The 57,671-nt window shown below is 48.8% G+C and carries 54 protein-coding genes (2 of these 54 cut by a window edge); 22 read left to right on the top strand and 32 right to left on the bottom strand.

What is annotated here, in order from left to right; genetic code table 11:
• From LQ777_RS27550 to LQ777_RS27540, 3 genes are all read left to right on the top strand, one after another.
• Nucleotides 1-2,182 carry the 3' portion of a glycoside hydrolase family 95 protein gene (locus tag LQ777_RS27550; RefSeq protein ID WP_232563512.1) on the top strand. Its footprint begins 293 nt before the window's first position, so the window shows 2,182 of its 2,475 coding nt (coding positions 294-2,475); the start codon falls outside the window, past its left edge; it ends in the stop codon at nucleotides 2,180-2,182.
• 135 nt (nucleotides 2,183-2,317) lie between these two features.
• Nucleotides 2,318-3,844 carry a tagaturonate reductase gene (locus LQ777_RS27545; protein ID WP_232563511.1) on the top strand — a complete coding sequence of 509 codons (1,527 nt, stop codon included), beginning with the start codon at nucleotides 2,318-2,320 and terminating at the stop codon, nucleotides 3,842-3,844.
• Between the two features lie 171 nt (nucleotides 3,845-4,015).
• Entirely contained in the window at nucleotides 4,016-5,638 is a 1,623-nt protein-coding gene (locus LQ777_RS27540) for a glycoside hydrolase family 43 protein (RefSeq protein ID WP_232563510.1), read from the top strand.
• Nucleotides 5,639-6,175: 537 nt separating this feature from the next.
• Here the strand turns inward: LQ777_RS27540 and LQ777_RS30705 are convergent.
• Nucleotides 6,176-6,325 (bottom strand): DUF4377 domain-containing protein, encoded by a 150-nt coding sequence (locus tag LQ777_RS30705; protein ID WP_425276968.1) that lies wholly within the window; start codon nucleotides 6,323-6,325, stop codon nucleotides 6,176-6,178.
• 22 nt (nucleotides 6,326-6,347) lie between these two features.
• Here LQ777_RS30705 and LQ777_RS27535 point away from each other — a divergent pair, with 22 nt between their 5' ends.
• Both LQ777_RS27535 and LQ777_RS27530 read left to right on the top strand, forming a co-directional pair.
• A complete protein-coding gene (locus LQ777_RS27535) occupies nucleotides 6,348-6,695 on the top strand; it encodes a serine hydrolase (RefSeq protein ID WP_341871389.1) in 348 nt (115 codons plus the stop codon).
• 9 nt (nucleotides 6,696-6,704) lie between these two features.
• Nucleotides 6,705-6,866: a hypothetical protein gene (locus LQ777_RS27530; RefSeq protein WP_232563508.1), complete on the top strand. Its 162-nt coding sequence runs from the start codon at nucleotides 6,705-6,707 to the stop codon at nucleotides 6,864-6,866.
• A gap of 507 nt (nucleotides 6,867-7,373) precedes the next feature.
• Here the strand turns inward: LQ777_RS27530 and LQ777_RS27525 are convergent.
• The 6 genes from LQ777_RS27525 to fucP form a co-directional block, all read right to left on the bottom strand.
• The gene (locus tag LQ777_RS27525) at nucleotides 7,374-9,722 is read right to left on the bottom strand and encodes a TonB-dependent receptor (protein ID WP_232563507.1); all 2,349 of its coding nucleotides are present in this window, start codon (nucleotides 9,720-9,722) and stop codon (nucleotides 7,374-7,376) included.
• Nucleotides 9,723-10,133: 411 nt separating this feature from the next.
• Complete coding sequence (locus LQ777_RS27520; protein WP_232563506.1) at nucleotides 10,134-11,723, bottom strand: glycoside hydrolase family 43 protein; 1,590 nt, start codon at nucleotides 11,721-11,723, stop codon at nucleotides 10,134-10,136.
• A 136-nt stretch (nucleotides 11,724-11,859) separates the two neighbouring features.
• Nucleotides 11,860-13,518, bottom strand: a complete 1,659-nt coding sequence (locus LQ777_RS27515) for an alpha-L-fucosidase (protein WP_232563505.1) — start codon at nucleotides 13,516-13,518, stop codon at nucleotides 11,860-11,862.
• A gap of 218 nt (nucleotides 13,519-13,736) precedes the next feature.
• On the bottom strand, nucleotides 13,737-14,753 hold the full coding sequence (locus LQ777_RS27510; RefSeq protein ID WP_232563504.1) for a zinc-binding alcohol dehydrogenase family protein: 1,017 nt from the start codon (nucleotides 14,751-14,753) through the stop codon (nucleotides 13,737-13,739).
• A gap of 4 nt (nucleotides 14,754-14,757) precedes the next feature.
• Nucleotides 14,758-15,549: an L-fucose dehydrogenase gene (locus LQ777_RS27505; RefSeq protein ID WP_232563503.1), complete on the bottom strand. Its 792-nt coding sequence runs from the start codon at nucleotides 15,547-15,549 to the stop codon at nucleotides 14,758-14,760.
• 69 nt (nucleotides 15,550-15,618) lie between these two features.
• The gene (gene fucP, locus LQ777_RS27500; protein ID WP_232563502.1) at nucleotides 15,619-16,872 is read right to left on the bottom strand and encodes an L-fucose:H+ symporter permease; all 1,254 of its coding nucleotides are present in this window, start codon (nucleotides 16,870-16,872) and stop codon (nucleotides 15,619-15,621) included.
• Nucleotides 16,873-17,009: 137 nt separating this feature from the next.
• Here fucP and LQ777_RS27495 point away from each other — a divergent pair, with 137 nt between their 5' ends.
• A complete protein-coding gene (locus LQ777_RS27495) occupies nucleotides 17,010-17,891 on the top strand; it encodes an AraC family transcriptional regulator (protein WP_232563501.1) in 882 nt (293 codons plus the stop codon).
• Between the two features lie 360 nt (nucleotides 17,892-18,251).
• Here the strand turns inward: LQ777_RS27495 and LQ777_RS30550 are convergent, their stop codons facing one another.
• Complete coding sequence (locus tag LQ777_RS30550; protein ID WP_255720926.1) at nucleotides 18,252-18,380, bottom strand: hypothetical protein; 129 nt, start codon at nucleotides 18,378-18,380, stop codon at nucleotides 18,252-18,254.
• 1,037 nt (nucleotides 18,381-19,417) lie between these two features.
• Here LQ777_RS30550 and LQ777_RS27490 point away from each other — a divergent pair.
• Nucleotides 19,418-19,561 (top strand): hypothetical protein, encoded by a 144-nt coding sequence (locus LQ777_RS27490; RefSeq protein ID WP_232563500.1) that lies wholly within the window; start codon nucleotides 19,418-19,420, stop codon nucleotides 19,559-19,561.
• A 417-nt stretch (nucleotides 19,562-19,978) separates the two neighbouring features.
• On the opposite strand, the gene LQ777_RS27485 is transcribed toward LQ777_RS27490, so the two are convergent.
• From LQ777_RS27485 to LQ777_RS27475, 3 genes are all read right to left on the bottom strand, one after another.
• The gene (locus tag LQ777_RS27485) at nucleotides 19,979-20,182 is read right to left on the bottom strand and encodes a helix-turn-helix domain-containing protein (protein ID WP_232563638.1); all 204 of its coding nucleotides are present in this window, start codon (nucleotides 20,180-20,182) and stop codon (nucleotides 19,979-19,981) included.
• A 163-nt stretch (nucleotides 20,183-20,345) separates the two neighbouring features.
• Entirely contained in the window at nucleotides 20,346-20,501 is a 156-nt protein-coding gene (locus LQ777_RS27480) for a hypothetical protein (protein WP_232563634.1), read from the bottom strand.
• Nucleotides 20,502-20,717: 216 nt separating this feature from the next.
• A complete protein-coding gene (locus tag LQ777_RS27475) occupies nucleotides 20,718-21,230 on the bottom strand; it encodes a DinB family protein (RefSeq protein ID WP_232563633.1) in 513 nt (170 codons plus the stop codon).
• 731 nt (nucleotides 21,231-21,961) lie between these two features.
• Between LQ777_RS27475 and ccsA the strand changes: the two genes are divergently transcribed.
• From ccsA to LQ777_RS27455, 4 genes are all read left to right on the top strand, one after another.
• Nucleotides 21,962-22,678, top strand: coding sequence for a cytochrome c biogenesis protein CcsA (ccsA, locus tag LQ777_RS27470; RefSeq protein WP_232563632.1), 717 nt, complete (start codon nucleotides 21,962-21,964; stop codon nucleotides 22,676-22,678).
• 20 nt (nucleotides 22,679-22,698) lie between these two features.
• A complete protein-coding gene (locus tag LQ777_RS30610) occupies nucleotides 22,699-22,845 on the top strand; it encodes a CcmD family protein (protein ID WP_262924034.1) in 147 nt (48 codons plus the stop codon).
• 221 nt (nucleotides 22,846-23,066) lie between these two features.
• Nucleotides 23,067-25,460: an ABC transporter permease gene (locus LQ777_RS27460; RefSeq protein WP_232563631.1), complete on the top strand. Its 2,394-nt coding sequence runs from the start codon at nucleotides 23,067-23,069 to the stop codon at nucleotides 25,458-25,460.
• A 149-nt stretch (nucleotides 25,461-25,609) separates the two neighbouring features.
• Complete coding sequence (locus LQ777_RS27455; RefSeq protein WP_232563630.1) at nucleotides 25,610-26,647, top strand: S66 family peptidase; 1,038 nt, start codon at nucleotides 25,610-25,612, stop codon at nucleotides 26,645-26,647.
• Between the two features lie 127 nt (nucleotides 26,648-26,774).
• Here the strand turns inward: LQ777_RS27455 and LQ777_RS27450 are convergent, their stop codons facing one another.
• Genes LQ777_RS27450 through LQ777_RS27440 form a run of 3 tightly spaced genes read right to left on the bottom strand, consistent with a single transcriptional unit; the run spans nucleotide 26,775 to nucleotide 28,250 of the window.
• Nucleotides 26,775-27,092, bottom strand: coding sequence for a DUF3817 domain-containing protein (locus LQ777_RS27450; RefSeq protein WP_232563629.1), 318 nt, complete (start codon nucleotides 27,090-27,092; stop codon nucleotides 26,775-26,777).
• A gap of 59 nt (nucleotides 27,093-27,151) precedes the next feature.
• Nucleotides 27,152-27,616, bottom strand: a complete 465-nt coding sequence (locus tag LQ777_RS27445; protein ID WP_341871390.1) for a hypothetical protein — start codon at nucleotides 27,614-27,616, stop codon at nucleotides 27,152-27,154.
• A 46-nt stretch (nucleotides 27,617-27,662) separates the two neighbouring features.
• On the bottom strand, nucleotides 27,663-28,250 hold the full coding sequence (locus LQ777_RS27440) for a TetR/AcrR family transcriptional regulator (protein ID WP_232563628.1): 588 nt from the start codon (nucleotides 28,248-28,250) through the stop codon (nucleotides 27,663-27,665).
• A gap of 226 nt (nucleotides 28,251-28,476) precedes the next feature.
• Here LQ777_RS27440 and LQ777_RS27435 point away from each other — a divergent pair, with 226 nt between their 5' ends.
• Nucleotides 28,477-29,550, top strand: a complete 1,074-nt coding sequence (locus LQ777_RS27435) for a flavin monoamine oxidase family protein (RefSeq protein WP_232563627.1) — start codon at nucleotides 28,477-28,479, stop codon at nucleotides 29,548-29,550.
• An 80-nt stretch (nucleotides 29,551-29,630) separates the two neighbouring features.
• Nucleotides 29,631-30,527: a class A beta-lactamase, subclass A2 gene (gene bla, locus LQ777_RS27430; RefSeq protein WP_232563626.1), complete on the top strand. Its 897-nt coding sequence runs from the start codon at nucleotides 29,631-29,633 to the stop codon at nucleotides 30,525-30,527.
• Between the two features lie 49 nt (nucleotides 30,528-30,576).
• Here bla and LQ777_RS27425 read toward each other — a convergent pair whose 3' ends face one another.
• The 4 genes from LQ777_RS27425 to LQ777_RS27410 form a co-directional block, all read right to left on the bottom strand.
• The gene (locus LQ777_RS27425; protein WP_232563625.1) at nucleotides 30,577-31,887 is read right to left on the bottom strand and encodes a TlpA family protein disulfide reductase; all 1,311 of its coding nucleotides are present in this window, start codon (nucleotides 31,885-31,887) and stop codon (nucleotides 30,577-30,579) included.
• Between the two features lie 52 nt (nucleotides 31,888-31,939).
• A complete protein-coding gene (locus LQ777_RS27420) occupies nucleotides 31,940-32,857 on the bottom strand; it encodes a Gfo/Idh/MocA family protein (RefSeq protein WP_232563624.1) in 918 nt (305 codons plus the stop codon).
• A 107-nt stretch (nucleotides 32,858-32,964) separates the two neighbouring features.
• Nucleotides 32,965-33,732 (bottom strand): TIGR03915 family putative DNA repair protein, encoded by a 768-nt coding sequence (locus LQ777_RS27415; RefSeq protein ID WP_232563623.1) that lies wholly within the window; start codon nucleotides 33,730-33,732, stop codon nucleotides 32,965-32,967.
• A 4-nt stretch (nucleotides 33,733-33,736) separates the two neighbouring features.
• Nucleotides 33,737-34,996 (bottom strand): putative DNA modification/repair radical SAM protein, encoded by a 1,260-nt coding sequence (locus tag LQ777_RS27410; RefSeq protein WP_232563622.1) that lies wholly within the window; start codon nucleotides 34,994-34,996, stop codon nucleotides 33,737-33,739.
• Nucleotides 34,997-35,140: 144 nt separating this feature from the next.
• Here LQ777_RS27410 and LQ777_RS27405 point away from each other — a divergent pair, with 144 nt between their 5' ends.
• Nucleotides 35,141-35,488 carry a nuclear transport factor 2 family protein gene (locus LQ777_RS27405; RefSeq protein WP_232563621.1) on the top strand — a complete coding sequence of 116 codons (348 nt, stop codon included), beginning with the start codon at nucleotides 35,141-35,143 and terminating at the stop codon, nucleotides 35,486-35,488.
• A gap of 143 nt (nucleotides 35,489-35,631) precedes the next feature.
• Here the strand turns inward: LQ777_RS27405 and LQ777_RS27400 are convergent, their stop codons facing one another.
• Nucleotides 35,632-37,107 carry a M48 family metalloprotease gene (locus LQ777_RS27400; RefSeq protein WP_232563620.1) on the bottom strand — a complete coding sequence of 492 codons (1,476 nt, stop codon included), beginning with the start codon at nucleotides 37,105-37,107 and terminating at the stop codon, nucleotides 35,632-35,634.
• A gap of 208 nt (nucleotides 37,108-37,315) precedes the next feature.
• Nucleotides 37,316-37,648 carry a hypothetical protein gene (locus tag LQ777_RS27395; RefSeq protein ID WP_232563619.1) on the bottom strand — a complete coding sequence of 111 codons (333 nt, stop codon included), beginning with the start codon at nucleotides 37,646-37,648 and terminating at the stop codon, nucleotides 37,316-37,318.
• A gap of 271 nt (nucleotides 37,649-37,919) precedes the next feature.
• Here LQ777_RS27395 and LQ777_RS27390 point away from each other — a divergent pair, with 271 nt between their 5' ends.
• Nucleotides 37,920-38,351, top strand: a complete 432-nt coding sequence (locus LQ777_RS27390; protein ID WP_232563618.1) for an antitoxin Xre/MbcA/ParS toxin-binding domain-containing protein — start codon at nucleotides 37,920-37,922, stop codon at nucleotides 38,349-38,351.
• Nucleotides 38,352-38,354: 3 nt separating this feature from the next.
• Nucleotides 38,355-38,807: an RES family NAD+ phosphorylase gene (locus LQ777_RS27385; RefSeq protein WP_232563617.1), complete on the top strand. Its 453-nt coding sequence runs from the start codon at nucleotides 38,355-38,357 to the stop codon at nucleotides 38,805-38,807.
• A 33-nt stretch (nucleotides 38,808-38,840) separates the two neighbouring features.
• Here the strand turns inward: LQ777_RS27385 and LQ777_RS27380 are convergent, their stop codons facing one another.
• Nucleotides 38,841-39,101 (bottom strand): hypothetical protein, encoded by a 261-nt coding sequence (locus tag LQ777_RS27380; RefSeq protein WP_232563616.1) that lies wholly within the window; start codon nucleotides 39,099-39,101, stop codon nucleotides 38,841-38,843.
• A 389-nt stretch (nucleotides 39,102-39,490) separates the two neighbouring features.
• On the opposite strand from LQ777_RS27380, the gene LQ777_RS27375 reads away from it, so the two are divergent.
• The 3 genes from LQ777_RS27375 to LQ777_RS27365 all read left to right on the top strand — a co-directional run bounded on the left by LQ777_RS27375 (nucleotide 39,491) and on the right by LQ777_RS27365 (nucleotide 41,994).
• Nucleotides 39,491-40,054, top strand: a complete 564-nt coding sequence (locus tag LQ777_RS27375; protein ID WP_232563615.1) for a Crp/Fnr family transcriptional regulator — start codon at nucleotides 39,491-39,493, stop codon at nucleotides 40,052-40,054.
• Between the two features lie 72 nt (nucleotides 40,055-40,126).
• The gene (locus tag LQ777_RS27370; RefSeq protein ID WP_232563614.1) at nucleotides 40,127-41,062 is read left to right on the top strand and encodes an alpha/beta fold hydrolase; all 936 of its coding nucleotides are present in this window, start codon (nucleotides 40,127-40,129) and stop codon (nucleotides 41,060-41,062) included.
• Between the two features lie 35 nt (nucleotides 41,063-41,097).
• Nucleotides 41,098-41,994, top strand: coding sequence for an NmrA family NAD(P)-binding protein (locus LQ777_RS27365; protein ID WP_232563613.1), 897 nt, complete (start codon nucleotides 41,098-41,100; stop codon nucleotides 41,992-41,994).
• A 29-nt stretch (nucleotides 41,995-42,023) separates the two neighbouring features.
• Here the strand turns inward: LQ777_RS27365 and LQ777_RS27360 are convergent, their stop codons facing one another.
• Both LQ777_RS27360 and LQ777_RS27355 read right to left on the bottom strand, forming a co-directional pair.
• Nucleotides 42,024-42,200, bottom strand: coding sequence for a hypothetical protein (locus tag LQ777_RS27360; RefSeq protein ID WP_232563612.1), 177 nt, complete (start codon nucleotides 42,198-42,200; stop codon nucleotides 42,024-42,026).
• A gap of 74 nt (nucleotides 42,201-42,274) precedes the next feature.
• Complete coding sequence (locus tag LQ777_RS27355) at nucleotides 42,275-42,832, bottom strand: hypothetical protein (protein ID WP_232563611.1); 558 nt, start codon at nucleotides 42,830-42,832, stop codon at nucleotides 42,275-42,277.
• Nucleotides 42,833-43,046: 214 nt separating this feature from the next.
• Here LQ777_RS27355 and LQ777_RS27350 point away from each other — a divergent pair, with 214 nt between their 5' ends.
• Entirely contained in the window at nucleotides 43,047-43,505 is a 459-nt protein-coding gene (locus tag LQ777_RS27350) for a hypothetical protein (protein WP_232563610.1), read from the top strand.
• 69 nt (nucleotides 43,506-43,574) lie between these two features.
• Here the strand turns inward: LQ777_RS27350 and LQ777_RS27345 are convergent, their stop codons facing one another.
• On the bottom strand, nucleotides 43,575-44,147 hold the full coding sequence (locus tag LQ777_RS27345; protein WP_232563609.1) for a class I SAM-dependent methyltransferase: 573 nt from the start codon (nucleotides 44,145-44,147) through the stop codon (nucleotides 43,575-43,577).
• A 264-nt stretch (nucleotides 44,148-44,411) separates the two neighbouring features.
• Entirely contained in the window at nucleotides 44,412-45,248 is an 837-nt protein-coding gene (locus LQ777_RS27340; protein ID WP_232563608.1) for a glycosyltransferase family 2 protein, read from the bottom strand.
• 598 nt (nucleotides 45,249-45,846) lie between these two features.
• Here LQ777_RS27340 and LQ777_RS27335 point away from each other — a divergent pair.
• Together LQ777_RS27335 and LQ777_RS27330 are read left to right on the top strand one after the other, a co-directional pair.
• Nucleotides 45,847-46,917 (top strand): helix-turn-helix domain-containing protein, encoded by a 1,071-nt coding sequence (locus tag LQ777_RS27335; RefSeq protein WP_232563607.1) that lies wholly within the window; start codon nucleotides 45,847-45,849, stop codon nucleotides 46,915-46,917.
• A gap of 26 nt (nucleotides 46,918-46,943) precedes the next feature.
• Nucleotides 46,944-48,431 carry a serine hydrolase domain-containing protein gene (locus LQ777_RS27330; protein ID WP_232563606.1) on the top strand — a complete coding sequence of 496 codons (1,488 nt, stop codon included), beginning with the start codon at nucleotides 46,944-46,946 and terminating at the stop codon, nucleotides 48,429-48,431.
• A 772-nt stretch (nucleotides 48,432-49,203) separates the two neighbouring features.
• Here the strand turns inward: LQ777_RS27330 and LQ777_RS27325 are convergent.
• From LQ777_RS27325 to LQ777_RS27295, 7 genes are all read right to left on the bottom strand, one after another.
• Nucleotides 49,204-50,265: an endo-1,4-beta-xylanase gene (locus tag LQ777_RS27325; protein ID WP_232563605.1), complete on the bottom strand. Its 1,062-nt coding sequence runs from the start codon at nucleotides 50,263-50,265 to the stop codon at nucleotides 49,204-49,206.
• A 158-nt stretch (nucleotides 50,266-50,423) separates the two neighbouring features.
• On the bottom strand, nucleotides 50,424-51,494 hold the full coding sequence (locus LQ777_RS27320; RefSeq protein WP_232563604.1) for a glycoside hydrolase family 43 protein: 1,071 nt from the start codon (nucleotides 51,492-51,494) through the stop codon (nucleotides 50,424-50,426).
• Between the two features lie 144 nt (nucleotides 51,495-51,638).
• A complete protein-coding gene (locus LQ777_RS27315) occupies nucleotides 51,639-52,754 on the bottom strand; it encodes an endo-1,4-beta-xylanase (protein ID WP_232563603.1) in 1,116 nt (371 codons plus the stop codon).
• A 150-nt stretch (nucleotides 52,755-52,904) separates the two neighbouring features.
• Nucleotides 52,905-54,845 carry an alpha/beta hydrolase-fold protein gene (locus tag LQ777_RS27310; RefSeq protein WP_232563602.1) on the bottom strand — a complete coding sequence of 647 codons (1,941 nt, stop codon included), beginning with the start codon at nucleotides 54,843-54,845 and terminating at the stop codon, nucleotides 52,905-52,907.
• Nucleotides 54,846-55,028: 183 nt separating this feature from the next.
• Nucleotides 55,029-56,144: an alpha/beta hydrolase-fold protein gene (locus tag LQ777_RS27305; protein ID WP_232563601.1), complete on the bottom strand. Its 1,116-nt coding sequence runs from the start codon at nucleotides 56,142-56,144 to the stop codon at nucleotides 55,029-55,031.
• A 234-nt stretch (nucleotides 56,145-56,378) separates the two neighbouring features.
• Nucleotides 56,379-57,455: an esterase gene (locus LQ777_RS27300; protein WP_232563600.1), complete on the bottom strand. Its 1,077-nt coding sequence runs from the start codon at nucleotides 57,453-57,455 to the stop codon at nucleotides 56,379-56,381.
• Between the two features lie 154 nt (nucleotides 57,456-57,609).
• Nucleotides 57,610-57,671: the end of an esterase gene (locus tag LQ777_RS27295; RefSeq protein WP_232563599.1), read on the bottom strand. It continues 1,108 nt past the right edge of the window; 62 of the gene's 1,170 nt are visible here — the last part of the coding sequence; its start codon lies off the right edge, out of view — the gene reads right to left on this strand; the stop codon is at nucleotides 57,610-57,612.

Below are 57,671 nucleotides of genomic sequence, written 5' to 3'. Positions count from 1 at the left end.
CAAAGCGGACGAGCTGACCAAAAAAATGCAGGGTTTTTACACGGAATCCTACATGCCGCTGGCCGATCTGATGCTTAACCAGCGCTTTCCGGCCGGAAAGCCATCGGCTTATTACCGCGATCTGAATATTGCCAATGCCGTCGCTACGACCCGGTTTACGATTGACGGGGTTACCTACAAACGAGAACTGTTGGCCTCGGCTCCGGCCAACGCGCTGGTAATCCGACTCAGTGCCGACAAAGCCCGGCAACTGACGTTCGACGTAGCGACCCGTTCGCTCCTACGGATTCAGAAAACAGCCCAGGGAACAAACGAACTGGTCATCAATGGGAAAGCCCCGGCCCGCGTCGATCCGAACTATTACAATCCCAAGGGGCGGAAACCCATCGTATACGACGACACCACCGGTTGCAACGGCATGCGCTTTCAGTATCGCATCAAAGCAGTCGCCAAAGACGGTTCGGTCAAGACTGACACGGCGGGTATTCACATCGACAAAGCCAGCGAAGTAATCCTCTACGTGGTAGCCGCGACCAGCTTCAACGGCTTCGACAAGTGTCCGGACAAGGACGGGAAAGACGAGAAAAAACTGGCCGCTTCCTACCTGGCTCAAGCCACCGGTCAACCCTACGCGGCCTTACTGAACGCCCATCAGGCCGACTACCGGCGTTATTTCGACCGCTGCACGTTTTCCGTTCGGGATACGCTGGCGTCCAACCCAACGGCCTTGTTGCCCAGCGACGAGCGGCTACAGGCCTATTCATCGGGTCGCTATGATCCCGGCCTGGAAACGCTGTATTTTCAGTATGGCCGCTATCTGCTCATCTCCTCCTCCCGTCCGAATGGTCCGCCCGCTAACCTGCAGGGTATCTGGAATAAGGAGCTGCGCGCCCCCTGGAGTTCAAACTATACCATCAACATCAACACACAGATGAATTACTGGCCCGCTGAGGTCACGAATTTGTCGGAAATGCACACCGCTCTGCTCGACTGGATTCCAAATCTGGCCACTACTGGACACGTTACGGCTCAGGAATACTACAACGCCAAAGGCTGGGTCGCTCACCACAACTCCGATATCTGGGGGCTCAGCAACGCCGTCGGTGACCGGGGCGATGGCGATCCGCTATGGGCTAACTGGCCAATGGGTGGTAACTGGCTGTGTCAGCACCTCTGGGAACATTATAAGTTTACGGGTGACAAGAAATTTCTGGCCGAGCGGGCTTACCCCATCATGAAACAGGCGGCTCTGTTCTCGCTCGACTGGCTGGTGCCCGATAAGAACGGCAAGCTGGTAACCGCCCCCTCGACTACGCCCGAAAACAAATTCTTCGACGCGGCCGGTAAGCAGCAGGGCGTATCGGTAGGCACCACGATGGATATGTCGATTATCTGGGATTTGTTCACTAACCTGATCGACGCATCCACCGTGCTGAACCAGGATAAAGCCTTCCGGGACCAGTTGATCGCCAAGCGCAATCAGTTGTCTCCACTCCGGATCGGTAGTCAGGGTCAATTGCTGGAATGGAACCAGGAGTTCCGCGAGGTCGATCCGCACCACCGGCATGTATCGCATCTGTTCGGATTGCACCCTGGCCGGCAGATTACCACCCAAACGCCGGAATTTTTTACGGCGGCTCGGAAAACGCTGGAACTGCGGGGCGACGAAGGAACCGGCTGGAGCAAGGGCTGGAAAATAAACTGGTGGGCCCGATTGCAGGACGGAAACCACGCGTATTCACTCATCCGCCAGCTGATGCATTATGTCACCACGACGGGTACGCAGATGAGTCGGGGCGGGGGCACCTATCCCAACTTCTTCGACGCGCACCCACCGTTCCAGATCGATGGCAACTTCGCCGGTACGGCGGGCATGGCGGAGATGCTGTTGCAAAGCCACCTGGATAAGATTCATTTGCTACCCGCCGTACCCGATTCGTGGTCGGAAGGCAGCGTAACAGGCTTGAAAGCAAGGGGCGGTTTCGAGGTGAGTATGAACTGGAAAAAATCAACCCTCACCGGCGCTACCCTAAAATCGCTGACCGGTGGTGATCTAGCGCTGCTCACCAATGTACCCGTTCGCATTCAGGGCAGTAAGCAAACCGCTGTGAAAACCGACGAAGGCTACGTGTTGCGGCTGAAAACCGAAAAAGGGAAAGTATACACCATACAGGCCAATTAGTAAGCTGCCCCAGTCGTGTAGTAGTGAGAACCACGAAGCAACCGTGGTTCTCACTGAAGCTACGGGAAAATCAGTACCGCTCACCAAACGTTGGCGGTACGATTTAACCATCGACTGTTTACACCACCTGAAGCTATGAATATGCCAGCACATACCGACCTACCGACAAGCCAGCCCTGGCCCGACGATCCGCGAACAGAGCAACTGCCTGAACGTGTTTTACAATTTGGAACGGGCGTGCTGCTACGCGGACTGCCCGATTACCTGATTGACAAAGCGAACAGACAGGGGGTATTCAACGGCCGGATTGTCGTCATCAAATCGACCAGTGGTGGCGACGTCGCTTCGTTTGCCAAGCAGAACAACCGGTACACCCTGTGCATTCGAGGGGTAGCCAACGGGCAGACAATTGAAGAAAATGTACGCTGTTCGGCCATCAGCCGGGTTTTAGTCGCCGACCACGCCTGGCCGGACGTGCTACAGGTAGCCGCAAGCCCCGATTTGCAGCTAATCCTGTCCAATACAACGGAAGTCGGTATTCAGTATGTGGCGGAGTCTATTGGGCAAGGCACACCAACCTCGTTTCCGGGTAAATTACTGGCCGTATTACTCGCCCGTTACCAAGCATTCGATGGCGATCCAGACAAAGGATTGATTATCGTTCCCACGGAATTGATCCCGAAAAATGGGGAGACATTACGGACCATCGTTCGGCAACTGGCGGTTTACAATGATCTGGAAGATCCATTCCTCGACTGGCTCGATAGCGCCAATACCTACTGCAATTCACTGGTTGATCGCATCGTGCCGGGTAAGCCCGATCAGGCGACACATCAGGCGTTGACGGAGCAACTCGGCTACCAGGATGAGCTGCTGATTGTCGCGGAGTCATTCAAACTCTGGGCGATTGAAGGTGACGAACGGGTTAAAGCCAGACTCTCCTTTGCGCAAGCTGACGAAGGCGTCGTTATTCAGCCCGACATCGATCTGTTTCGGGAGTTGAAGCTCCGGCTCCTGAATGGGACACATACACTAAGCTGTGGCGTGGCCTACCTGGCCGGGTGCAATACCGTTCGGGAAGCCATGGAAACCCCGGACGTCGCGGCTTACATCGATCGATTGATGACGGCAGAACTGACGCCCGGTATCCCGTATCCCGTGGATGGCCAAGCGGCTGCGCAATTCAGCCAGCAGACGCAGGATCGTTTCCGAAACCCCTACATCGAACACCGGTGGCTGGCAATTACCGTGCAATACACGGCGAAAATGAAGCTACGAAACGTGCCGACGCTGATGCAGTACTACCGGACTCAGGCGCAACCACCCCTAAGCATGGCGTTTGGGTTCGCGGCTTACCTGTTGTTCATGCGTGGGGTGCAGCTGGACGATGGCGTTTGCTATGGTAATCGGGCGGGGGAACGCTATGTAATTCAGGATAGCGAAGTCACTTACTTTGCTAACCTGTGGGCACAGTCATCGCCTGAACAGGTCGTCGCAACCGTGTTACGAAATACGGCGCTGTGGGGGGAGAACTTGGCCGAATTGCCTGGCTTTGAGGCCGCTGTCAGTGCCTACCTGCTCCAGTTTCTGGAGCAAGGCGTTTCGGAGACGCTGGCGATGCATCTGAGTCAACGACTACCAGCGGTAATAACCACAGTATGAATACGTCCCCGTATCCTCGGTCTGTGTCCTCACAGAACGCCTTCATATCAGCCTACTTCAAGGCGGTCTGGGAGGACACAGACCGAGGATGAGAGGATACAAAAGGGCTGATAAACAGCCAACTGAGAAATATATTTAGGTGCCATACATTGTATCAATTACGGGATAAACATGACCAGGTTAAGCGTAATTTCAGTGCTGGTGTTGCTGTCGCTTTTCGGGCTGAACGCAAGGGGGCAACAAACGGAACAATGGGGTGATCAGGGAAACGGAACGTACCGCAATCCAGTCATCCCCAGTGATTTCAGTGATCTGGACGCCATTCGCGTCAGTAACGACTATTACGCCATTTCGTCCACCATGCAGTATTCGCCGGGCATGGCGGTGCTGCACTCCAAAGACCTGGTCAACTGGGAGTTGCTCAGTCACGTTGCCGACGATCTCACGCGGATAAGTCCCGACCTCAACTGGGATAAAATGAACAGTTACGGGAAAGGTATATGGGCGGGGTCGATTCGGTATTACAACAATAAGTTCTGGGTGTATTTCGGTACGCCGGATGATGGCTTCTTTATGAGCAGTGCTACCAATCCGGCCGGTCCCTGGGAGCCCCTTCACCAACTCTGGAAAGTGCAGGGCTGGGACGACTGCTGTTCGTTCCGGGATGATGATGGGCAACTTTATTTCATAGCGACCCAGTTTGGGCTTGATCCGAAAAACGGCAAAAAGTACAACATCCACCTGTTCAAGATGACCCCTGACGGAAAGAGCCTGATCATGGAGTCGGATAGAATCATTCACCAGTCGCAGGGAAGTGAGGCTAACAAGCTCTACAAAATCAACGGCCTTTATTACCACTACTTTAGTGAGGTCAACAAGGAAGGGCGGGTAATGATGATGGAGCGGTCCAAAAGCCTACACGGGCCCTGGGAAATCCGCCAACTCAACCACGTCAACGCAGCAACCGACAAAGAACCCAATCAGGGTGGCCTGATGCAATTGCCAAACGGCGAGTGGTGGTTCTTTACCCATCACGGTACCGGCGATTGGGAAGGGCGGGCCGCCAGTTTACTTCCCGTAACCTGGGTTGACGGCTGGCCTATCGTGGGGGCAGTAGGCGCCGACGGCATCGGAAACATGATCTGGTCAGCCAGGAAGCCGATCATCAGTAAAGGCACCCCCTTGCGTATGCAGACCGACGATGCGTTCACCAGTACCAAGTTACTGTCTCAATGGGAGTGGAACTACCAACCCCGGTCCGACAAATGGTCACTGACCGACCGGCGGGGCTTTCTCCGGCTGCACGCCTTTCGGCCAATAGATCCGCAGAATCCGAAAAAAGTATTGCTCCGGGCTGGCAATACGATCACCCAGCGCAGCATGCGCACAAAGTCGAACGTAGCCACCGTCAAACTTGACATGAGCGGCATGGCGAACGGGCAACATGCCGGCCTGACGCATCTGTCGACGGCCAGCTACAGCGCATTGGGCATAAAACAACAGGATGGTAAACGGTACTTGGTTTACACCGTTAACGATACCGATTCGACGGGTCCAGTGATTGATGGGAAAACGATCTGGCTGCAATCGTCCTGGGGTTTCGGCGGCATAAATCAGTATTTGTACAGCACTGACGGTAAAACCTTCACGCCAATAGGAACGAAAACGCAACTCGTCTGGGGCAGTTATCGGGGCGATCGGCTGGGCATTTTCAACTATAACTTAACCGCTGATACCGGTTTGATCGACGTTGACGCTTTCACGTATCGCTACGCTAGTGAAGTGAGTAAATAATATACCTGTTTGATCAACTGTAGGAGTTTTGAGGCATTACTTCCCGGTCTGACAACGGAAGGGCCTTCGTAAATGGCCTTTGGTGCCTGATCGCGACCATCCCTCTGTTATCAGAATAACAAAAAATAGCTCGGATCGGGTGCTCGTGTCGGATTAGTTTTGCCGACCCCGCCAACCAAACAGTCTATCCTTTACATACAGTATAAATACGTGCAGATTAGTTTGACGTTTGCATAGAAACGGTGGATACACATTAGGAACGGCAATACGTGCTGGTGACTCCTACCTTTTGCGAGGTTCTTATTCTGACTGGATTATTGCTGCTGGGCATATGTTGGAGCCGAAACAAGATAGCTAGTTAAAAGATTACCCCTGTTTCAGCGTACTACCTCAGTTGGTAAGGCGGATCGTCACGGTTGAACGCATGGCTACTTTACACGCCTACCACAACGGATAGCACTGTATTTACGTTTGGACTCTTTGGACTGGGTTGGCAGATGGATAGGTCAACTTAGAGGCTGACTGAGTAGAACGCTTTCAGCGTTTGGTCCTTTCAACGACGTTCACTAACGTGTGGCGAATGCTGGATCCATCCATCGGCGGATTTTCAACCTGTTTCTGGTTGACCGTTAGAGTATATTCGAAGCCTTCTTCGTAGGCAAACCCGTCAATGCCGGAGTAATGCAACGTCTAGGTAGGTGCCTCTCCAATGTTGACCCACAGACACTTCTATGGATCGATACCCGTGCAATATTTAAATTTGTGTGCTGCGAGCGGGCTCTACAGCTCGACAGGTGATATGCGACGGTGGGCAAAAACCGTCGCTAACCGGCAGCTGCTGTCGGCCCGTTCCTGGCAGTTGGACTTCGCGCCCCGTCGCAAGGGCTACGGCTATGACTGGTATACTGGCCAATTTGGGGGGAATCCTTACCTGCGTCACAGTGGTGGCTATCCCGGCTTTATGTCGGAATTTGTCTACTATCCAGCGGAACACCTAACGATCGTTTTGGTCAATAATTTCGGCAATCATGCGGATTCCGTCTTTCCCGGTGCGTAAAGCTTATCGGTGATTGTCTTTGAAATGCCCGATGAATTGTGGCTACCCAGGCCGCAGGTACACTTAGCACCAAAACTGCTGAGGCAGTACGTCGGTCGCTACGTGGCGGATCAACCAGGCGGTTACGAAATGGATATCGTTCTCCGGAATGGACAGTTGTATTCGCTGTGACACCATAAGGATCAACTACCGGAATTGGCCTTGCTTGCCAGTAGCGCGGACCATTTTTTTCCGCAGAAGTAGAACAGTCGACTGACGTTCCAGCGTGATACGGCTGGTCGGGTAGTTCGCTGCGTTACCAAGGAGAATGGCCAGCGTTTTACCTGGAAAAAAGTCGACTGATACCAAGTAGTAGCTGCTGTTTTAATCGATTCTTATACGGCGGCTTGCATGGCAAGTTTAACTAACGCTTCCTGAAACGAGCTTTTTTAACGGCTAATTGGCTTTTGCTCATAATGGGTGAATGATTGGGGTGATAGACAGTACCACTTTTTCGAAGCGAAAAGTATACTGCGTAGTACGGAGGTTACCCGGCTTCGCTGAGCAAGTGCACGGGCTACGGTAGGTAAGAGGGATTCGACACCCCACTACCTTCGTAGCCCGTTCTTCATTCGATCAGTACACAATTTTGGCCAACTTCTGGGTATAACATCCAGGCCCCTGTTAGCTGTAAACCCCTTACATTTTTATATGTAGGGTTAATCGATACGCTGCGCCACTACCTTTTATGTAGTTATCATTTAAGGCTGTCCATTGCGAACGCGCTGGATAATAGTCTTCATTGAATAGATTTTCTATGCCCAGGCTTAATGAGGTGCTCTGGGAAAACTGGTAATTGATGGCGGTACTAAACAGATTATACGCCTTGACGGGACCTTTTGAATAATCGTATGAATTGTTGCTGTTTTTGGCAAAACGATTGCGTTTCATAATCCCCGTATATTGGAGCAAAAGGTTCAGTTTATTCGGCAAAAGGGTATAATTGATATTTCCGGTAAGCATGGGCGGGGCTATGCGTGCGCCGGGCAGGTATTCGTCCTCCGGGCCATTGTAGTTCCTGTCGTCGTTGGCATCCAGTTTTCCTTCGACGTAGCTGTAATTGAGACCGGCCCGCAGGTTTTTTGTTAGTTGTGCGTCGGCCGTAAGTTCCAGCCCATAAATGCGTTCAGGAGCCCGGACTACGATAAATGAACCATTTTGGAATACGCTGTTCGATCCCAGGCTGGACTCACTAACATAACCAATAGCTTCAAAACGCAGCGTACCTATCTTACTGACAAATCCAGCTTCATAACTGTCAACAATAACAGCTTTGGTGTTGATCTTGGCTACGTCGTCTACTCGGGCAGCACGAAGCGCCAATCCAACATCGGACACGGTAAACCCTTGCGAGAAACTGATATAAGGCGAGAAATAGGGAGAGACATTATAGCGAAGTCCTAGATTGAAAACCAGTGGATTATACGCCAAATCACCGCCTTTTACCTTAATAGATGGCGTTACGGCACCTGATAGTACATTTACCGAAGGAAGCGTGTTATAATCATCGACACTAATACGTACTTTTTCGTAGCGTAGCCCTCCTTTTAGGATCAGCTTTTCAAAAAATGTCACTCTTGCCTGGGCAAAGGGAGCCATGTTTTGCATGTTCATTTCGGGCACCCAAATTCGTCCATCTACTAGGGGTTGCGACGTAATATCGCGTTGGGCGTCCAGACCATACGTTAGGCTGGCATCTGCGGTCGATAGTTTCAGAGGTGTATTGAGTACCAGTCGAACGCCCTTTTTTTTGGACAAAACCCTGGACACACCGCCATCGACAAATGCTGTCGAATAGAAAAATACGTTGTCTACACTCTGGTAATAGGCCGATACATCGTAGGAGGTATTGGCGACGCCTGTATTTCCTGTAAACAAAATGTTCAGGTTATGATTTCCTCTTACTCCCTGCGGGACACCCTGGCTTTCGCCCAGTTTTGCCGACGTCTTAATACCATTCTTGTAATCACCGTTTACCGTGAGATAGTTGGTCGTTTGTCTGCTGCTGTAAACGTTATACGTAGCTTGTACTTTATGCTGGTTCGTCAGCTGATACCCAATTTTTGCGAAAGCGTTGTATGAATCGGTCTCGCCAAGGCCATAGATAGGAGGTAATACGTCACCAGCTGCGTCTTTTTGCTCACCGGTTTGCTCATATACGCCCCCCAGCACATAACTCAATTTCCCTTTATCACCATATAGTAGCTGGCTGACACGCCCACCCATACTGTTGGCCTTATTGGTCAATGAGCCGCTCGTGCCAATAGTAGTATGGCTATTGATGAACTTTCCGGTTTTAGGATTACGGGTAAAATAGTTGATCAAACCGCCCGCAGCGCCATTTCCATAGATGGCCGTGGCTCCTTTTACTACTTCAACTCGTTCGATTACCGAAGGGTCTAAAGCTCTGATATCCATGCCCCCGTTTCGTAAGGGTGTAGATTGTGGTACGCCGTCTACCATCACCAGCATGTTACGGCCGCGAAGTGTCTGCCCAAAATTGCTGCTCAATCCAGCACTTGGCGCAAGGCCCGGTACACGATTTTCCAGTATACTGCCAAGGTTAGTCGTGATGTCAAGATTGTCCTGCAAGGTTTTAAGGCCTATTACCGCTACCGAAGAAGGGATTTCGTCAATCGACTCCTTGGTTCTGCTTGCTGAAACGACCACTTCAGACAAGTTAGCTTCTGCCTCGGTGAGCACGAAGTCAACGGTAACGATTTGTCCATCTGTACTAGTTATCTCCTTTGTTTGGGTGTTGTAGCCAACGAAGCTAGCGGTAACCGTATGGAGACCTCCCGGCACGTTTTCGATCGTATAGCTACCGGTTGCATTTGTTACGGCTCCCGTACTGAATTTGTCCAGCCGAACAGTTACAAACCCGGCAGGGTTACCGTTCGATGTCGTAATGGTTCCTCGGACGGTGCCGGTTTGGGCTACGACATGTAGTGAAATCAACAGTGGGAGAAAAACTAAAATTCGATTCATACTTATTTAGACTAATTTTAAACAAGCGCAAATGTATAAATTTTTATGTAATACGGCTACAATTGCAAGTGCGGCTGATAATGACCAGTGCCGACGTTGTCGCATTGCACGGTTAAGCGCTTGGAACGTTAGCCAAACGTCCTTTAGTCCTGATACTGAGTGGTCTGTTTTTTAGAATGGGGTAAAGAGAACTGGCAAGCGGGGTAGGTTCGCAGTCGCCGTTACCGTCATCATAGCTGATTGGTTCACCAAACCCTCCCGCAAAATGAGCTAAGCGGGATTTGGCTGAGCTGCAACTGACCACAAATCGTACCTGACTCCGAGTCGAACCGTGAATGATCCGGGCGGGCGGTCCCGTCCCTTTCCAAGGTAATCACATCCGAAAATGGGGAGCCGATTGGCTGGCAATACTCACGGCCGGTTGGTATGATAGTGAAACCAGTCGATGTCGACAAAGCCACTGTCAGCGCTGTCGTTTACCGTGTATAGGCCAAGCTTGGCACCCAGGTAATTGCCGAAATTGGTAATCTGATAGACCTGCCCCAACTCCTCGAATTGCTGACCATTGGTGCTGTACGAAAAGTGCGCTTCGCCGGCTTTGTTCCAGCTTGCCCGAAACCAAACGTACTGCGCCCGCGAGTCGATCGCTTCAATGGCGGTTGATGTAGCAGGCTGGTCACATATAAACCGAAAGCCCGCGTCTGATCGCCTGACGTGAATACGGCCCGTCTTCTTGCCAAACAAGGCTACCCCCGCTGCCTGCCCATTCACCATATGCGAGATATCCATCTTCACTGTAACGACGTTTTTGTCGGTCCGTAGCGGGCGTTGCGTCAGTACGTTGGTCGTCTTGGTAATCTGGTCGGACTGTAACGGTTTGCAAGCGTACAGACGCAGAAAACCGCGGTTTTCCGTCAGCGACCATTTGTCGGACCGTGGCTGAAAATACCATTCCCATTGGGGCGATAGTGTTGCTGTCGAAAATTCATCACTGGTCTGTACCGTGTCGATCGGGCCGGTTTGACGTGGCTTTTCGGCGGACCAGACCATGTTCCCGATGCCGTCGGAGCCCGGTTTTCCCCACAGGGGACAGCCATCCTGCCAGACTACGGGTAGTAAACTAGCCTCGCGGCCACACCAGTAGGCGTTCCCGTGGTGCGTAACGAAATACCACTGCCCCCCGGTGGTTTGCACCAGCCCACCCTGATTGGGTTCGCCTTCGGCTTTGTGAATCAGTTGGCGACGTTCCGCATACGGCCCCTGAATCGCGCGGGCACGGGCCATGAAGGGAATGCGGCCCTCTGCCGTCACTTCACTGAAAAAATGGTAGTAGTAGCCGTTGATTTTGTACAGCTTGTTGGCTTCGCTGCCCTTGCCCTGGTAAAGCACCGTTCCCGTGTCAAGCAGGGCTTTACCATCGTTACGCATTCTGAACAGACGAATCTTGTAGGCGTCGGCAAAGCTGGTCATCACCAGATAAGCCTGACCGTTGTCATCCCAGAACGGACAGGGGTCATCCCAGCCTGCTTCTTTTTTTATAGGGGTCAGTGTCGACCAGGGGCCTTCGGGGCGGGTGGCCGTTGTGACGAACAGGCCGTAATCAGGATCGGTGAAATAAACGTAAAATTGATTGTTATGATGACGGATCGAGCCGGCCCAGATACCCCGGCTGTTGCCTTCCATCCGGTCGTAGTTATAGCGCGGATGAATCTGCGTCAGGTCATTGACCGCGTGGCCTATCGGTTTCCAGTTGACCAGGTCTTTGGAGACCATAATCAGCATGCCCGGCGACAACTCTTTCGTCGCCGATATGTAGTAGTATGTCGTGCCTACCCGGATAACGTCCGTGTTTTGAAAATCACCAGGCAAAATGGGATTGCGGTAGTTTTGGTCGGCGGTAGGGGCGGGCCGTTTTCCCGGTCCCTGGGCTTGGGACGTCGTCAGCGGTACGACCAAACTACCGCTCCATAATACCAGAAAGAGAATGCTTCGTAACGACATGAGAAACGGTGGCTAAGTGATGGTTAGGCACTTCTATTTCGACTTGATATGCTGCGTACGTACCGACAACGCCTTAGCGAAAGCCCCGTACGACAGGACTTCCACTAAGGCGTTAGGGTTTTACAGAGTCAATTCCCTACGTAATTTTCAGGCAGTGGGCGTAGTCGCTGGGCTTACGATTGGGGAGCGTCACTTCCAGGGCGTCGCCCGTAGGGGTGAACGACAGACTCTCCGAGTGCCCGAGTAACTGCACCTTATTGACACTATGCTTCAGCGCGGTATTCCCGGAACGTAGTGTTTTGATGCGCACTTTTCCGTCCGTGGGCCACCCCATCACAATGGCATAGAGCGCATTGCCTTTCGTCGTGAAGCGGATGTCTTCGGGGCCAAAGGGTTTGCCTTTTCCTTCGTTGAAACCCTGCGCGTTCAGGGGCGCAGCCGATTCGATAGCCGGTCCTTCGCCGAACACGCTCCACGGCCGTGTACCGAAGATGCTTTCCCGGTTCACCGCCATCCAGCTGGCGATTCCCTCCACGATGGCGGTTTCCTTTTCATCGATAGAACCATCTCCGCGCACGGGTACGCTTAGCAGCAGGTTGCCGTTCTTACTCACCACGTCGGCCAGTGTGTGAATGACGGTTTTGGGCGTTTTGTACTCGTTGTTTTCGTAAATATGCCGGTTGTAGTGCCAGCTGCCGATACACGTATCGGTTTGCCAGACGAAAGGCTCAATCTGATTCGACTGCCCGCGCTCGATGTCCCACACCATGCATTTCTGCTGCTCGGGCGTGAGGACTTTTCCGTTCAGTACGGCTTCCAGCTTGCCCCCGTGCCGTTTCATGCTGTTGTTGTAGAGGTGGGCCGCAATCCGCAGACCGGCATCGCTGATGGGCCAGAGTGGTAAGGCCGTATCGTCGAAATACACCAGATCAGGGCTGTATTTGTTGATCAGATCGACCGTGCGGTTGTAGAATTTCTCGCAGTACTCCTTGGAGGGTACGCTGACGCCGTTGCCCCAGTCCCACTGTTTATGGATGTTGCCGGTGTTCTCGCTGCCTTCGCTCAGGGCGTGATTCTGGGCGTACAGTTCCTGCGGGTCGTAACCTTCCCACCAGGTACCTTTGCCATCGGCTTTAGTTAGCTTCCCGTCGTACGGAACACCGGCGTAGGGGCCCTTCTTGTCGGCTCGCTGTGCCGTTTCGTACCAGCTCCAGGCGTGAGCCGCGTGGACGCTGACGCCGAAGCGCAGGCCGTGTTTTTTTGCCGCTTTGGCCCAGCCGCCGATCAAATCTTTTTTCGGACCCAGCTTGGTCGAATTCCAGGATTGGTACTTGCTGTCGTAGTTGTCGAAATTATCGTGGTGGTTCGCCATAGCGACGAAGTATTCCGCCCCCGCTTTCTGATACAACGCCAGCAACTGATCCGGATTCCACTTGTCGGCCTTCCATTCGTTGATGACGTCCTTAAACCCAAATTTGGACTGAGGACCGTATTTCTTCAGGTGGAAATTGTACTTTCCGCTACCCTCGTCGTACATCTCGCGGGCATACCAGTCGCCAGCTTCGGGCTGGCACTGTGCACCCCAGTGCGCCCAGATGCCGAATTTGGCATCGCGGTACCAGTTGGGTACCTGATATTGAGCCAGCGATTGCCAGGTTGGCTTGAACTTACCGGTTGCCATAGGCTCACCGGCTACCAGCGGAGCATTTGGGAACGCCAGCCCTTCTACTTTGGATAGATACCAGGCAGGTACAGCGCTGGCCAGTCCTTTCAGCAGATGTCTTCTTGATAGCATGATTATGTTGGTTAGTGGTTTATAGGTTACGTAAATGGTCAATTACCCCCAGCCCCCTCATTGATTTACGTCGTGGTGTCGGGTTCTCAAACCCGACACCACGATAGTAGGCTCATTTCGTCAGTTATTTAATAAAATTCAATAAGGGGGCTATACTCAACTGCGAACAGAGCCCCTTCAAGGGGGGCATTTTCAACTGGATTCTTGTAAAAATAGCATCAGTCGATACTGATCATCGCTTTGATGACACCACTAGTAGGATCGAGCCAGCTTTCGAACGCATCGGCCACCTGCCCGAACGAAACGTGGTGCGTGATGTAGGTAAGCGGGTTTATCTGACCGGTTGCCAGCGCAATCATGACGTGGTCAAAGTCCGCCCGTGTCGCGTTACGGCTACTCATCAGCGTCGCTTCGCGCTTGTGGAACTCGGGGTGACTAACACAAATCTCGCCTTTCTGAAGCCCGACCAGCACGTAGCGGCCCCCGTGGGCCAGGTACGAAAAACCCTGTTCGATGGCTTTCAGACTCCCTGTTGCGTCGATGACGACCGTGGGCATGTCGCCGTTGGTGATGGCCCGAATCTGCTTGATCGGGTTTTCACTTCGAGCATCGACAACGTGCGAAACCTGCAACTGCTGCTGGCAAAAGTCCAGCCGGTTGGTGTTGATATCCAGCGCTGTAACGATACCACCGGCAATGCGGGCAAACTCCATAACACCCAGGCCGATGGGCCCCGCGCCAACCACTAGTACGTGTTCATCGGGTTGAACGGCCGCCCGACGCACACCGTGTGCCCCAATCGCCAACGGCTCAACCAGCGCCAGTTCGTCAAAGCTCAGGCCGTTGCCGGGCAAAAGCGAAGACGTGGGGACGGATAGGTACTCGCGCATCCCCCCGTCAACGTGTACGCCACATACCTGCATCTGCTGGCAGCAGTTGGGTTTGCCCGATCGGCAGGCGATGCAGTGGCCACAGTGAAAATACGGCATGATGGTCACCGCTTCGCCTAGCGTAAAAGTGGTCGTGCCGTCGATCGCGACAAGTTCACCGGCCAGTTCGTGCCCCAGGATGCGAGGATACGAAAAGTACGGTTGCGTGCCTTCGTAAGCGTGCAGATCGGTTCCGCAGATGCCGATGCGTTTGATGCGGACAATGGCTTCGTTTGGTCGAAGGTCGGGCATCGCTTCGACACTGTAGGCAAGCTGACCGGGGGCTGTACAACGTAAGCTGTTCATCGATTTATTCCGCATTGGCCAGTGCCCGGTCGAGGTGAACGTATCCACCATCGACGTAGACCAGCTGACCGGTGGTGTGGCTGGAACGGTTCGATAGTAAGAAGGCCGTTGTATTGGCAATTTCTTCGGCGGTTGTCATCCGGTTTTCCAGCGGAATGTGCGCGGTGATGGACACCAGTTTATCCGCCGGGTTCGGTAATGACTGAATCCAGCGTTCGTACAACGGAGTCCAGCATTCAGCTACCACGACGGCGTTGACCCGAATACCATATTTCAGCAGTTCGACAGCCCATTCGCGGGTCAGCGCGTTGCGCCCGCCGTTGGCCGCTGCATAGGCCGATGTATTTCCCTGACCTGTATCGGCTGTTTTCGACGTGATGTTGACAATCGCGCCTTTCGACGCTTTGAGCGCGGGAAGGGCGTAATGGGCCATCAGGTAGTAATGCACCACGTTTTTGTGGAGCGAGGCAATAAACCGGTTGTAATCCCCTGATTCCAGACCGACACCATCGTTTACTCCGGCATTGTTCACCAGCCCGTCGATTCGGCCAAATTGGGCGAGAACGGCGTTGACCGCTTTCTCGGAATCCTCCGGTCTGGTTAGTTCAGCAACGACCTGAAACGCCTGCTTGCCACCCGTTTTCAGCGCGTCGACAACCTGCTGATTGTCGGCTTCATTTCGGCCAATAACGACCGGGATAGCCCCTTCGGCCGCCAGCACATTGACAATGCCTTCACCGATCCCTTTGGCACCACCCGTCACGAGAATGACTTTGTCTGCTAATTGTAAGTCCATATTTTTTTGAGAATTATCTGAGTAGAAAAAAGCCCTGCCGGAGACCTGCAGGGCTTTCAGGACTACCGATTAATGAGAAGCCATTAACGTTACTCGCTTCACCGAAAAGTTTTTTACGGCGAAGTAAAGAATGGGTAAAAAGCAGACGGCCGGTACCAAATAAGCAATTTGCATCGTGCTCAGGTCGGAGACATGTCCCATAATCACCGGGAAAACAGCCCCGCCCACGATGGCCATGATGACAAACGACGAACCTACTTTGGTTTTTGACCCCAGATCTCGAATGCTTAGGGCAAAAATGGTTGGGAACATGATCGACATGAAAAACTCAACGCCAGTAAGGGCATAGACAGGAATCATACCCCGACTGAGTACAGCAACGATTAGCAGTACGACATTGAACACACTGTACAGGGCCAGCAAACGAGGGGGAGCAATGAAGCGCATTAGAAACGTACCCAGAAAGCGGCCGATCATAAAGCCCAGCAAGGCTCCCGATAACAGAAAAGCCGCCGTTTTTTCGCCGATGCCCGCTACCTGATTGACAAACCGAATAAAGAAACTGCTGACACAAACCTGGGCACCCACGTAGAAAAACTGCGCCGTAACGCCCAGCCACAAATTCTTCTGGCTCAGCAGCGAACCGCCAGTTGCCTGCGTCGACTCATCGTCTTCCTGGATAGCCGGCAGGCGAGTCGCGATAATAAGAATGGCGACCACCAGCACAATCATACCGATAATAAGAAAGGGCAGCTGAACCGACGAAGCCTCGGCCTGTAAATACGTGTCTAGTTGCTCAGGTGACATAGCCTGCTGCTCACTAGCGGACAACGTACGCCCGGACAAAATAAACGTACCACCCAGCAACGGGGCCAGGAAAGCCGCTAGTCCGTTGAACGATTGCGCAAAATTGAGCCGCTGCGTGGCTGATTCAGCTGGCCCCAGCACCAGCATGTACGGATTGGCCGACGTTTCTAGCAGCGTAAGCCCACTGGCAATCACAAACAGCGCCACCAGAAACAAACTATACTGCCGCTGCTCAGCTGCGGGGTAAAACAGAAACGTACCGAACGCAAACAGAAGCAAACCCAGAGTGATACCCGCCTTATAGCTGTACCGCCGAACAAACAGCCCCGCTGGCAGGGCAACCACGAAGTACGCTATGTAGGACGCCGAGTCGATCAGCGCCGATTGGGCGTCCGATAATTGGCAGGCTTTTTTGAGATGGGGAATCAGGATCGGATTCAGGTTGAGCGCAAAACCCCACAGGAAAAAAAGTACGGTAATGATGACAATGGCGAAGCGGTTCTGGGCTGAGTTCATGGAAACAGGCAATGTGCTTTCTGGCTCCACAAAGAACATATGTTTCTTATTGATGATTAATTAGGAACTTATCAATATTGTAAGCTATTTTAACCAGAAAAGAGACATTCTGCGTAATTCCCTAATAACATATTGCTATGAAACCGCAGCTGTTACAAGTAACCACGGCCCCAAACCGGTCCTTTAGTGTTCGTCAGGAGCTGATACCGAACATCAATAACCGTTGGCATTGTCACAAGGAAGTCGAGCTGATTTACTTTCACCGGGGGAGCGGTACGCAGTTCGTCGGGGATAGTATTCGCCGATTTAAAGCTGGCGATGTGGTGTTGGTAGGCGCGAACTTACCCCATTATTGGTATTATGATCGGGACGAAACCGAGCCGGGTCAGTTAAAAGCCTGTCGGCTACCCTACTCTACGGTTATTCACTTTACGGAAGATTTCTGGGGGCACCAGTTCCTTGCCCTGCCTGAGAATAAATCGCTTAAAACTACACTGGACCGGGCTCGTCGGGGCTTATCCTTATCAGGTATCGTCGGTCAGCGAGTGGCTGGGTTAATGGAAAAACTCTGTCAGGCTGACGATCCCTACCGAATCATTGGGCTGATGGAATGCATGTTGGCGGCTGGCGAAACGGACGAGAGCAGTTATTTGGCGTCGCTGGGTTTTCAGTACGAAGCCTCCGAGACAGAAAATGAACGACTTAACACGATTTATAATTACACGCTTACCCATTTCTACGAAAAGATTCGGCTGCCAGAAATAGCTTCACTGGTCGGCCTGGTGCCTAATTCGTTTTGCCGGTATTTCAAATCGCGAACAGGAAAATCTTACTCACAATTTTTGCTAGAGATCCGGGTTGGGCATGCCTGTAAGCTATTGATCGAGGACAGGATGAACATCAAGCAGATCTGCTATGAAAGCGGGTTCAACAACTTTACCTGTTTTTACAAGAAGTTCAAACTCGTAACCGGTCGAAGCCCTCTGTTGTATCAGCGATTTCATCAGGAAAAACGTTGATAAAGCAAGAGTTGATGGAAATTTATAGGTTTGCAGATAGATAAATTCTCCTCGCCTCAAGGAGGAGTTTTATGTGTGGTTAGTTAATGAAGAAGCAATCAATAAAACGAGCAGCGAAATTTGATGAGCGATAGGTTGGTTTTGGTTCGGAACAATTTACTGAATAAAGTCACTGTTCAAGCCTAATCAATACGTGATTTCGCTTATACTCAGAGAAATAGCTGACAGCAATTCTTCAGCCTTCTCAACCAGCTTGTGATGGATGTGCTGCCAGGTATTCAAACCGGTTAAAGGCCACAACGAACTTGATAAACAATGCGGTAGACATGGAACTGCTAGGATAGGCACACTAAGAAGTATCTAGATGACGAGCGCATCGCTGGTAAAGTGCGCATCTGGTAACGCATTAAGCCAATCATAAATATGGTAGCTGACGAGCCGACGCTTAATAAACTGGCGCTGGTAAAACCGCTCACTATATGCCAGCACGTGCTCAACTGAGCGGTGATAATTTCATGGCTGAAGGCGCCAATAGACCGGTGGGTCTCATGCTGAAAGTACTCGTCAAAACCGCTTTTCCACCCTTGAAGACAAACAGCGCTTCGTGGACCGCTCTAGCGATTTGTCGAGGTCCGGGACCAGGCTGATGATTTGACCGCGGATAGCGAAACCTATCAACATAATGTCGAAGTCAGAGGGCGGCTGGTCATATATTAGCTAATCTCCCCGTATCGATTTGTTCACTATAGCGTAGAAGTCAAAGATAACGGACTTATGAGGTAGGCACTGCTACAGTTCACCGACCGACTGGAGCGTAGCTAGTATTGCCATGCTTCGGATATCCTATCTACTTACAAAACTTTTTTAATATGCGCGCCGGTTGTACACCCCTATGTCGCCGGGCATAAGCCAGGCGCACTTGTTCCGCACCCTAGTTTGTTGCGTTAAGCGGCTATCGTGATTGGGTGAGGATTGTGTGTTTGTTATACTTTTTGGATTGATTGCGCTATCCGGCAGTTGACGAAGGCTCGGAACTTTGCATCTGTATCTTACTTTGAAGTACTCATATGAAAAGCAGTCAAACCCAGGATTAGGATCTGGTTGGTAAGACGTTTTGGGTAACGATCAACAAAGCCATTGCCGACACGTTAGGTCAAGCAGGAGTCTAAGTCATCATTACCGCCTAACATCATCCTCCGCAAACCAACTTGGCCCATCATTTTATGAAAGTTGCCATAACCTAGCCGCAATAGGCAGACAAGCTAGTCCCACCCATCAACGAAAGGTTTGGCGGTCGTGATATTCTGATCGACAATATTAGTGAAGCGACTGCGCTAGGTGGTGGACTTAGCAGCTTGACAGACCAACAATAGGAACGGGATTTGTAACAGACCAACAATAGGAACGGGATTTGTAATTTAACTTGCTGGCTACCAATTGGCTAAATTGAGCTCTGCTACCTAACATGATTGCGGAAAAAAGTGGGGGTGATTATTAATATTTCGTCGGTAGCTGCTCTAAAGCCCATGTGTTATCGCAATTCGGCTTATGCCGTCTCGAAAGCGAGGCTAAACGCCTGTAGCAATGCGCAGTCAAATGGAGTAGTTCCCAAAAGTGTACGCGTGCTGACCGTGTCCCCAGGGGCGGCCAACACCCCGCTGGTGCAGTAACTCATTTAGCAGTCTGCGGCTACTTCTAGGGTAAGTAAGGAGGAAACCTTTAACCAATTGGCTACACAAACTGATGGCAAACTAATAGGTCGAATGGTTGAGCCAGAGTAAGTTACTCCGCTGGTTTATTTTTTGGTGTTACCAGCCGTATCCTACTTGACTGGCGCTTACTATTTGGTTAAGGGGGACTGTGCCAATGGTATAAAATAAATTGATGGCTGACAGAATTGATCGCGGAATCCCGACCTGTAAGCCAATTCGCTAAAGCTCGATCTAGGGTTACGCACGTATGTCAAGCATAAAAACGCCTAATCTTAAGCAGAATCATGGTAATTCATTAGTCTCACAGAGGAGCCTTTGTTGAAAATGACGGAAACCTTTTTTATAGTGGTAAACGCCCAATTGGGTATTGGGCAGTCAGTTAAACGAAGCTCTTAACTCCAGCAGACTCTGGTTCGTCTTGGCTGTGAAAAGCTTATTGGAGGATTGCGAACGATCGAAGCCTAACTCATATACAATCTCACTTACAGACAATGCTGTGGTTGACAGGCGTTCTTTGGCTTTGGCAATCAGCTTTTCGTGGATAAGTTGCTGCGTCGTTTGAGCAGTTAGCTGCTTCAGGAATTTACTTAAGTATTTTGTGGAAACATGCAGTGTTTCGACAAAATACTGAACTGTAGGCAGCTCTTATGAAAGTAAGTCTTACTATCGAAGTAATCCGTCAGCATATTCTCTAACCGTTCCAATTGCTTAGCTTACTGTTGGTTATTTCGCAGGTTATAAATTAAAGCTCGTAAAACCGTTGTGCGTAGGTAAACAGTACTTCTAGATGAGCGATGATTACATCCTGGCTGAATCTATCGATATTGGAATGATACTTCTGTTTGATGGTGTTGGTAATTCCGTTGATGAGTGTTTCTTCTTTGTCGGAAAGAAACATAGCCTCGTGGGCAGATTAATCAACTTATTCGTACTGCTTAATTTCTCTGAATAGAGATGTATTCTATAAAAAGTCGGGGTGAATAAACAGCATCCAACCTTTTAGCTGATGTGGTACACAGCATAATCTGGCTGGATGCCATAAAGGCTATTGCCAGTTTTTATGTTGGCAATGGCTCTTTTAAAATGACTTATATCTTTTATGCTTATCAGCTGATTATAGTTGAGGACGATCCCAGAAAGCGGGCGGTTCTACACCTAGGGTGCGTAGGTATACGTAAGCCTGCCCCCGATGGTGAATTTCATTATCGATCAGATAGAGAAGAAACCAGTAGATTGGTCCTTCATACAGACCAAAAGCCTTGTCGACCTCCTGGAAACGAGAATGTGGAATCTGCGACCAGTAAGCATTAATCTTCTCTGTCACCCGATCCCATTGCGCCAGGACCTGTTCTTTTGTCGTGGCTTGGGGTTCTTCTCCCTCGCTGAATGAAGGCCATTCACCCGAAACAACGCCCTGCATACTCTGGTCGGCCATCTGTAGAACTTCATCGATCAGTGCCGAACAAGGTCGCATACCGCCCAGGGTGTACGAAAAAAAGTGTTCGTCAGGGTAGACTTCGATCAACCGGCGGGTGAGTCCTCTATGACCCTGCCAATGAGCAAGAAGTTGCTGGGGTGAGATGACGATCTGATTCATTATTTGGCTAAGCGGTGTTGTAGTTTCCATGGCCTGCTGTTGGTTTGCGTTATTGATTGACAACACAAAGGAAAGCCAGAGCAGTGACACCGGTATGTCAGTAGTGAATCCAATCGACTATAAATAATTAGTCCCAGCACAACAGTTGCGGCATTAGCTGATCGAAACGGAAGCTGTTGAAGATTGTAAGCGTTTAGCGAAGAATTTATTGGCTGAATAAAGCATTCTCGTCTAGAGAGGTATCTTCAACTAAAGTTCGTCACGACTTTTGCGAGTAGACTCCTTATCTGGCCGTCAATATGAACGCCACTATTGAGATTTTTCATAAAATCAACAATTGTCGTAAATTATCATTTATGACGTGTTGATAAAATTTATTGTTCTATTATTTATACAGCTGCTCGAGCGTACTCAAAACTGTACGATACCATTTACCAGTGAAAGAAGTTATTTGCCGAATACGCTATGAGGTAACTAGTCATCTTCGGTGACTGACACGTCGATTCATGCTTGATTACCAATGTGAAATACTTTAGGCATTGTTGACGTGTTTCTGTAGCCGAGCTTTCATATAATGTACCGCGGGCAAACGATAGTTATTATTTCATCAACGATAGTTATGTACCACTCGGATTGACGGCTTGTTGGGTAATGTCTGTGCACTTTAATTTGACTCATTACTAGTAGAATAAGCTACTTCCTCGATTTTAAGTCTATAAGGAGCTCCGTAGAGCCTATCTTTCTCTGATAAAATATGCTGTATGGCTATCCTCAAACATTGGTGGTGGAAGATCTTGACCGTTCTGATTTTGATGTATGTGTTTATCGCTGGATTGATGAGTCCGGTGCCTAAGCTACCCATTTTACACGAAGCCATCCGCAACACATTTTTCCATCCGCCCCTATGGATCGCTATGATGAGTATGCTATTGGGGTCGGCTATTTTTTCAATTCGCTACTTACGAAAAGGCAGGCTTGACGATGATCTGATTGCGGTAGAGCTGGCTAACACAGCCCTACTGTTTGGTGTGTTGGGTTGTATAACCGGGTCTGTGTGGGCCTACTTTGCGTGGGGCGATTTGTGGCCTAATGACCCAAAAACGAACGGGGTCGCCGTGGGAATGCTTTTGTACCTGGCTTATTTTGTGCTACGCGGTTCTTTCGATGACGACCTGCGTCGGGGACGGATTTCTGCCGTTTACAACATCTTCGCCTTCGCTGTCTTTATCCCGTTGATCCTGATTTTACCTCGCCTAACCGATTCGTTGCATCCTGGGAATGGAGGTAACCCAGGATTCAATCAGTACGATGCCGACAGTTCCATCAAACGGATTATCCGCCCGGCTTTTGTGGGATTTACGTTGCTGGGTTTCTGGATCACACAGCTTCGAGTGCGTTTACGCCGGTTGGAATCCGAGCTAGAGGAGCAGGATGAGGTAAAAAAACCAATTAGCCAGTCTACGGAATTACCGAATTAAATTATTTTTAGCCTATTTCGATGAATCAGTTAACCGAATTGTTGCGCTCAGACGGGAAGATCTGGGTTGTTGTCGCTGTGATGGGCATAGTTTTGATAGGATGGTTGTCCTATCTGCTACAGATTGGTCACCGGAAAGATAAAGTTAGACGAAGAATCAAGGGCTAATGAGTACGATTACACATACATAACTATACGATTGGGCTGTTGCGTTGAAGCGTTTAAAACCATTCGTTTCTATTCAACGGCGTGTTCGGTAGCGGACAATCAATGTCCGCCTACGGACAGGGCTTATATGGAGAAATACCCTTTCCAGCTTCCTGGCTCCTTATTGTAACCTTGGCATAGTAGTTGACCCTCCCTAGCCAACGCTGTACACGACGCCGATTATGTTCCTAAACTACCTCAAGATCGCCTGGCGAAATTTGATTCGCCATAAGACCTATAGCGCCCTTACTTTACTGGGATTGGCTAGTGGTATGACCTGTGCGCTGCTGCTGGGACTTTATGTCTATGACGAGCTAACGATCGATCAGTACCATGCTAACGCGGCCAACATCTACCGGTTAAATGTGAACGTCAAATGGGATGGTAATGACATGAACATGGCTATCGGCTCAGCACCGATGGGGCCGGCCCTCCGTCAGGAATACCCCGAGATCAAGAGCGTGCTGCGGGTCAAACTCGATAACGGATTGCTTTTTCGTGTGGGAACGAAAGCTTTGTATGCAGATGGTGTTATTTACGCCGATTCGACCCTGTTTTCTTTTTTTGATTATTCCTTCCTCGAGGGCAGTGCACATACTACGACGTTGACACCCAATACTGTCGTACTGACCCGTAAACTGGCCATGTCCCTTTTCGGGCGAACTACGGGGTTACTGGGCAAAGCCGTTCGTGTAAAGGACGAGCAATTTTTGACGGTAGCGGGTATAATCGACGATGCACCGGCTAATCATCACTTACATTTCGAGGCTGTTCTTCCCTACAGCAATACGCAGCTCAACAAGATCAACCTGAACAAGTGGGATAATTTTAATTCAGCAACCTACGTCCTGCTTCATTCGAGTAGTGATGCGCGCCAGTTGGAACGGAAGATGCCTACTTTTTATCGAAAGTACATAGCTCAAGCAATTGGTGACGAGACGGGCAAAGGGGTTACTTTTCTGATGACTTTTCAGCCATTGGCTAAGATACATTTGTACTCGTCTCACTTGCTGGGGGTAGGTAACGGGGGTAATGTAGCGTACGTGTACACGTTCTCCATTATCGGTCTGTTTATTCTACTAATCGCCATTGTCAACTATGTCAATCTGGCAACAGCCCGGTCAGCGGGCCGTGCCCGAGAAATCGGGGTCCGAAAAGCGGTTGGTTCGTTACGTCGCCAGTTGATCAGCCAGTTTCTAGCCGAATCGACTCTACTGACGATGCTGGCTCTTTTGCTTAGTCTGCTATTGTTGCATGTCATTTTGCCGCTCTTTAACGCATTGGCGGCCAAGTCATTGTCTATTGATTTGTGGCAGCCCGAAAGCATCGTTCTCATAGCCGGGGGTGGCTTGCTGATTGGTTTGTTAAGCGGTCTTTACCCGGCGGTTGTTCTGGCTAGGTTTAACCCGGTAATGGTGCTCAAAGGCGCTTTTTCGACGAGCGGTAACGGGCTTTTATTACGAAAAGCATTGGTTGTGTTTCAGTTTACGGTGTCGATTAGTATGATCGTTGGTACGCTTGTCGTCTATCAGCAGTTGCAGTACATGCGGCACACGCAGCTGGGGTTTAACCAGGAACAGGTGATTGTCCTGCCGCTTAAATCACCAGCTGTTCAACGGTCAGCAGAGGTACTGAAAGAAACGTTACGACGAAATGCCGCTGTCGAGCAGGTCAGTCTAACCAGTGGATCGGTTGGTGGCGACATGAACGATAAAACCACGTTTGATTTCTACCATGCTAATGGTAAGGAGCAATCCGTCAGTACAGAGTACTTCTCCGTGGATCACGATTTTCTGGACGTGTTACAAATTGGTTTAAAAGAAGGGCGCAACTTTTCTGCCAATTTAGGGAGTGATTCAACGGGGGCGGTATTGGTCAATGAAGCCATGCTCAAACGGCTGGGCTGGAAAGACAGGACCGCCGGTTTAGTAGAGTTCAACGAAAAGCGCATTCCTATTGCGGGAGTCATCCGCGATTTTCATCTACGCTCGCTCCGGAGCCAAATCGAGCCTTTGGTTTTAATGCTTCACAAGGACCGGGGCGATAAGCTATTGATTCGAATAAAGCCGCAGAATATAGCAGCCGCCTTAGCTTACGTCGAGGACACCTATAAAACGATCAATCCAAACCAGCCCTTCGAGTACACGTTTCTGGACCAGACTTTTGCCGATCAGTACCGCGCCGACGAGCGAAAAGGCAATCTGTTTCTTTCCTTTTCGGGAATGGCCATCTTTATCGCCTGTTTGGGTCTTTTTGGGCTGGTAACCTTCACGGCGGAGCAGCGCACCAAAGAGATTGGTGTGCGCAAAGTACTTGGTGCGTCGGTTTCTAGTATCGTGACGCTGCTGGTACAGGATTTTTTGAAGCTAGTGGTCATTGCCCTTCTCATTGCTTCTCCGCTGGCCTGGTGGGCCATGAATCGCTGGCTTGAGGACTTTGCTTACCGGATCAGTATTTCGGGATGGGTCTTTGGTCTAGCCGGTTTAGTGGCGGTTGGTATTGCGCTGCTAACAGTAAGTTTTCAAAGTGTCCGTGCTGCGCTGGTCAATCCGATTAAGTCTTTACGATCTGAGTGAGCAGTGCTCAAGAAACAAGAAGGAAGACCACCTCGGACTAAGCTCAAGGCTGAATCCCTGCTGAAAAAAGCCACAGTTGACGGTAATCTGGTACGTAGAGTGCTCCGGTGCACTATTTTTATGCCTGTCATTATTTGTCAGTATTCGCCATGAACTTAGTTAAGCCCAAAGCGCTTAAACCCGGTGACACGGTAGCAACTATTTCTCTATCTTGGGGAGGTGCGGGGGAATTACCCGAGCGTTATGAACAAGGAAAACGGCAGTTGCAAGAAACGTTCGGGTTGAACGTTGTCGAAACGAAGCATGCACTAAAATCGGCTCAGTGGCTTTACGAAAATCCGCAAGCGCGTGCTCAAGATTTGATGGAAGCCTTTGCCGATCCTTCGATAAAAGGCATTATTTCCACAATTGGTGGAGACGACAGTTGCCGGATCTTACGCTACGTTGATGTGGAAATAATCAGGCAGAATCCTAAACTATTTTTGGGCTTCTCCGATAGCACCATCACTCATCTCCTTTGTTTAAAAGCGGGTTTATCCACGTTTTACGGCACATCGTTGCTGGTTGGCTTCGCCGAAAACGGTGGCATGTATCCCTATCAGGTAGCGGACATCAAGCGAACGCTTTTTTCAACGGAAGTGATTGGTCTGCTGAAACCGAATGAGGCTGGCTGGACCTCGGAACTGCTGGACTGGTCGGACGTTTCCCTGCAAAACAAGAAACGAGAAGTAGAGTCCAATCCTGGCTGGAATTTTTTGCAGGGTGAAACAATCGCACAGGGCAGGCTGATTGGTGGCTGTATGGAAGCACTTGAATCGTTGAAAGGAACAACTTGGTGGCCTGACAATGAATGTTGGGCTGATTCGATCTTGTTTTTTGAAACGTCAGAATTGAAGCCGGAACCTGATTCTTTTCGGTGGTGGCTGCGCAATTACGCGGAACAGGGTATCTTGAAAAAGGCGAATGGGATCATCCTAGGCAGACCTTATGATAACGTCTATGTCAACGCGTACAATGATGAACTGCTAAAAGTGCTGCACGAGGAAGGTCTGACCGAAATGCCCGTTATTACGGAAATGGACTTTGGTCACACATGTCCGGTCTTTACCATTCCTTACGGGGCAATGACCCAAATTGATTGTTTAATCAAGACATTTAGCCTGCTGGAAAGCGGTGTTGACGAGTAAATACCGCTGTACCGAAACACATTGTGTTCTGTTTGATTTACCGATAAACCAAACAGAACACAATGGTACTCCATCAACTGATAGTCGAATCCAATGTCAAAAAATAGCAAATGACCCTCTAATACCTTTACTCTTGTTTGGCAAAAGCGTCCTTTAGAATATACCGGTCGATGTAGAAAGTACCAAAAGGAATTATGCAGGCAATGAGCACTTTCCAGGTAGTTTGTTGAAATTTCCATCGTTGCTCAACACCCACGCTTAGGGTGTTGAAAACAAACCAAAGGAAAAGCAAACCATGTACAGGGCCCAACGCTTTGACCAGCGCAGGGTTACCATTCCAGTATTTTAACGGAACTGCAACAAAGAGGAGCATAATAAGGGAAATACCTTCCAGATAGCCCAGTACACGCAGTCGGCCAACCGGAGTTTTAAGTAATGTAATCATAGAAATACTGTTTGAGAGCTAATTGTAACTTTGGTTTGAACTCGGTTTAACGGCAGGGATTAAAAACTCCGGATGTAAGGTCTGTTGGCCAGTGGTGAAAATGGCCAAGGTATTGCCATGAGAAGAATGACCAGCCCCCAGCTAAACCACGTCAGCATTGTCCTATACTTTTCTGCGTCGTCTTTTGCTCGCTTAGCCTTGGCCGATCCGATAGTGATCAAAACCACGGCTACCAGCATCATTGCCAGATGGACGTAACGGAAAAATAGTTGTTCATTGATCCACTTGTCAGGATTATCTCCCATGGACAGCTTAACAACTGGGCTTTGAACGTACAGCGCCATCCCTAAAAGCAGCTGTATATGGGCAATCGTTGCGGTCCAGTGACGAAGGCTGTTGATAGCAGTTGTGAATACCTGCCTTCGATAGAAGCCCGTGTAAGCACTGTAAATAGCGTAAACAAGGCTGATTAGAACAAGCCAGCGCCAGCATGAGTGAAGAAAGAGGAGAACTGAATACATCATTTAGAAGGATAAACATACTGATCAGTATGTTTTTGGGTAAAAAAAATTAATCAAGCTGTAAAAGAAATTTTTGGTATTCGCTCAGAAAAGCCGTGTAGGCCGTTTGTCCCATCACTTTACCGGTATTTCGTATGCCAGAATAGTTCGAGATGATATAAGTTGCCAGGTAAGCGGGATTGTGCTTGCTATTAAGCTGGTTCTCATCCTGGGCATGAACGATAGCAGCCTCGATAGCAGAGTGCCATTGCTGCATAATCCGTAATAATGCCTGTTTAAACTGCGGATTGACAGGCGCCATCTCTTCAATCAGGTTAACAGCCGGACAACCGTAATCTACATTGAAAAAAGTGTTTGTAAGCAGCAAATTTTCCATCATAGAATATAGGTTTAACCGTATGTCTGTGGTTCTAGACAATGTGTCCTTCATGTAAGGAAGCAGGTTGGGAGCCAAGATTTCATTGATAATGGCAAGTCCCATCTCTTCCTTGTTCTTAAAATGATAAAAGAGTGCTCCTTTGGTAAGCTGTGTCGTGGCAATAATGTCATCAATACTGGTTGCTTGATACCCGTTCCGGTAGATGAGTTCCAACGCCTTCTGTAGAATCGTAAACCGGGTCAGGGCTGCTTTTGACATAAAATACTAACTAGTATGTTTTTGCAAACATAGTTGAAATAGTTGATTGTCTGTTCAACGGTAGGTTAAATTTTTTTCGCCTGGAAAGACCAAGCACTTCCGGCTTAATGGTTTGGGAATGGTGGCGGTTTTGTGAACCGGGCGGGCGTCTCCGCCGACACCATCATCTTGCCTTGATTTTTTGATAAGAGTTCGTAAAGCTTACAGGGGCGAGTAATTTTGTCGAATGGAATCTAATGACAGTATTATCATCATCGGTGGAGGATTAAGCGGACTAAGTTTAGCTTATTATCTACGCGACCAACCAGTTAACGTCACTATTCTGGAAGCCAGTCCCCGATTAGGTGGACGAATCCATACGGTAGCGGGTGTTTTGGCTACCCCACTGGAGCTGGGCGCTACCTGGTTCTCCACTAAGCATCCTAATCTGCTGGCGCTTATTGAGGAATTGGGACTGACTATCTTTCCTCAATTTTCGGAAGGTATTTCTTTGTTTCAGTCCAAATCCTTCGAGCCTTCTCAACAGTTTTTTATTCCTGCTTCTCAGTCGCCGTCCTATCGGTTGGCAGCAGGAACCGGACAGCTGATTGAGGCACTGGCAAAACAACTTGATACCTCGTCCATTCACGTAAATACCGAAGTGACCGGAATTCGGGAAGTTCCGGAAGGAGTCATTGTCGAAACGACGACCGGTCAAAAATACCACGCTAATCGAGTCGTGAGTTGTATACCTCTTCCTGTAGTATCCTCAAAAGTGAAAATAACACCTGAACTGCCCCTCGCGGTTGGTGAACTGTTACCGACGGTTCAAACCTGGATGGGTGGCTCTATCAAATTTGCGGTTGAATACGCTACTCCTTTTTGGCGCACGAATGGGTATTCGGGAATGCTCTACAGCCAGGCGGATATTGTCGTTGAGATGTACGACCATACCAGTGCTGACGGCCAGCGGTATGGGTTCACCGGATTCTTAAACGGAGGATCTGCGTCTTTTACGCAGGAAGTCCGTAAGGAGTTAGTATTGCGTCAGTTAGGCGAGCTATTTGGCTCTGAAGCGCTACAACCTACGGCTTATTTCGATAAACTATGGAACGACGAATTTCTCGTAGCTGGCAATCCGGTGATTCATCGGCCCCATCAAAACAACGGCCACCCGTTGTTGCACCAGGCGTATCTGAACGAGAAATTATACTTCGGTGGTACGGAAACGTCCAATGAATCACCCGGCTATATGGAAGGGGCTGTCGTAGCGGCTAAAAGACTGGCTGCTCAGCTTACATCAGCCGTATCATTTTCGTGAATAGTTCATCCGCAATCAGTAAGGATGGTTTTGCACATTCTATCTTTGCGGCTAAAACACACATTCCATTCGCTATAATCGTGAGAATCATTTTACTCTTTATCGGACTCCTTTGTCTGGTTTCACCAGTATCTGCCCAAATCGACCGGTTGCAGACAAAAATCGAACAGGTCGTCAACAGTAAGAAAGCAACAGTGGGTGTAGGCATTTATGACGTTGGTAGTCAACAGACGTTGACCATTAACGGCAACAAGCACATGCCCATGCAAAGTGTGTACAAGTTTCACGTGGCCTTAGCGGTGTTGCGGGAAGTCGATAAGGGACGATTTCGGCTCACGCAAAAGATGCGCGTGAAAAAGAGTGATCTGGTACCTGGTCTGCACAGTCCGATGGGGGAAGCCTATCCGAACGGGGAAGTCGATTTACCCTTAGCCGATATAATCCGGTATACGGTCGCTGATAGCGATGGTAGCGCCTGCGATTACCTCTTCCGCCTATTGGGTGGCCCCAAGCAGGTGGACGCTTTTATTCATCAGCTTGGTATTCAGGATGTAGCCATACGCCATACCGAGGAAATGATGCAGGCCAAAGGTAATTGGGACGTTCAGTACACGAATTGGACAACACCAAAGGCGATGCTGGATTTGCTAAAGCTGGTTTACCAGCGTAAGGTTCTGTCCGCTAGCAGTCACGATTTTCTGTGGAAGGTCATGGTTGGGACAACAACCGGACAAGATCGACTTAAGAAATTGCTGCCCGCCGGTACAGTAGTGGCCCACAAGACCGGTACGTCAGGAACTAACAAAGAAGGCCTGACGGGTGCTGTCAACGATGCGGGCTATATCGTGTTGCCAAACAGCAAGGCTATAGCCATCAGCGTCTTCGTCATGAACTCAACCGAAAGTATGGAGACGAATGAGCAGATCATCGCCGATATCGCTAAACTAGCTTACGATCACTTCGCTAAGTCAAACTGAACTTTACCGTCGGTGTACAAATTTTTTTACCTGAGAGAGTTAGTATGATTTACTCTTCCAGTTTGTTCAATTCGTTTAGTTTGGCTTCTAACTTTTCCATGCTTAGGTCAGCAGCTACTATTTTGCCATTTGGGTTAAGCAGTACACTCGTTGGATAGGCCGTAACATGGTACTGATCAACCAAACCGTCCGGGCCATTGGACAATAGTTGAGGCCACCTTACGTCATGCTTCTTCAGAAAATCTCGTAAATGTTCTGGACTGTCCCTGCTTACAATACCGATAAATTCGAAACGGTTTTTATTAAGTCGCTTATAAAGCCGCTTCAACGTTGGTAGAGTCGATACACAGGGGGAACACCAAGTACCCCAAAATTCGACAAAAACATATTTACCTTTCAAGCTACTCAGTGAGATCGAATTTCCGGTGGTGAACTCGCGAGCGATAAAAGGTCGAAACGAGCGACCAGTCCTTAGGGAGTAATCAATCGTGTTAGTGGCTAAGGGTTCCAACTGTAAGGTATTGGTGAATGTATTAACCCCTTTATTTTTGTATTTACGACCACCAAGGGTGATAACATCGCCTATTTCAGTCAGGTCTTTCTGGCTAACTGCCTTTTGCCAAAACCAGCGAGGTGTCTGTGCAATTGACGTAGAACCAATGTAATCTAATCCTGCAAATCCGTTTGTGATAACCAAATCGATTCGTTCGTCTGCGTGTCGAAAAGTAGCTTTGGCGTATTGAGGAAAATTGAAAAACAAATCATTGCCCATCCGTTTGACAACCAACGGTATACGAGACGTAATAATCTTTCCTTTTTGATAGGATTGGTACATGACTAAACGGGCATCGGCAACATTGTCCGGTATGGAACCCGGCTTAATTTCTTCCGCTTCAAAAGGAGTTTCGTCGCTAAAATCAAGGTTGTTATTGGTATCCACCAGCACCAACCATTTGCCCTTACTCTGATCGAACCCCTTCACTAGATAAACGTAACACTTAATCGGTTGCTTAGAGAAAAGGGCGTCGTCCAGGTTAATTTTACTACTTTGTTGGTAACCCTTGTACCAGGATCTTGGTACGGTACCGCTTATTACATTCTGATAGATGAGTTGCCAAGTATTAACCCTGGCCATTGCCTTTTCTACGTTTGTCCAGTTCTCAGGTACTCCTTTGATGGACAACTGCATTTTGCTCCAGTATGATCCATCGTTCACATCCGGTGTGAAGCGAGAAAAACCGACACTAAAAGGCCCGTATCCATTCGCTGTAGTTATGGGTAGTTCAACCAGAGTTGCCACCTGTTGGCCTTTCGTTGAACTATAGAATAGGAGGACGAAAAGTAGCGTTTGAATCTTCATAAGGAGGTCCTCAATCAAGCATTGAATAAGCAGAGTAGCTACTATACAAAGTTTAATACGATTCTTTCATCACCCTCTCTATAATTTGCTCACACAGTTGGTGGCTCATAAGCGCGTCGTCCAGATCAATATACGGTGAACACTCCCCGGCTACAGCCCGCAGAAAATCGTCGACCATCAAGGCAAAACCGCGTTTGTGTAAGGTTGGCTCCCAGTCGTTCTGGCGCACGTAGTCACTGCCCAATGTACTTTCCCGGATTAATTGGGAAATGTTGACGGCTACTAATTTTTGACTTGCTGACATAATTTCCAGCCGCTCTTCGGTTATCGCTGTGTTGCGGTTCATAATCCCAAGTGCTGTCTCTCCGTGTGGAGCTTTTAGTTGTAGCGTCAACTGTTTGAGCTGATCGTCCTCGCGCATATACGTGATTTGCCAATCGGCAATCGGAAACGGAAAAAGCCACCGTAGTGTGTCCACCACATGAATAAAATCGTCCAGCACAAACGACCGGATTTCGCCCGGCAAGACGGGCCGGTTCTTCTGCATCAGGATCATTGTCGGCTTGTCAACCGCTTTTAACTGGCGATAAATTGGGGCATACCGGCGGTTGAAACCGATCATTAGCAGCGTGTTCGTTTGCTTAGCCAGCTTAACTAGTTGTTCGCTTTGGGCGAAGTGAAGCGTCAGCGGCTTATCGACAAAAACCGCGACCCTGGCCTCTAATAGCGTCTCGACAATCGCGTGATGTGCTACCGTAGCCGCATGCACAAAAACGGCCTGTATACCGGCCATAATCAGTGAGCTGATGTCCGGGTGTACGTGACTAATCCGGTATTGCCCGGCTATTCGCTGCATTTTCTCCGTCGTAGTCGAGCAGAGATGAATTTCTATATCCGCCCGCGCTGCAAGGAGGGGCAGATAAGCCTTGGTCGCAATATCGCCGAGTCCAATGATACCAATTTTGAGCATAGATGCGCAGGTAATTAACGGATAGGTAATAGCACTAGGTGAGGACTGTTGATCGTAATCATATTTCCGCCGGGACCTGGTCGATTCGTATAAACTGCCACGCCATCCTAAGGCATTTTTTCGGTTAAATACCTCCAATATCGTTTGGGCATATGCTGAAGTTGAAGGCGCTTATTCTTGCGGGCATCGATGGTTACGCTCTTGAAATAGCGACGCCAGAGTTCCTGGTAAAATGCCTCGCCTTCATCACTGATCTCAGCCACAAGCCCAGTACGATTAGTCCGGCCATCCTGAACGCCGAGCGTTACAGTCGTTGCTTTCTCTAAATCATAATAAATGCCATACCGACGCTTGGCATCGTAAATGAGCCAGTGTTGATCGGCATACCGGCTTTCAAAGTGAGGGCAGATCAAACCCAGTACATCGCAATCCGGTTCAATGAGCGCGTAATACAACTGGTCGGAGGTGAGCTTGAAACGAACAAACGCTTCCATTCGATGCGCTTCCCGTTGCACCCGCTTGGCTGCCTGCTTAACGGCCCAAACCGCCGGGTGAGCGTAGTCCTCTTCCACATTCTGGGCACTCGCAAAGACATGACTGACAAAGCTCCACATCATATCGTCGGGTCGGTCGAGGTCAGAAAGAAACGTTTTGTAAAGTCGGGTCATGCCTTCTTCCGACAATCGCTTTCGTAAGCCCGTCAATACCCGCTCTGCTTTCACTTCGTCGGTGGTCACCGAATGAGTCCTGCTAAATAACGAGCCTGTAGACGCTTCCGAACGGGAAAACGCAACGTCCGTTAGTTTGTGGTCGTAAATGGCAAAGATAGCCGTGAGCCAACCTTCATACGTTCCATCGTATACTATACTCGTCATCCGATCAAAATAAACTTAACTGATTCGAAAAAGTAGACTGGTATTTGCTTTTTTGCACCGTCAGAATCAGTCGTTTAAGTTGCGAAGGGGTATAATCGGGTTGGGGAGCAAACGGCTGACTGAATGCCAGAAAATAGCGGGCTCGATTGTAAGCGATGCCCATCTTCTGTAGGTGCTCGGCCTTGAGCCGTCTGAACCGACGCGCAGCCACAATTTTCTGGGCACTTTGAAAGCCAATGCCGGGGATGCGTTTGATTAGCTCGATATCAGCCGTATTGACATCGACCGGAAACTGATCCAAGTTTCGTAAGGCCCAGCCCAGTTTGGGGTCTACATCCAGGTCCAGATTTGGCTGAGTAGCGCCAACCAGTTCGGTAAAGCCGAAGCCATAATAGCGCAGTAGCCAGTCGGCCTGATAAAGCCGATTTTCCCGGATGATGGGAACGGGTGTACCGATCAATGGCAGCCGATTGTCCTCACTGATAGGTACATAGCCTGAATAGTACACCCGCTTCAGGCTCAGTTGATTGTAGAAGTGATTGGTCATACCCAGAATATCCAGATCGGTTTCTTTTGTGGCACCAATCACCATTTGCGTACTCTGACCAGCGGGAGCAAAACTAGGTGCTTTGGGGTTGTTTTTGCGTTCTTCTTTGTGGCCCGCAATCTCGGTCTTCAGATACGTCATGGGCCGGATCACATCCTGATGGTTTTTTTCCGGTGCGAGCAGTTTCAAGCTTTGTTCAGTAGGCATTTCCACATTGACGCTCAAGCGGTCAGCGTACAAACCCGCTTCTTTGATCAGCTCTTCACTGGCTCCCGGAATGGCTTTCAAGTGGATGTAACCATTAAACCGATGCTCCGTGCGTAGCTTTTTGGCAATTCGCACTAAGCGTTCCATCGTGTAGTCCGGACTATCGAAGATTCCTGAACTCAGAAAAAGCCCTTCAATGTAGTTTCGACGGTAGAAATTAATCGTCAGATCAACGACCTCATCGACCGTAAAGGCAGCCCGTTTGACATCATTGCTCTTCCGACTCACGCAATACGCGCAATCGAAAATACAATGATTGGTCAATAGAATTTTCAGCAGGGACACGCAGCGACCATCTTCGGTAAAGGAATGACAAATGCCATAGCCTTTGGTATCCCCTAACCCCTTGTCCTTGTTGGCTCGTTTGCTCTGACTGGACGAGCAGGATACATCATATTTTGCCGCATCGGATAGAATTTCCAGTTTCTCTATCACTCGATCATTCACCATCTGGAACTCTAGTTTGTCAACAATAAAAATACCATAACTTGCCCTCCTATCAAAGGCAAACATGACAATAACAACAGTATTATTGTGTCATTTTAGCGTTCATAGCGGTAAGCAACCGCTACTTCTTACTAGCCATTCAACTTTATGAGTGAAACGAACAAAGCAGTCTTAGAAAAGGCAAACGCGGCTGTCACCAAGGGCGATAATGAGGGTTTTCTAGCTCATTGTACCGAAGACACCCAATGGGTATTTGTGGGTGAGCAAACCCTACAAGGCAAAGAAGCGGTTCGACAGTGGATGGCAACGGCATACGCAGAACCTCCGGTATTTATGGTCGAGCAGTTGATTGCCGAGGGCGATTTTGTTACCGCCATTGGCCGGATTAATCTCAAAGACGAAACAGGGGTAACCATTCCTTATTCGTACTGTGACGTATGGCGCTTTAGTGAAGGCAAAATGGCTGAACTAAAGGCATTTGTCATTAAAGCGTAGTCGTAAGAAACTGGCCTTTTTTTTGACCATTATCAAAGCATAACGTTTCCGTGTCTCTCCGGCAGGAAAGTCACGGAAACGTTATGCTTAAATTCTACAAGATGATAAAGAGCCCTAGAGCCAGGAACGTGGTTTTAAACGATCTACCGACTAATGACCTTAACCAACGTGCCTCTCGTTACGCGGTCATCAGCTTGAAGGCCATTTAGTATACCGGCCTCTTCTACCCGATTGGCAGGCAGTCCCAAGGCGGTGACCACTTCCCGAAATGAACCGTCACGGGGCGATGTTTTTACAAATACCCGTTCAGCCTTGCGGTTGATTTTATCCGGATCGGAGAGTGAGCGGAAATTCTCGGCTACCTGCTTGAAGGTACCAAAGCTAGCGTTGAAGTCAGCGTTTGTCGCTAATCCGTGCAGCGCGTAGATAGCATTGTTATATTGTATCAGCCAGGTACCAATCTGAAGCGCCGTTCTAGGATCTTGTTGTTGCTGCTGTCCCTGCTGCTGTTGCTGTTGTTGCCGCGAAATAAGCACGTAGGCCGGATTACCATTGATGGTGGTTTTTCCGTTTTCCAGTACATTCAGACTTAATTCTTTTACCAAATTCTGGGCCGCTTCGTCCAATGACGAACCTTTCGCCAGCGTGAGAATCATTGCAGATTTACCGTCTTTAGCTGCCATTTGAAACTGACTTGGCGAATTTTGAGACTGCCAGCTAGTTGGTACAGGAAACTGAAAACGCAGTTCAGGATGATAAAAATACCCGTTTTCGACGAAACCCTGCCGGGGATCTTCTCCGTACATAATGCCGTCAATCAGGCGCATATACTGATCGCGATTTACCTGATACGAAGCGGGATTCTTGGCCTGATAGTCTTTCGCCAGTTGATGCACGCGCGTGAAGCGGTTACCCGGATCAGGGTGCGTAGACATAAACTGAGGTATAGCCTGTCCCGATTTTTCGGAAAGACGTTTAAGCGTCCCGAAAAAATCGCCCATCTCGCGGGCATCGTAACCAATCTTACTAGAATATTCAACGCCTAGATTATCGGACTCCGATTCGTGATCACGGCTGTATTTCAGGGACAAAAGACCTAATCCCTGTTGAAGGGCTTCGATATTCTGACCGACCACCTGCGGGGCCAGCACGGCTCCGCCAATAAGCGCAATAGAACTAAGCAATTGGCTTTTTTGCGAGCGGGCTGCATGTTTGGCCGTGATGTGGCCGATTTCGTGGCCAAGTACGCCAGCAAATTCCGCTTCATTGTTGAAGTGGGCCAAAATACCGCGTGTAAAATAAACGTAGCCTCCCGGTACGGCAAAGGCATTAACGATGGGCGAATCGACAATAAAGAACTGATAAGGGAGGTCGGGCCGATGCGAAACTTTGGCCATCGCTTTGCCTTTCTCGTTCATAAAAGCCTGAAGTTTCTTATCATCGTATAGCCCCATTGTGGCAATAACCGATGGATGAGATTCTTGGCCTATGGCAATTTCCTGTTCAGTCGACATCAGGTTTATTTCACGCTTTCCGGTAACCGGATTACGGGCGCACGCAAAAACAAGTAGAGACGTTATGCTGACAGTGAGAAATTTGTGGTAGGAGAGTTTGTGCATGGTAGACAAATCAGATAGTGTAACTTATTGATTGGCTCGAAAAAGGCAACGAATCGTGCTTATGTTTAATCCGATGGAGCATTAAACTACGCTCATTTGTCATCGGTTTAAGCTTGGCGAAGCTCAGCGATTGTACGCTGTAGCCCAAGGGTAAAAAAGGCGGTAGCTACGGTAGCTATCGCCTTTTTATTTATTCATTATGGACCGACTAGTTGTCTACTTTCTTTGCTTCGCCACTAATAGCCCGACCAGTCGCTTTGGTCGCCTTGGTAACGGCCCGGCCGGTCGCTTTTGCCCCATTGGCTACAGCCTCGCCAGTTGCTTTACCTGCTTTACCAACGGCTTTTCCGGTCGCACGGCCAGCCGTGCCAACCGCATGTGCTCCATCAGCAACACCATTTTCGACTTTGTTGCCAACGCGCTTGACGTCTTCTCTTGTTTTTTCCTTCCGGGCCTCCTTAGTAGCCTGATCATCCTGTGCCAGTGCGCCGGTGGTTAATGTCGCGCAAAGCGCAATTGCTAAAAGCATGTTCGTTTTCATCGTGTTATTAAGTAGTGGTATGGCAGCTCTGCTCCTACTGGGTTGGCTGCATTGGCGAAATAACTGTTCACGCTGGCTGTTTGTTTTTGAGCGACGGGCTGGAAACGTATCGTTATGACTTTTTGTAAAAGGACAAGCGGTGTAGTCGATATATGCACGCTGTCATCAAGAATATTGATAGTGTTTCGTTTTAGAACTTCAAAGAGAAAAAATTCCCTTCATAAAGAGCAAAAGTTCCTAAATTTGTGTTAAGGGTCAAAAGCCAACTAACATGAAACGAGCAGCGTCGGCAGAAAGCCATATTCTGAGGGATGTGCCTGGGCACATCAACGACAGTGAAATTCTTTCCTTTCTATACACAAAGGATATTAACTGGCAGCATGTCAATGCCATCAAAACGTTGACGGACTTCAACGATGACATTATTTCGGACTGGCTCAATGTGAGCGTCAAAACATTCCGGGAATACAAAAAGCCTCAGAATACCTTCAAGGAAAACGTCAAAGAGCAGGTATTGCTTTTGTTAGCCCTAATTAAACATGGCATTGAGGTGTTTGGGTCAGTGAAAGAATTTGACCAGTGGTTGAACCGCAAGAACTTTTTTTTCGATAATAAAAGTCCTAATTCTTATTTGAATACGGTGACAGGGGTAAAATTTGTAGATGATCGATTGACCGCCATGGAGTACGGAGATAATGTGTAAGCGATGGAAGTATTCCGAATCAGCAAAGAGATCCACGCCAATTCACTAAGTTCATCGGGCAGCGCCAATCGCTGGAACCTGAAAGGGCAGCAGGTTATTTACACCGGTTCATCCCGTTCCTTGTCATCTTTGGAGCTGGTAGTTCACCGGGGGGCTATTCAACCGGCCACAAAGTACAAAGTGATGGTCATCTCCATCGCCGACGAGGATTACCTCATCAAGCAGATTCAGCAAAAAGATCTTCCCGCAAACTGGCGAAGCTTAGCGGGTTATACCGCTTTGCAGACGATTGGTTCCACCTGGTACAACAGCCAGGAGAGTTTAGTACTCAAGGTTCCCTCCGCCGTTATTGTCTACGAATACAATTACGTCATCAACACAGAGCATCCAGATTTCAACCGAAACGTTCAGATTGTACGGACGGAGGATTATTTTTGGGATTCCCGGCTTTTGTGAAAATAGTGTTTGGCCCCCAATACCTAAGCCGTGTCAATCCTGTTGAATCGTTTCCCGGCGGCTTATTTCTGCTTGAATATTCTTCAGGTTTTTCGAATAGCTGGAACCGATCAGAAGAGAAACAACCAGCAAAATCATAGTCAGAAAAGGACTTTTATGGGTAGCAGTCCAAATGGCAATGCCTACGAAAAAACCGATAAATAAGACAGTCATTATCTTTTGCGACTTCATCTTTTTCTCTTCTGACACTAATTCGTCAAGCGTCATTGTAGAATAGTCTTTACTTGGAAACATACGAACGTTTAGGTTAAGAAAGTCTAGGAACTTTGGATTCTTTCAATGCGCACGATTAATTCTTCGCTGTGTACGTTAGCATCAGTTAAAAAACTGATCTAGCCATACTCAAGAATGCAGACAATTTTTTAGGCATTCGAATCAACTAAATTCTTGACGGGCAAGCGACAATCGTTCTCTTTGCGACAACTCGCTAGGCAAAGTCACGTCTGACAAAGAAATCTCTTTTGGCATAGAAAGACAAATCATTCAATTATTTCCTTGATCCATCGCTTACCTTGTAGAAGCTTATTAATCGCTCGTCTCAGTTAACAAGTGTGTGAAGGAAAGAAACGGTACTTCTACGTTTTACGAATCGTCACATTAGAAGAAGGACTTGAAGAACCCCAATGGAAGAATTTATAAAATTCATCAAAGGAATCGTCTGGATCGACGATCTGGATTTACAACTTGTGCTTTCCCGATGCAGCGAAAGACAAATTCCCAAAGGCAAGCTCATTTTAAGGAAGGGGCAAATTGCTCATCAATACTTTTTCATTGTATCCGGCGGTGTTCGCTTTTTTTACGAGCTTCATGACCAGGAGAATACGACCTGGGTTATGTTTGAAAATGAATTCTTTACAGAAATCTCAAGCCTTCATCCTCAGAAACCTTCCCGGTTTAATATCGACGCCATCGACGAAACCCGACTAATCGTGATTGATAAAAAAGACATGGATTTTCTGTACAGCCAGGTGCCTGCCTGGGAGGAGTTCGGCCGGAAAATCTGGGAGGCTACGACCATCCGAATGATCGACCAGATCATGAATTTTCAAACCTTATCTGCCGAAGAACGCTATCTGGCCTTCCTGACAAATTCTCAACTTATTCAGAAAGCACCGGTCAAGCAGGTAGCCGCCGTACTGGGCATCACCCCAAATGCCCTAAGCCGGATTAGGAAAAAAATCCGGTAAGAGTCATTCTCTACCATTTGGTAGTTTTGCCCCTTCATCGCCAGCCTACTTTTGAGTCATAAAAAAACAACGATGACTCAACTTAGCAAGAACCCAACAGAACCTCGAAATCTGTATTCAGACGAGGCATTGATAGCCCATTTTCCAGGCTTCACCAATCAATACGCAACAGTCAACGGAGTGCGGTTGCATTACGTAGAAGGCGGTACGGGTGAGCCTCTGGTTTGTCTACCCGGCTGGCCGCAAACCTGGTTTTCCTACCAACCCGTTGCCGTAGAACTCGCCAAACGATACCGCGTGATTGTCGTTGATATCAGAGGTATGGGTAGCTCAGAAAAACCTCATTCCGGCTACGACAAGAAAACCATGGCTGCCGATATTTTGGCCTTGCTCCAACAAATAGGCTTAACAAAAGTCAACATGATGGGGCACGACATTGGTGGAATGGTCGCTATGAGCTTCGCGTTTAACTACCCCCAATTTACTCAAAAGCTGGTTGTCCTGGACGGCTCGCATCCCAGTGAGGGAATGCTACAGATGAGTCTGATCCCACCTGCCGGTACATTTACGGAGAAGATGGATGCGAATCGGCCCTACGCCTGGTGGATGGGATTTAATCAGGTAAAAGGATTACCGGAACAGCTGTTGCCAGGACGCTTCCAGTATTTGCTGGACTGGCTTTTTAACTACGTCATGATTGACGATCGTAAAATGACTTCTTTAGAGAGAAACATTTATGCCGCTTCTTACAACGATGCTGAAAGCATCCGAGCGGCTAATGCCTGGTATCAAACGTTTCTACAGGACATCGAAGATGCCAAAGTATATGAACCGCTTGCTATGCCGGTGCTAGGAATTGGTAGTTACATAAGTTTTCAGTACATGAAAATGGGACTGCCTCACGTAGCTAAAGACGTACAACTGGTTGGCATTCTGGATAGTGGCCATTATTTGTTCGAAGAACAGCCTACCCAGGTGCTTGATGCGGTATTGAGCTTCCTGGCCTAATCAGTCGATAAATTGTTTTAAATAGAAAAATAGCAATGCAAAAGAAAATCGTAGTGTTCGGGGCAACCGGCAATTTGGGGAACAGAATTACGCGTGAACTCATACAACGGGGTGCAGCAGTACAGGCGGTCGTTCGAACATCGACTGATCCCGAAAAAGTGAAAGCGCTGGAGCAAATGGGGGCTACTGTTCAGGAGGTAGATCTGGACAGCGTCGACGCCATCGCCAAAGCGAGTACAGAGGCTCATTGCGTGGTGTCTGCCCTGGCCGGCTTAGGCGATGTAATTATTGAATTGCAGAAGAGAATCCTGGATGGCGCTGTACAAGCCGGTGTTAAACGGTTTATCCCCTCTGACTTTTGTACCGATTACACGGATCTTGTACCGGGCGAAAACAGGAATTTTGATTTACGGCGGGAGTTCAGACAGTATCTCGACCGTATGCCCATACAAGCTTCTTCGGTTTTCAACGGTGCTTTTGCCGACATACTCCAATACAACACGCCGGTTTTGAACCTGAAAGAAAAGAGCATCGGTTACTGGGGCGACAAAGCAGACTGGAAACTGGATTTCACAACGATGGATGACACAGCCGCCTTCACGGCAGAAGTAGCTTTGGATGTAGAAACTCCTAGAAACTTACAGATTGCCAGTTTTCAGGTAAGCCCCACGTTGCTGTGGCATGAGGTAAAGCAGTTAACCAATCAGGAGTTCAGGATTCAGCAGCTGTCGAGTCTTGACGATTTTGCGCAATTTATAAAAAAGCAACGAGCTCAATACCCGGCCGGTGAAAACGAGCTGTATGCAAAATGGCAGCAGGGGCAGTACATGTATTCGATGTTTACTACACATCATACACAGCTGGCAAACGAACGGTATCCAAACCTTCGCTGGACGACTAGCCTTGATTTTCTGAGGTCCTTTGTTCGATAAAAGAAAGCTACCTGTTGGCTGTACACGAGCTAAGGCTTTAGTGTTTGGTTTCCCAGTTTGAGCTGAGCGTTTATGCTGTAGGTCAGCGTCTTTCCCCGATCAAAGCCGATCCGCTGTAGAGTCGCTACGTAGTTGGCTGGTAGCTGCAACTGGTGCTTGACCTGCACCACATCACCCGGCCCGGGCACCCGGTTGCAGGACCACACCGTAGCATCAGTCCACCAGCCGTCCTTGAGCGAGTAAAGCGGAGCCGAGCAGGCAGCAAGTGAGAGGGTCTGGCTCAGACTACCGGTGGCGGAGTTGGAGGGGCGGATGCGGTACCAGTAGTGGGTGCCGGTGGCGAGCTGGTTGTCGGTGAAGGAGGTGACGTTGGGGCCCACCCCGCCAACGGGGGTGAATCCGGTGGTGGGGTGGGTAGCTCGTTCGATGAAGTAGCCCATCTCGAGGTATCGTTGTTAATGTAATGGGGCGAGGTTCCTGCAAAAAAGAACTGTATGCTGTAGCCATTGAGCAGGAAGTGCCGGTTGGTTTTTGCCAATGCCTGATTCATACTAGCAATGCTAAACCCACCTGTTCCATCTGTCCGGTTAATGATATGTGGGCGAATAGGAATATAGGTGATGGCCGTAATCCCTGATGGATTGGTCAACTGCTTACGTTGCAGGGCCAGATTTGCCTGTTGCACGAATGACTTAGCCTGCTGTGGAGTTAACTCGATTACTCCGCAGCCAACTGAGTCGGGGAGTATTTGTGCCCGTAAGGGACCACAACTAACAAGCCACAGCAACAAGATAACACCAGTAGCTATCAGCTCGTTGGACACAAATCTGTACTTCATACGATGGTAAAGTCAACAGGGTAAATTTATCGATAAGATACCAGCTATCGCTAGAATAATTACTCAAGACGAGCAAGATACGCCTGCTTATAAATTGGGGTGTCAAAACAGATAGCAGTCCAAAACCTAATAATAAAAATTTGATCGAGTGCGTCTGTAAAAATCGTACTTTTTACAGACGCACTTAATTTCTCACAAAAATGAATCGTCTGTCATGAACAAACTGATTACCCTGTTTCTAGTCGTGCTGGGCAGTTGCAATGCTCTTGCTCAGATTGATACAACCAGCTATCCAAAAGAAAGGCAGGAAATCAGAGAACTCATGCGTCATCGAAAACCAGACGTGCCTATTGACTGCAATGATTTCGTCGCTGTTGGCCCTAAAGGCGACATATCCTTTTCTCACCAACAGTGGCAAGGGGTGCAAGCCAAAGAAAAATTGGTTTTCAAATCCGTGCGGCCCGTACCGGGCCACGAATACATCCGCATATACGAGGGTAAGATGGCCGTGGTTAATTTTCTGGCCGATGTGCAATTAGTGGTAGATGGCCGAGATGTAAATTTGAAGGTAAGACGTTTAGAGGTTTATCACAAAATGTCCAGTGGTTGGTGTCGAGTAGCTGGCCAAGGCACAGAAGTAGATGAAAAGCTTTTTCCTGTAAAAACGAACTGAACAGTAAAAAGAACCTGTCATTTTCAATGGGCTTGATTCGTATTTTTTCTGACGTTGGTGGACAGCTTTTTAAATTTTTATGGCGCTAAAGTAATGGTTGCCTCCCTCATCATCGAACTCCTCAAGGAGCCGTAATCCCGAAGCGCTCAATAACGATTTGTATTTTTTCGCGCCTAGCGAATTGGATTCGCAGGCCGTCAGGGCATCTTTCCAACTAACGGCTTGTGAGGGCGATGTGAACAAGAACTTTCCACCCGATGGTAAGGCTTTCGCTACTTTTCGTATTACAATCTGTTGACTATCAACCGTAAGAAGAAATAGTAACCCCCAGGCGATGATCGCATCAAACTGGCGATCAAAGAACAAAGACTCTTCGACAGCTTCACAAGCAACAGGCGAATGGGGAAAATTCAGGTGAAAGGCTTGAGCCAGCGTCGGCGATGCATCAATTCCATACACTTCCAGCCCTTCGTTCATCAACACTTCGGAAACAGGTAGACCCGTTCCGCAGCCTAGGTCCAGTACTGTAGCTTTTGGTGGCAGCGTTCTGGCCCAGAGCTGTACTGACGGTGTACCAATGGTTTTTGTGCGACTCTGGATAAAACGAGCCGCTATGTCTTCGTATCCATTTGATTTGTCCATGCGGCAAAGAAAGCACAAGGTTATAAACTCGGTGTGCTAAACATGATGCGTCGAGTTTGACTGTTAAGTAAGCCACAAAATTGATTCGATCATGTCATACTATGAATGATAATCAGTTTAACGTAGGCTCTGTTACACTGGAGAACAGCTTTATAACAAAACAATCAGCCTGATACGGTGTACTTCTTGACTCTACATTGAAGTTAATGATACTTGAGTAGTACAAAGCCTGCACCGCTATAAGGGCACAGGCTTTTGGCTGACCTAATGCGTTAAGAAGTTTTGCGCGTCTGAATAGTCTGTATGCTGCGACAGACCCTGTTCACAAGCGAATCTTTTTTCCTGAATGATCTGTAAGGCGCGCATTCTATTGGTATCCTCCTGAGCGCGCGACGACTTGGGATGATCGAGATGGTACTGAATCGCACCGAATCGAAGGAAGCGCAGTGTGCAGCCTAACTGCATCAACCGCAACGCCAGATCGATGTCTTCCCAACCCCAGCCGCTAAACTGTTCGTCGTATCCATTCACGCGGAATAAATCCTGTCGCCAGAAAGACATGTTGCTACCTAGCACGTATTCATAATGGGTTTTCCAGTGATAAAAGTACAGCATCGGCTTTTGCAGGGGTAAACAGCGCAATCGACGCCAGTTCCATTTAGCCAACTTAAGAGAAGTATGAACAGAAGCGGACGAATTTGTAAGCATCAATTGCGTTACATCATGCGGAATGTGGTATTGATTGCCGGAGAAAAAGAATCCCTTTTTTGCATGTCGCAAATGATCGATCACGTAATGGCGATGTAGAATTACATCGCCATCCAACTGAATAATATATTCGGAAGTTGCTGTTTTTAGACCTAAGTTCCGAACCCGGGCCAGCCGAAACCCCAGGTCAGCTTGCCACACATGCAGTAGCGGAACAGGACTGCGTTTCTGGAGCTGTTGGATAAGCTGCTGGGTTGCTTCTCCCGAACCATCATCGCAAACAATAATCTCCGTTGGTAAATGGCTTTGCTGGAATAGACTTTCCAGACAAAGGACAAGCGATTCTGGACGGTTGTACGTCGTTACTAATACACTACAGGTAGGAAGAAGCATAATCTTTCATTTTTTTGGTAGGAAAGGTATTTTTACATGTTGACATGCCTTAAACACATAAATCAGAACCACTTTTGGGATGAATTGTAGGCTAGACCATCTCCCAAAATACAGCTTAGGCTAGTCCTGTATTCGTCAATAAAGCAAAGCCTGTAGACTTGCTGTGTACTGAAATTGCCAGATAGTATAAGTGTACGAGTATTCATAAGATAAAAGGTTATAAACGTGCTGATAATGAGCACGTTCGTTGGTGTGAAACTTGAGCAATCTACTTAAAAATAGCTATCAAAATGGGGCCGTAATCTATAATATATCCAATACGAATGCTTGTAGAATTGTCCTGACTACTTATAATTTCATACTATTATTTACCTTATAAGTAAATAATAGTATGAAGTATCTCGCTTCTTTCGAAACCTTATTGGAACGCCGAGAATGATGTATACATCCCAGAGCCCTAGTATGAGCAGGCTCTAAGGAAAAGTGAAGTATCAGGAAATAATTTAGTTCTGGTCTAAACATACTTGTGCAATCTATCGGTACTTGCTACTTTAGGTAAACCGCGATCCAATTTTTGCGGTAAATAGTATTGCTCGCTATGAATCTGTTTGTGGATTGGATCGTTCTTTTCCAAGTTTTTTGTGTTGTTCAAGGCTGTACTACTGGTTTGTGGCTATTGACTTTCCGGCCAAGGCAACCCGCTTTCCTTTGGCTTGGCGGGCTCGTACTAGGATTAACCTTGCAGGTCATCGATTATGGAATGGCCCGTACCGGAATCTATGCACAACACAATAGCTGGTACTTTGCCCCTTTGTTTTTCTCCTGGGGCTTTGGTCCCTTACTGTATTTAGCAATTCGATCTTGGCTCAAAAAACCACTGCGCTACTGGGGTTGGCATTTAGTCCCCATGCTAATACAAGTAGCTTTCTTTGTATTCGTCAGCTTCCATTCGCTCGAATACAAAACCTGGTTCTGGAAGACGATACACAAGCCCTATACTCGCTATATTGACTATTACGGCATGTGTTTGTCCATGTTCGTTTACATTGGGTTAAGCTTGAGTCTTTTACCAATCAAGCAAGATCAATTCCGCTGGTATCGTCGGCCCCTGTTTGGTTTGGCCAGCTTCTATGTTGTGGCTGTCGTTGATCCTCTTGTTAATCAATGGTATTTGCCAGCACGGCATCCTAAGTTTTATCTAACCGAATTTGTTTTGCCTGTTATTACTTATTGGATTGCTTTACTTGCTTTGGTACGTGGTCGGTCAAAACCGGCTAGCAAAGTAAAGCCGGCTATTCCTGTTTCAGAAAGCTACCTGGAGCGTATCGTTAAAGCCCTGGAGGAGGACAAGCTTTATCGGGACCCTGACTTGACTTTGGATCGGCTTGCCCATCAGGTAGGTCTACCTGCCAACACAGTTTCCTTAACCATCAATGCCGGACTGGGAAAATCGTTATCGGACTACTTGAATGAACTGCGTGTTAAAGATATCAAGCGCCGTTTGCACCGGGGCGAAGCAGAACAATTTAGTCTACTGGGCATCGCTTTAGAAGCCGGGTTCGGTTCGAAGACAACTTTCAACCGGGTCTTCAGGGAACAGACGGGACGATCTCCAAGTGCTTATTTAAAGGAGTACCAAACTACCCGATGGGACGATCCAAACCAATAATGTAATCATGTTTGGGAAAAAAATCTATGAAAGCATGGTTTTGGCTTGCGCTGCTGGCAAGCACTTATTGTTTTGGGCAAAAGCTTGATCCCCGGCAAAAGGCCGTCGAAGAAGGACTCACCACTTACATTCCAGTTGTCGGCCAAACGAAGTGGACGATTCGCGAGCGCATGTCTGCTTACAAAATTCCGGGTGTTAGTATCGCTGTCGTTCATCAAGGTAAGCTAGCCTGGGCTAAGGGGTATGGATGGGCCGACACGCTTCGTCGGATTCCGGTAACTCCGGAAACGCTTTTTTCGGCGGGGTCGATCAGTAAACCAGTTGCTGCCCTGGCAGCTTTACAATTAGTTGAGCAAGGCAAGCTAGCTTTGGACACACCCATCAATCGCTACTTAACCTCTTGGCAAATAGCGGAAAATGAGTTTACCCAGCAACGGCCTGTGACACTTCGCCACCTATTGAGCCACACCGCTGGGGCAACGCAGCACGGTTTTTGGGGAATTCAACCTGAAGACCCTTTTCCAACTGTAGTTCAAATTGTCAATGGCGATTCGATTGCGCAGTCCCGGCGCGTTGACATCAACTTTCTGCCCGGAAGTCAGTGGCGCTATTCGGGAGGGGGTGTGATGATTGCCCAATTGGCCGTTATGGATCAGACCAAAAAGCCTTACGCCGACTTTGTGCGTCAAACCGTATTTACTCGGTTAGGGATGACGCATAGCACGTTTGAACAACCATTACCGGCTCGCTATAAAGATCAGGCTGCCTGCCGACAAAATTGGTTCAAAGGAAAACCATACGTCTACCCACAACAAGCCGCTGCGGGTTTATACACTACCCCAACGGACCTGGCCAAACTCCTGATTGAGCTTCAGCGTGCTTATCAGGGAAAATCAACGATTCTTTCTCAATCGATAGCCCGAGCCATGCTGCAACCCCAATCCTACAATATTTTTGGCCATTCGGGGTACAGTGTAGATCGGATGGCATTGGACAGCACGGATATGGGATTAGGCTTCTTTCTAACTCAACGTACCGATGGACAATCTGATCAATACTTTTTTCACTCAGGTCAGAACGCTGGTTACGTGAGTATGTTTATCGGCAGTGTGCATGAAGGGAACGGCGTTGTTGTTATGGTCAATGAGAACGATGGTACAGGCATCATCAACGAAATAGTTCGCAGCGTAGCCCAAGTTTATCAATGGCCAAATGTGTTACTTAAAGCAATAGAACCGCTACCCGTTGAGTCAAATCAATTAGCAGAATATGAAGGGGTCTATAAGCGGAACGATGAACTTATCCATCTGACACAGCAAGGCAACCACCTGGTACAGAAAGGCTCTACCTGGACAATGGGCATTGATGCATATCCAGTCGGCTCTGATACCATTCGCTTTACGGATTACGTGACGACAGGAGTTTTTCTACGGGACACGCACGGAAAGATCAAGGCTTGTCAAGGTGTATTGAATGGTCAAGTAATCTGGGAGATGGCAAAAGTAACTCCATAAGAATCAGCTGTCCGCTCAGTGTACATAGACAAGACCCACGACACTATCGAACATTCCGAATCCTGTAAAGCGTTATTTCATCAATACTGTAAGTTTCGCCATAGGGTGTTGATGAAATAATGACTCTTACAACTCGGTAGCAGCATCCGTAGAGAAAGAGCAAGAGTCGGTTAGTAACAAATCGGGAGATCACAGACAAACAAACCTATTGTATGGCTGAACTCAAGTTCAGCTGGCTGACAACAGATGTTTCACCAGCTTAATAGACTATTTTGTTAACGTCCCTTGCTACTGCTCCTTACTAATTGCTCCAATTTTTCTACCTCTCTTTGGGTATTAACATCCAAGTGGTAAGCTTCCCTAACTCGTCGAATGTATTGGAGGAAAAGTTGCTGAAATCGATTATGTCGACCGTCCGAAAAATACGGTTCGTTTTCTTGCAAATCATCCATAGGTAATAAGTATTTATGCTTACCCCCTGCAACCAGTAGGTTATTGATAATGTTTATTAGAACCGCATTAATTTTCGCTAGTTGAAACTTGTCATATGTAGACTTACTGTTATGAAATCCAGTTAACTCGCGTTAATTAGAAGCATTGGCAACCCATAAGCAATGAATACGAAGGGGTTAGCATAATCGTATCGGTTTTCAAGAAACTGATGCAATTATGCCAACCCCTTTACAGATAACTGAGTAAAAATTACTTAGTGGTATTAGTCATTTTGACTACACCATCATGACTGCCGCCAATGCAGTCACGGTTTTGTTCGTTAAAATTTCACGACGCTTTCGTAAGCTTTCTTCGGCTTGCCATTCTGATCGAACAGCAATGGATAGTCCTTGCGGCCCGGCACCGGGAAGTTGTCCAGCCAGGAATATTTATCAGTCAGGTTCCAGAACGTGACGCCAGTGATTTTGTCGCGGTGCTTGCGGAATACCTCGAACAGCATCTTGTAATGAGCCGCCTGCTTATCGACCATTTCCGGCGTGTACTCGCTTTTATCCGTATCGCGACGCTCCCGGCGCTCGTGCTCTTTGGGATAGACCGAAACATCGACCTCCGTAAACTGAATTTTCAGCCCTAGGCTCGCAAACTTGTTGATAGATTCTTCCAGTTCCTGCTTCGTCGGTTCGTAAATGGACCAGTGGGCCTGTAAACCCACCCCGTTGACAGGTATGCCCTTTGCCTTCAGCTTCTTGAGCAACTGGTAAATCTTCTCCCGCTTAGTCGCATTTTCGGTGTTGTAGTCGTTGTAAAACAACTGCGCTGACGGGTCCGCTTCGTGGGCATACTGAAACGCTTTTTCGATGTAATCTTCCCCAATGATTTCGTAAAATTTCGATTTCCGGTAAATGCTCGTTCCGGTGTCGGGAACCGCTTCGTTAACTACATCCCAGGCGTAAAGCTTGCCTTTGTAGTGTCCCATGACGTCGGAAATGTGTTTTTTCAGACGCGCCAGCAACACATCCCGGCTCACGGTTTTGCCCTCGGCATCGGTGAAAAGCCAGCGGGGCGTCTGGTTATGCCAACAAAGCGTATGCCCCCGCAGTTTGATGTTGTTCTGCTGGGCAAACTCGGCAATAGCATCAGCATCTTTCCAGTTGTAGCGGTCCTCCTCCGGGTGAATCGGCCCCATTTTCATGGCGTTTTCGGGCGTCATGCTGTTGAATTGGGCTTTGATCAACTCTGCGTCCGGTCCCGGCTGGATCATGCGCGGGTTGACGGCCACGCCAATCGGAAAGTAATTCTTGTAATAATCTTTCAGCCCTTTCTCCGGCGCAACGAACGCGACCGACAAGGCTATAAGGGAATACGGTATCAGCTTTTTCATGAAATTGAGTTTCTTTTTGACAGGATTTATAGCCGGGCCGCCGGGCGGATTAACAGGATGTATTCAATTGAAGAAGCAACGCTGTAAACTTGTCCGTCAACTTTGCAGAATTAATGTGATTTGTCGAAGCAAAAAATCCTGTTAATCCTGTTAAACAGTTATTTATACGCATCAATCGTTTTGATCGTCCCATCCGCATTGTGCGTCAGTTCCGTCACTTTCACATTCCGGAGGTGCGTTTTGCCGGAGAGCTGCACATCGTGGTAGAATAGATACCATTTAGGTCCTACCTGAACAATAGAATGGTGATTCGTCCAGCCTAGGACTGGCTTTAGCACGATGCCTTTATACGTAAAAGGTCCGTAAGGATTATCGCCGATGGCGTAGCAGAGGTTGTGCGTGTCGCCGGTCGAATACGAGAAGTAGTATTTGCCGTTGTACTTGTGAATCCAGGCCGCTTCGAAAAAGCGTTTGTCATTGTCTTTTTCCAGAAACGGTTTGCCAGCCTCATCCAGCAGTTGGATCTCCCGAACGGGTTCCGCAAACGACTTCATATCGTCGCTCAGCCGGGCCACGCGGGGTAGGTAGGCAACCTCGTCTTTCTTTTTCAAAGCCCCACTCGCGTTGTACTGGTTGCCATCCCATCGCTGCAACTGACCGCCCCAGATACCCCCGAAATACAAATAGGCTTTGCCGTCGGTATCCTGAAACACGGTCGGGTCGATGCTGTAGCTACCCTTGATTGGTTCGGGTTCAGCTTTGAACGGTCCGGTCGGATTTTTGCTGGTTGCTACGCCAATACGGAAAATATCCTGTTTGTCCTTAGCTGGGAAGAATAGGTAGTACGTGCCGTTTTTATAAGTCGCGTCGGGAGCCCACAACTGACGCCCCGCCCAAGGAACATCCTTGAGGTCTAGTGCGACGCCGTTGTCTTTAACCGGACCGCCAATTTTATCCATCGACAAAACGTGATAATCGCGCATGGCAAAGTGCCCACCCTCATCATCTTCCTTTACGTCCTTCGCATCGATGTCGTGCGACGGATAAATGTATATTTTGCCGTTAAAAACGTGGGCCGACGGGTCAGCCGTGTAAATGTGCGATACCAGAGGTTGAGAAATCGGGTTTTTACCGCCATTGGTTTGGGCCAGAGCAGTCAGTGATCCACCGACTAAGGCAGCTAGCGTGAAGGTTTTATAGGAACGTTGTAGAAGAGATTGGTATGTCATTTTATTGTTTAGTTTACTCATCAATCCTTTTTCACTATTCGCTTTTTGTGGAACAAGCGAGCATTTTTGTCATGCTGACATAGGAAGCATCTTCGGTAGCATGTATTATCACAATTACCGAAGATGCTGCTTGTTGAGCTAAGCTTACTTTGCCAGCGCTACTACCTTATAAAAAGCTGGTTTGGGCTTGTCATTCCGATCAAACAGTAATGGATAGCTGGTTCGACCCCGGATTGGCCAGTTGTTCAGCCAGCTATCACCATCGTTTACACCCCAGAATGTTACGCGCGAAACGTTGTTTTTGTGTTTAAGAAACAACTTAAAAAGAGCTTCATAATCAGCGGCTAGTTGGTGCTGTACGCTATCGGGCAAGGCGTTGGGGTACGGGTTGGATGTGGCGTTGGCTGTCATGCGCTGGCCGACATCGGCTCCCTGAAAATTTCGGGGCAATACTTCGAGATCCAACTCCGTAAACATCACTTTCAAACCCAGAGCTGCGTACTGATTGATGCTTTCCTCAATGTCTTTCAGCGGTACTCGTCCGACGTGCCAGTGTCCCTGAATGCCTACGCCATCGATGCGTACACCGGCGTCTTTGATCTTCTTGATAATAGCGATACAACCGGCCCGTTTGGCGGGCTGCTCGTTGTTGTAGTCGTTATAATACAGTTCCGTTCCGGGCGAGGCCTCCTGAGCGAGCCGGAACGCATCGGTAATGTAGTTTTCGCCCAGATGTTGCAGAAACACCGACTTCCGCAGCGTCCCATCTTCATTGAGCGCTTCGTTGACGACATCCCACGAGAATACTTTACCGCGATAATGACCAGCTACCGTTTTGATGTGCTCTGTAAAGAACGTTCGAATTGAATCCTGACTGTGAATCCCGCGAACAAAAGCCGGTAACTGGCTATGCCAAATCAGGGTATGCCCATTTATTTTGATGTTGTGCTTCTTTCCGAAATCAATTAGTTTGTCCCCCATCTCAAAAGTGTAGGTATCCCATTTCGGGTGTAGGAGCGCCGACTTCATGACGTTTTCGGGGGTTGCCATGTTGAACTGTTGGGCAATAAATTCCGTCGTCTTCGGGTCCCGCTCTTCGATCTGGGCAACGTTTAGCGCCGTTCCGATACCGAAGTCTTTCCTGAACGTATCTTTCAGCGATGGAATTGCTGGCTCCAAACTCGTACCTGGCTCGGTTGTAAAGCTGGCTAGCGTAAACACAGCTGCGCCGAGCGTCAGGATGGTTTTTTGGGTTATCATGATGAATCGTTTTATCGGTTGAGTATGAGGCAGAGGATTCTTTCTTTGTCATCCTGACGATAGGAAGGATCTTCGGGTGATAACAACAATTACTAGCTACCGAAGATCCCTCCTACGTCGGGATGACAAAAATGAACAGGCGCGTCAGTCTTATTTGAACAGCAAAGGCGTGAACATATACAGGTCGTGTCGCCAGACCGGCCAGGTGTGCCCACCGGGATATTCGCTGTAGGTGTATTTGATGCCCATGTCGTCAAACTTCTTCATCATGATCTGGCAGTTCTGATGGGCAATGTCTTCCTTGCCGCCCTGCGAAATCCAGAAGTTTTTGAGGTTACTGTTGATCGTGCTGGCGTTGTCTTTCATGAAGGCGTATTGCGGATCCGACAGCTTGGGGTTATTGGCCCACCAGCCCGAACTGAACACGCCCAACGACGAAAACTGATTGGTGTTTTTGATACCAGCGTATAACGTCTGCAAGCCTCCCATCGACAAGCCCGCCAACGCCCGATTTTTAGCATCAGCCTGCACGCGGAAGTTACTTTCGACAAACGGAATCGCCCCTTGTTTCAACTCATTTTCGAACGCACGAAGGGCATTTTCATTGAATCCGGCTAGCCCACCCGTATTGCCCATGTTCCCATCCAGCATCACAATCAGCATAGGCTTCGCTTTTTTCTCGGCAATCAGGTTGTCCAATATCAGGTCCGTTTTGCCCTGCGTGGCCCAACCTCGCTGGTCTTCCCCGCCCCCGTGCAGGAGGTATAGCACCGGATATTTTTCCGACGGATTAGCATCGTAACCGGGTGGCGTGTAGACGTACATTTCCCGCCAGGTGTTCGAGGCTTTCGACAGATAACGCTTGATCCGAATATCGCCGTGCGGTACGTCTTTCATGGCGTAATAACCCCCTTCCCGATCCGGAATTTCGATGCCGCTGGCCATCCGACTCATGCCGTAAAACGTTTCGCTGGCCGGATCGGCTACTGCTACATCGTCGATCAAAAGAGAGTAGTAATGAATTCCCCGGCTGATTGAATCGGTCGTTGCGTTCCAGAAACCGGCAGTGTCTTTCACCATGTCATACTTCTTCCCCAGATCAATCTGCACTTTCTGGGCGTTGGGTGCTTTCACCCGAAACACAACCCGGTTGTCGGGCAGAATCTGCGGGTATTTGGCGTTCCGCACGTTCGTGGCGGCTGGCGTTCCTAGAATCGTATACTGGGTGAGTTTGGTCGTATCAACGGGTTTGAACAGAAACTGCGAGAACATGTACAGCCCGTTTTTCCAGACTTTGAAGTCGTGAACACCGGGTTCGACGTAGTAGACGTGCGGAACGTTTTTCTCGTACAGATAATCGTGCGTCCGTTTGCTGAACGTGATCAGTCCGTCGTTGTCGCCACACGAAATCCACAGCAGTTTCAGCTTCTTTTTAGCCTCTTCCGGGTTGGGAACCAGCTCTTCCGGTCGTTTGGTATTTGGGGCCGACGAAAATCCGCCCACCCACGCAAACTTGTCCAGATTGCCCAGTCCAAAATTCAGGGATTGCCCCCCGCCCATCGACAGCCCGGCAATGGCCCGGTGGTCGCGGTCTGTCAACGTCGCATACTTTTTCTCGACAAACGGAATAAGGTCGTTCAGCAAGTCTTTCTCAAACGTCGCGAATGCTTCCACTTTGTCTTTGTCGAAGATGTTGCCAATGGCACGGTCGTCTTTCATGGCCCGCCCGTTCGGCATCACCACGATCATCGGCTCTAATTTTTTGTCGGCGTACAGATTGTCCAGAATGATCTGCGGATTCCCGCCCCGGAGCCATTCTTTGTCATCGCCACCAATTCCGTGTAGAAGGTACAGCACCGGATATTTTTTCTTTTTGGAATAACCCGGTGGAGTATAAATCAGGGCTTTGCGGGTTGAGCCTACGGTTTTCGAAGCATACTGAACCGAGTCGAGTTTTCCGGCAGGGATCCCCGCGCGCACCTGGTCGAAGCCTTTCGGCATTTCTTTGTCACTCGGCTGAGCATAGATTGCCGTGCTCAGCACCACAGTCAGCGCAACACACGACCATTTCAGTAATATACTTTTCTTCATATTGTGGAAGTTTTTTTGACAGGATTTACAGGATTAACATGATTTTTTCTTCGTAAAACGTTTTATATCAATCATTTACTCTTTTGTATGTCAACTTTGACGCCGGAGAGTGGAAACACGCGACAAAAAAGTAGAGCAGTAAAAAAATCATGTCAATCCTGTAAATCCTGTCAGGAATAAAAGCTAGTTAAACAGCAGCGGAGCCAGTTCGTGCAGACTTCGGCGCCAGGTCAGAAACTCGTGAGCGGTTTTGTCGGAAACGTACGACACGGCGTTGTAGCCAGCGGCTTTCAGATCGGTAGCCGCTTTCTGGACACCGTCGGGCCGTTCTTTGCTGCCACAGCTAATGAAAACGAGCTTCGGTTTAGCTTTGTCTTTCAGGTCTTCGGGTGCATAGACACCACCGCTGAGCAGGCCATAATACCCGAACGTCTCCGGCTTGTTGAGTGTAATCATTTTGGTTTCCATGCCACCCATCGACAGCCCCGCCATCGCCCGGTTGTCGCGGTTGGTGAGCGTACGGAAGTTGACATCCACGTACGGAATCAGCTCATCGACCAAAACCGTCTGAAACGGATCGATTTTGAACTCCCGGATCTTGCCGAATTTCACCTCGTTAGTCATGCCGTAGGTCATCACGATAATAAACGGCTTCGTTTTCCCTTCGGCGATCAGGTTGTCCATGATCAGGTTCGCGTGGCCCTGGTTGCTCCAGGCGGTTTCGTCCTCGCCCCAGCCGTGTTGCAGATACAACACCGGATACTTTTTCGACTTGTCTTTCTCGTAACCCGGTGGCGTGTAGACGAAAGCCCGGCGCGATGTGTTGGTGCTTTTCGACGGAAACAGAATCTGCTGAACATTACCGTGCGGTACCGCTTTCAGCGCGTAAAAGTCCTGATCGTGTGCCGGAATCTCGATGCCACTCTCCCACCGAATGGAACCGTAATAATTCAGCGCACCGGGGTCGTTGAACTTCCCGCCGTCGATGGTTACGTTGTAATAATGAAATCCTTCGTCCATCGGGCCAGCCGTCGTCCCGGTCCAGAAACCGTCGTCGCCTTTAGTGAGGATCGTTCCCCCGCGTCCGCCCAGGCCCAAGCTTACACGCACGCTGTCGGCTTTGGGTGCCTTGATGCGGAAGCGGGCGTACCCCTGGGAGTTTACCTGCGGGTACTCCTGCCCCGGCTGGTTGAGCGTGGAGGGTTTGAAGTCCTCCGCTACCGTCTGGTTGGTCTGCGCAAAACTGGTTGCGCTGGTTAGAGCAGCTATCACTAGCGCGGCTACTGTTTTCTTTGTCATTTTGGTAAGGGTTTTGGTTTGATCAGTAAGGAATCGGTACATTGAATATCAAATGTTTATACTATCATAAATCGGTTTTTTTGTCATGGCACCGGCCACCCGGCCCGACGAAAGGAAGGATCTTCGCACGGCATACGAAATTCTCCTCACCCGAAGATCCCTCCTGCGTCGGGCCGGGTGGCCGGTGCCATGACAAAAAATCCTGATAAAAAGACGGCAACAGGAGCGTTCCATTTATTTGAAAAGCTGCGGTAAGGTCGTGGCTAAGTACAGCTTGCAGTTCATCCAGGTGTGGCCGCCGGGTACGATCTGGGCGTCGGGTTTGAGGCCTTTCTCCTTGAACATGGCGATGTTTTGCTTCACCGGCTCATACAAAAAATCCTCGGTCCCGACGCTGATAGTAAACAGTTTCAATTGTTTATTCATCTGGTCGGCGTTGGGCGACCAGTCGGTGAAGTTCTTTTTGAACTCGTCGGTAGCCGTGTAGGGCGCGTAGGAACACACGTAGGCGAAGGTGGAAGGATTGGTCAGGCCGATGTTCAGCGTCTGGCCACCGCCCACCGAGAAACCGGCCACCGCCCGGCTTTTGCTGTCTTTCACCACCGGGTAGTTGGCCTCCACGAACGGCACAATGTCCTTCACCATATCCTGGGTAAAATCAGCCATTGGGCTCGGACGCACGTTGCCGTAGGGCATCACAATCAGCATGGGTTTGGCTTTGCCCTGCGCGATTAAATTGTCCGCAATCAGGTTGGCACGACCTACTTTGGTCCAGGTTTCTTCCGTGTCGGAACCACCGTGAATCAGATAAAGCACAGGGTATTTGGTTTTACCATTCGGATTGAAACCGGGTGGCGTATAGATCAGTAGATTACGAGGCCGCCCCAGCGTCGAGGATTGGTAGGTCCGGTAACTGATTTTGCCGTGCGGTACGTTCTGAAGCGAATGAATCAGCGGCTGATCGCCGGGGACATCGACAATGCTCCGTTTGAAGCGTTCGTTGGCGAAAATATACGTGTTGTTGGGATCGGCCGTTTCCACGCTATCTACCCGAAAGCTATACGGATAAATATCTGGTTTAATGGGCGGTACCGTAACGCTCCAGATGCCCGACGTATCTTTCGTCAGCGCGACCGGGGCTTTCAGAAATTCGCCGTTCAGGGTCACCTTCTGGGCATTACGCGAGAAATATCGAAACGTGACGCTATGGTCGGGATGCACATCGGGCGAGCTGATAGCGGGCGGGCGCTGGGCTAAAACCGTACTGGCTGAAAAAAGCAACGTGTATAAGAGGTAGTTGATAGGTTTCATGGCAAGGGCTTAGTTTTTCGAATGACATATCTTGGCAATCCATTCGGTTAAGCTTTTTTTTTGTCATCCCGAGGAACGAGGGATCTTCTGTAGCTGGCAGATATTGTTTTCACCCGAAGATCCTTCGTTCCTCAGGATGACAAAAAAGTCATGGCTATTGAAAGAGTAAAGGGGTGGTTTCGGCAACGTACTTCTTGACATTCATCCAAGTGTGAC

It is taken from the genome of Spirosoma oryzicola, from assembly GCF_021233055.1.
In the GTDB taxonomy this organism is placed as follows: Bacteria; Bacteroidota; Bacteroidia; order Cytophagales; family Spirosomataceae; genus Spirosoma; species Spirosoma oryzicola.
Note: the sequence above shows the minus strand (reverse complement) of the source record. Positions and strands in the feature narration are given on the sequence as shown.

Coding starts and splice junctions, on each gene's coding strand:
- LQ777_RS27400 (WP_232563620.1), bottom strand. CDS start 37,107: ATGCACAAACTCTCCTACCACAAATTTCTCACTGTCAGCATAACGTCT.
- LQ777_RS27540 (WP_232563510.1), top strand. CDS start 4,016: ATGACCAGGTTAAGCGTAATTTCAGTGCTGGTGTTGCTGTCGCTTTTC.
- LQ777_RS30610 (WP_262924034.1), top strand. CDS start 22,699: ATGAATCAGTTAACCGAATTGTTGCGCTCAGACGGGAAGATCTGGGTT.
- LQ777_RS27345 (WP_232563609.1), bottom strand. CDS start 44,147: ATGGACAAATCAAATGGATACGAAGACATAGCGGCTCGTTTTATCCAG.
- LQ777_RS27440 (WP_232563628.1), bottom strand. CDS start 28,250: ATGTCAAAAGCAGCCCTGACCCGGTTTACGATTCTACAGAAGGCGTTG.
- LQ777_RS27475 (WP_232563633.1), bottom strand. CDS start 21,230: ATGGAAACTACAACACCGCTTAGCCAAATAATGAATCAGATCGTCATC.
- LQ777_RS27420 (WP_232563624.1), bottom strand. CDS start 32,857: ATGCTCAAAATTGGTATCATTGGACTCGGCGATATTGCGACCAAGGCT.
- LQ777_RS27520 (WP_232563506.1), bottom strand. CDS start 11,723: ATGTCGTTACGAAGCATTCTCTTTCTGGTATTATGGAGCGGTAGTTTG.
- LQ777_RS27535 (WP_341871389.1), top strand. CDS start 6,348: ATGTTGACCCACAGACACTTCTATGGATCGATACCCGTGCAATATTTA.
- LQ777_RS27405 (WP_232563621.1), top strand. CDS start 35,141: ATGAGTGAAACGAACAAAGCAGTCTTAGAAAAGGCAAACGCGGCTGTC.
- LQ777_RS27340 (WP_232563608.1), bottom strand. CDS start 45,248: ATGCTTCTTCCTACCTGTAGTGTATTAGTAACGACGTACAACCGTCCA.
- LQ777_RS27460 (WP_232563631.1), top strand. CDS start 23,067: ATGTTCCTAAACTACCTCAAGATCGCCTGGCGAAATTTGATTCGCCAT.
- ccsA (WP_232563632.1), top strand. CDS start 21,962: ATGGCTATCCTCAAACATTGGTGGTGGAAGATCTTGACCGTTCTGATT.
- LQ777_RS27355 (WP_232563611.1), bottom strand. CDS start 42,832: ATGAAGTACAGATTTGTGTCCAACGAGCTGATAGCTACTGGTGTTATC.
- LQ777_RS27320 (WP_232563604.1), bottom strand. CDS start 51,494: ATGACATACCAATCTCTTCTACAACGTTCCTATAAAACCTTCACGCTA.
- LQ777_RS27390 (WP_232563618.1), top strand. CDS start 37,920: ATGAAACGAGCAGCGTCGGCAGAAAGCCATATTCTGAGGGATGTGCCT.
- LQ777_RS27510 (WP_232563504.1), bottom strand. CDS start 14,753: ATGAACAGCTTACGTTGTACAGCCCCCGGTCAGCTTGCCTACAGTGTC.
- LQ777_RS27490 (WP_232563500.1), top strand. CDS start 19,418: ATGTGTTATCGCAATTCGGCTTATGCCGTCTCGAAAGCGAGGCTAAAC.
- LQ777_RS27425 (WP_232563625.1), bottom strand. CDS start 31,887: ATGAAGATTCAAACGCTACTTTTCGTCCTCCTATTCTATAGTTCAACG.
- LQ777_RS27445 (WP_341871390.1), bottom strand. CDS start 27,616: ATGATGTATTCAGTTCTCCTCTTTCTTCACTCATGCTGGCGCTGGCTT.
- LQ777_RS27330 (WP_232563606.1), top strand. CDS start 46,944: ATGAAAGCATGGTTTTGGCTTGCGCTGCTGGCAAGCACTTATTGTTTT.
- LQ777_RS27325 (WP_232563605.1), bottom strand. CDS start 50,265: ATGAAAAAGCTGATACCGTATTCCCTTATAGCCTTGTCGGTCGCGTTC.
- LQ777_RS27350 (WP_232563610.1), top strand. CDS start 43,047: ATGAACAAACTGATTACCCTGTTTCTAGTCGTGCTGGGCAGTTGCAAT.
- LQ777_RS27525 (WP_232563507.1), bottom strand. CDS start 9,722: ATGAATCGAATTTTAGTTTTTCTCCCACTGTTGATTTCACTACATGTC.
- LQ777_RS27545 (WP_232563511.1), top strand. CDS start 2,318: ATGAATATGCCAGCACATACCGACCTACCGACAAGCCAGCCCTGGCCC.
- LQ777_RS27385 (WP_232563617.1), top strand. CDS start 38,355: ATGGAAGTATTCCGAATCAGCAAAGAGATCCACGCCAATTCACTAAGT.
- LQ777_RS27395 (WP_232563619.1), bottom strand. CDS start 37,648: ATGAAAACGAACATGCTTTTAGCAATTGCGCTTTGCGCGACATTAACC.
- fucP (WP_232563502.1), bottom strand. CDS start 16,872: ATGAACTCAGCCCAGAACCGCTTCGCCATTGTCATCATTACCGTACTT.
- LQ777_RS27480 (WP_232563634.1), bottom strand. CDS start 20,501: ATGTTTCTTTCCGACAAAGAAGAAACACTCATCAACGGAATTACCAAC.
- LQ777_RS27515 (WP_232563505.1), bottom strand. CDS start 13,518: ATGCTATCAAGAAGACATCTGCTGAAAGGACTGGCCAGCGCTGTACCT.
- LQ777_RS27450 (WP_232563629.1), bottom strand. CDS start 27,092: ATGATTACATTACTTAAAACTCCGGTTGGCCGACTGCGTGTACTGGGC.
- LQ777_RS27310 (WP_232563602.1), bottom strand. CDS start 54,845: ATGAAGAAAAGTATATTACTGAAATGGTCGTGTGTTGCGCTGACTGTG.
- LQ777_RS27455 (WP_232563630.1), top strand. CDS start 25,610: ATGAACTTAGTTAAGCCCAAAGCGCTTAAACCCGGTGACACGGTAGCA.
- LQ777_RS27380 (WP_232563616.1), bottom strand. CDS start 39,101: ATGTTTCCAAGTAAAGACTATTCTACAATGACGCTTGACGAATTAGTG.
- LQ777_RS27315 (WP_232563603.1), bottom strand. CDS start 52,754: ATGATAACCCAAAAAACCATCCTGACGCTCGGCGCAGCTGTGTTTACG.
- LQ777_RS27410 (WP_232563622.1), bottom strand. CDS start 34,996: ATGGTGAATGATCGAGTGATAGAGAAACTGGAAATTCTATCCGATGCG.
- LQ777_RS27505 (WP_232563503.1), bottom strand. CDS start 15,549: ATGGACTTACAATTAGCAGACAAAGTCATTCTCGTGACGGGTGGTGCC.
- LQ777_RS27375 (WP_232563615.1), top strand. CDS start 39,491: ATGGAAGAATTTATAAAATTCATCAAAGGAATCGTCTGGATCGACGAT.
- LQ777_RS27335 (WP_232563607.1), top strand. CDS start 45,847: ATGAATCTGTTTGTGGATTGGATCGTTCTTTTCCAAGTTTTTTGTGTT.
- LQ777_RS27370 (WP_232563614.1), top strand. CDS start 40,127: ATGACTCAACTTAGCAAGAACCCAACAGAACCTCGAAATCTGTATTCA.
- LQ777_RS27495 (WP_232563501.1), top strand. CDS start 17,010: ATGAAACCGCAGCTGTTACAAGTAACCACGGCCCCAAACCGGTCCTTT.
- LQ777_RS27365 (WP_232563613.1), top strand. CDS start 41,098: ATGCAAAAGAAAATCGTAGTGTTCGGGGCAACCGGCAATTTGGGGAAC.
- LQ777_RS27415 (WP_232563623.1), bottom strand. CDS start 33,732: ATGACGAGTATAGTATACGATGGAACGTATGAAGGTTGGCTCACGGCT.
- LQ777_RS27305 (WP_232563601.1), bottom strand. CDS start 56,144: ATGACAAAGAAAACAGTAGCCGCGCTAGTGATAGCTGCTCTAACCAGC.
- LQ777_RS27300 (WP_232563600.1), bottom strand. CDS start 57,455: ATGAAACCTATCAACTACCTCTTATACACGTTGCTTTTTTCAGCCAGT.
- LQ777_RS27435 (WP_232563627.1), top strand. CDS start 28,477: ATGGAATCTAATGACAGTATTATCATCATCGGTGGAGGATTAAGCGGA.